At 57.9% G+C, this 57,671-nt stretch carries 41 protein-coding genes and 7 pseudogenes (2 of these 48 cut by a window edge); 15 read left to right on the top strand and 33 right to left on the bottom strand.

The genetic code is table 11. The annotated features are described in order from the left end of the window. Window positions 1-601 carry the final stretch of an OmpP1/FadL family transporter gene (locus ACZ89R_RS04315; protein WP_123494981.1) on the top strand. 671 nt of this gene lie to the left of the window's left edge, so 601 of the gene's 1,272 nt are visible here — the last part of the coding sequence; the start codon falls outside the window, past its left edge; the stop codon is at window positions 599-601. Window positions 602-658: 57 nt separating this feature from the next. On the opposite strand, the gene ACZ89R_RS04310 is transcribed toward ACZ89R_RS04315, so the two are convergent. Both ACZ89R_RS04310 and ACZ89R_RS04305 read right to left on the bottom strand, forming a co-directional pair. After that, on the bottom strand, window positions 659-1,444 hold the full coding sequence (locus ACZ89R_RS04310) for an SDR family NAD(P)-dependent oxidoreductase (protein WP_218395906.1): 786 nt from the start codon (window positions 1,442-1,444) through the stop codon (window positions 659-661). A gap of 153 nt (window positions 1,445-1,597) precedes the next feature. Continuing rightward, a complete protein-coding gene (locus tag ACZ89R_RS04305) occupies window positions 1,598-3,061 on the bottom strand; it encodes an efflux transporter outer membrane subunit (protein WP_429547908.1) in 1,464 nt (487 codons plus the stop codon). 219 nt (window positions 3,062-3,280) lie between these two features. Between ACZ89R_RS04305 and ACZ89R_RS04300 the strand changes: the two genes are divergently transcribed. The 4 genes and pseudogenes from ACZ89R_RS04300 to ACZ89R_RS04285 all read left to right on the top strand — a co-directional run. After that, entirely contained in the window at window positions 3,281-4,390 is a 1,110-nt protein-coding gene (locus tag ACZ89R_RS04300; protein WP_429546581.1) for an efflux RND transporter periplasmic adaptor subunit, read from the top strand. Next, window positions 4,387-7,467, top strand: a complete 3,081-nt coding sequence (locus ACZ89R_RS04295) for an efflux RND transporter permease subunit (RefSeq protein ID WP_429546582.1) — start codon at window positions 4,387-4,389, stop codon at window positions 7,465-7,467. Before ACZ89R_RS04300 ends, ACZ89R_RS04295 begins: the two co-directional genes overlap by 4 nt. A gap of 54 nt (window positions 7,468-7,521) precedes the next feature. Beyond that, a pseudogene (locus ACZ89R_RS04290) lies at window positions 7,522-7,851 on the top strand (beta-ketoacyl synthase N-terminal-like domain-containing protein); the annotation flags it as partial. 39 nt (window positions 7,852-7,890) lie between these two features. Continuing rightward, window positions 7,891-8,058 (top strand): annotated as a pseudogene (locus ACZ89R_RS04285) (ExbD/TolR family protein); the annotation flags it as partial. A 192-nt stretch (window positions 8,059-8,250) separates the two neighbouring features. Here ACZ89R_RS04285 and ACZ89R_RS04280 read toward each other — a convergent pair. Beyond that, entirely contained in the window at window positions 8,251-8,466 is a 216-nt protein-coding gene (locus ACZ89R_RS04280; protein WP_123494975.1) for a hypothetical protein, read from the bottom strand. Window positions 8,467-8,598: 132 nt separating this feature from the next. Beyond that, window positions 8,599-9,480: an EamA family transporter gene (locus tag ACZ89R_RS04275; RefSeq protein ID WP_429546583.1), complete on the bottom strand. Its 882-nt coding sequence runs from the start codon at window positions 9,478-9,480 to the stop codon at window positions 8,599-8,601. 116 nt (window positions 9,481-9,596) lie between these two features. Between ACZ89R_RS04275 and ACZ89R_RS04270 the strand changes: the two genes are divergently transcribed. After that, the gene (locus ACZ89R_RS04270) at window positions 9,597-10,424 is read left to right on the top strand and encodes an AraC family ligand binding domain-containing protein (protein ID WP_429546584.1); all 828 of its coding nucleotides are present in this window, start codon (window positions 9,597-9,599) and stop codon (window positions 10,422-10,424) included. A 2-nt stretch (window positions 10,425-10,426) separates the two neighbouring features. Further along, window positions 10,427-10,620: pseudogene (locus ACZ89R_RS04265) on the top strand (tyrosine-type recombinase/integrase); the annotation flags it as partial. A 139-nt stretch (window positions 10,621-10,759) separates the two neighbouring features. On the opposite strand, the pseudogene ACZ89R_RS04260 reads toward ACZ89R_RS04265, so the two are convergent. From ACZ89R_RS04260 to ACZ89R_RS04235, 6 genes and pseudogenes are all read right to left on the bottom strand, one after another. Then, window positions 10,760-10,855: pseudogene (locus ACZ89R_RS04260) on the bottom strand (methyltransferase domain-containing protein); the annotation flags it as partial. A gap of 54 nt (window positions 10,856-10,909) precedes the next feature. Then, window positions 10,910-11,848: a carbohydrate kinase family protein gene (locus tag ACZ89R_RS04255; RefSeq protein WP_429546585.1), complete on the bottom strand. Its 939-nt coding sequence runs from the start codon at window positions 11,846-11,848 to the stop codon at window positions 10,910-10,912. A 130-nt stretch (window positions 11,849-11,978) separates the two neighbouring features. Continuing rightward, on the bottom strand, window positions 11,979-12,617 hold the full coding sequence (locus tag ACZ89R_RS04250) for a nucleoside/nucleotide kinase family protein (RefSeq protein WP_429546586.1): 639 nt from the start codon (window positions 12,615-12,617) through the stop codon (window positions 11,979-11,981). A 169-nt stretch (window positions 12,618-12,786) separates the two neighbouring features. Then, complete coding sequence (locus tag ACZ89R_RS04245) at window positions 12,787-13,713, bottom strand: ABC transporter substrate-binding protein (protein ID WP_123494971.1); 927 nt, start codon at window positions 13,711-13,713, stop codon at window positions 12,787-12,789. 43 nt (window positions 13,714-13,756) lie between these two features. After that, window positions 13,757-14,779, bottom strand: a complete 1,023-nt coding sequence (locus ACZ89R_RS04240; protein WP_429546587.1) for an ABC transporter permease subunit — start codon at window positions 14,777-14,779, stop codon at window positions 13,757-13,759. Continuing rightward, on the bottom strand, window positions 14,776-16,335 hold the full coding sequence (locus ACZ89R_RS04235) for a sugar ABC transporter ATP-binding protein (RefSeq protein WP_429546588.1): 1,560 nt from the start codon (window positions 16,333-16,335) through the stop codon (window positions 14,776-14,778). The genes ACZ89R_RS04240 and ACZ89R_RS04235 overlap by 4 nt, the downstream gene beginning before the upstream one ends. A gap of 517 nt (window positions 16,336-16,852) precedes the next feature. Between ACZ89R_RS04235 and ACZ89R_RS04230 the strand changes: the two genes are divergently transcribed. The 3 genes from ACZ89R_RS04230 (at window position 16,853) to ACZ89R_RS04220 (ending at window position 21,400) form a co-directional block, all read left to right on the top strand. Further along, a complete protein-coding gene (locus ACZ89R_RS04230; RefSeq protein ID WP_429426503.1) occupies window positions 16,853-17,863 on the top strand; it encodes a LacI family DNA-binding transcriptional regulator in 1,011 nt (336 codons plus the stop codon). A gap of 414 nt (window positions 17,864-18,277) precedes the next feature. Further along, entirely contained in the window at window positions 18,278-19,942 is a 1,665-nt protein-coding gene (pgi, locus tag ACZ89R_RS04225; protein ID WP_429546589.1) for a glucose-6-phosphate isomerase, read from the top strand. A 231-nt stretch (window positions 19,943-20,173) separates the two neighbouring features. Continuing rightward, window positions 20,174-21,400 (top strand): maltoporin, encoded by a 1,227-nt coding sequence (locus ACZ89R_RS04220; RefSeq protein ID WP_401171159.1) that lies wholly within the window; start codon window positions 20,174-20,176, stop codon window positions 21,398-21,400. Between the two features lie 327 nt (window positions 21,401-21,727). On the opposite strand, the gene ACZ89R_RS04215 is transcribed toward ACZ89R_RS04220, so the two are convergent. After that, window positions 21,728-22,651, bottom strand: coding sequence for a LysR family transcriptional regulator (locus ACZ89R_RS04215; protein ID WP_123494966.1), 924 nt, complete (start codon window positions 22,649-22,651; stop codon window positions 21,728-21,730). Between the two features lie 271 nt (window positions 22,652-22,922). Between ACZ89R_RS04215 and ACZ89R_RS04210 the strand changes: the two genes are divergently transcribed. Together ACZ89R_RS04210 and ACZ89R_RS04205 are read left to right on the top strand one after the other, a co-directional pair. Further along, complete coding sequence (locus ACZ89R_RS04210) at window positions 22,923-23,483, top strand: ester cyclase (protein ID WP_401171156.1); 561 nt, start codon at window positions 22,923-22,925, stop codon at window positions 23,481-23,483. A gap of 13 nt (window positions 23,484-23,496) precedes the next feature. Continuing rightward, window positions 23,497-24,534 (top strand): polysaccharide deacetylase family protein, encoded by a 1,038-nt coding sequence (locus tag ACZ89R_RS04205; RefSeq protein ID WP_123494963.1) that lies wholly within the window; start codon window positions 23,497-23,499, stop codon window positions 24,532-24,534. 3 nt (window positions 24,535-24,537) lie between these two features. On the opposite strand, the pseudogene ACZ89R_RS04200 reads toward ACZ89R_RS04205, so the two are convergent. Both ACZ89R_RS04200 and ACZ89R_RS04195 read right to left on the bottom strand, forming a co-directional pair. Then, window positions 24,538-24,809, bottom strand: a pseudogene (locus ACZ89R_RS04200) (beta-propeller fold lactonase family protein); the annotation flags it as partial. Between the two features lie 16 nt (window positions 24,810-24,825). Continuing rightward, window positions 24,826-25,200: a winged helix-turn-helix transcriptional regulator gene (locus ACZ89R_RS04195; RefSeq protein ID WP_218395861.1), complete on the bottom strand. Its 375-nt coding sequence runs from the start codon at window positions 25,198-25,200 to the stop codon at window positions 24,826-24,828. A gap of 102 nt (window positions 25,201-25,302) precedes the next feature. Here ACZ89R_RS04195 and ACZ89R_RS04190 point away from each other — a divergent pair, with 102 nt between their 5' ends. Together ACZ89R_RS04190 and ACZ89R_RS04185 are read left to right on the top strand one after the other, a co-directional pair. Next, a complete protein-coding gene (locus ACZ89R_RS04190) occupies window positions 25,303-26,421 on the top strand; it encodes an NADH:flavin oxidoreductase (protein WP_429546590.1) in 1,119 nt (372 codons plus the stop codon). A gap of 651 nt (window positions 26,422-27,072) precedes the next feature. Then, window positions 27,073-28,050 carry a lipase family protein gene (locus ACZ89R_RS04185; RefSeq protein ID WP_429546591.1) on the top strand — a complete coding sequence of 326 codons (978 nt, stop codon included), beginning with the start codon at window positions 27,073-27,075 and terminating at the stop codon, window positions 28,048-28,050. Between the two features lie 290 nt (window positions 28,051-28,340). Here the strand turns inward: ACZ89R_RS04185 and ACZ89R_RS04180 are convergent, their stop codons facing one another. The 19 genes and pseudogenes from ACZ89R_RS04180 to ACZ89R_RS04090 all read right to left on the bottom strand — a co-directional run bounded on the left by ACZ89R_RS04180 (window position 28,341) and on the right by ACZ89R_RS04090 (window position 52,069). Beyond that, on the bottom strand, window positions 28,341-29,501 hold the full coding sequence (locus ACZ89R_RS04180; RefSeq protein ID WP_429546592.1) for an alginate O-acetyltransferase AlgX-related protein: 1,161 nt from the start codon (window positions 29,499-29,501) through the stop codon (window positions 28,341-28,343). Beyond that, window positions 29,501-30,910 carry an MBOAT family O-acyltransferase gene (locus ACZ89R_RS04175; RefSeq protein WP_429546593.1) on the bottom strand — a complete coding sequence of 470 codons (1,410 nt, stop codon included), beginning with the start codon at window positions 30,908-30,910 and terminating at the stop codon, window positions 29,501-29,503. Before ACZ89R_RS04175 ends, ACZ89R_RS04180 begins: the two co-directional genes overlap by 1 nt. Window positions 30,911-30,928: 18 nt before the next feature. Continuing rightward, window positions 30,929-31,603 (bottom strand): alginate O-acetyltransferase AlgF, encoded by a 675-nt coding sequence (locus ACZ89R_RS04170; RefSeq protein WP_429546594.1) that lies wholly within the window; start codon window positions 31,601-31,603, stop codon window positions 30,929-30,931. Further along, a complete protein-coding gene (locus ACZ89R_RS04165; protein ID WP_429546595.1) occupies window positions 31,600-32,268 on the bottom strand; it encodes an SGNH/GDSL hydrolase family protein in 669 nt (222 codons plus the stop codon). Before ACZ89R_RS04165 ends, ACZ89R_RS04170 begins: the two co-directional genes overlap by 4 nt. A gap of 17 nt (window positions 32,269-32,285) precedes the next feature. Next, window positions 32,286-36,146, bottom strand: coding sequence for a cellulose biosynthesis protein BcsC (locus ACZ89R_RS04160; protein ID WP_429546596.1), 3,861 nt, complete (start codon window positions 36,144-36,146; stop codon window positions 32,286-32,288). After that, complete coding sequence (gene bcsZ / locus ACZ89R_RS04155; RefSeq protein WP_429546597.1) at window positions 36,122-37,363, bottom strand: cellulose synthase complex periplasmic endoglucanase BcsZ; 1,242 nt, start codon at window positions 37,361-37,363, stop codon at window positions 36,122-36,124. Before bcsZ ends, ACZ89R_RS04160 begins: the two co-directional genes overlap by 25 nt. A 7-nt stretch (window positions 37,364-37,370) precedes the next feature. Beyond that, the gene (gene bcsB, locus ACZ89R_RS04150; protein WP_429546598.1) at window positions 37,371-39,674 is read right to left on the bottom strand and encodes a cellulose biosynthesis cyclic di-GMP-binding regulatory protein BcsB; all 2,304 of its coding nucleotides are present in this window, start codon (window positions 39,672-39,674) and stop codon (window positions 37,371-37,373) included. Continuing rightward, on the bottom strand, window positions 39,671-41,902 hold the full coding sequence (bcsA, locus tag ACZ89R_RS04145) for a UDP-forming cellulose synthase catalytic subunit (protein WP_429546599.1): 2,232 nt from the start codon (window positions 41,900-41,902) through the stop codon (window positions 39,671-39,673). The genes bcsB and bcsA overlap by 4 nt, the downstream gene beginning before the upstream one ends. Then, window positions 41,899-43,029 (bottom strand): cellulose biosynthesis protein BcsQ, encoded by a 1,131-nt coding sequence (gene bcsQ, locus ACZ89R_RS04140; protein WP_429546600.1) that lies wholly within the window; start codon window positions 43,027-43,029, stop codon window positions 41,899-41,901. The genes bcsA and bcsQ overlap by 4 nt, the downstream gene beginning before the upstream one ends. A 577-nt stretch (window positions 43,030-43,606) precedes the next feature. Further along, window positions 43,607-43,825 carry a hypothetical protein gene (locus tag ACZ89R_RS04135; RefSeq protein ID WP_429546601.1) on the bottom strand — a complete coding sequence of 73 codons (219 nt, stop codon included), beginning with the start codon at window positions 43,823-43,825 and terminating at the stop codon, window positions 43,607-43,609. A gap of 338 nt (window positions 43,826-44,163) precedes the next feature. Continuing rightward, window positions 44,164-44,826 (bottom strand): annotated as a pseudogene (locus ACZ89R_RS04130) (methyl-accepting chemotaxis protein); the annotation flags it as partial. Between the two features lie 41 nt (window positions 44,827-44,867). Beyond that, window positions 44,868-46,244 carry an NfeD family protein gene (locus ACZ89R_RS04125; protein ID WP_429546602.1) on the bottom strand — a complete coding sequence of 459 codons (1,377 nt, stop codon included), beginning with the start codon at window positions 46,242-46,244 and terminating at the stop codon, window positions 44,868-44,870. A 287-nt stretch (window positions 46,245-46,531) separates the two neighbouring features. Beyond that, on the bottom strand, window positions 46,532-46,876 hold the full coding sequence (locus tag ACZ89R_RS04120) for a cupin domain-containing protein (RefSeq protein WP_192344462.1): 345 nt from the start codon (window positions 46,874-46,876) through the stop codon (window positions 46,532-46,534). Window positions 46,877-46,910: 34 nt separating this feature from the next. Continuing rightward, window positions 46,911-47,135: pseudogene (locus ACZ89R_RS04115) on the bottom strand (RHS repeat-associated core domain-containing protein); the annotation flags it as partial. Window positions 47,136-47,155: 20 nt separating this feature from the next. Then, window positions 47,156-48,442 carry an OprD family porin gene (locus ACZ89R_RS04110; RefSeq protein WP_429546603.1) on the bottom strand — a complete coding sequence of 429 codons (1,287 nt, stop codon included), beginning with the start codon at window positions 48,440-48,442 and terminating at the stop codon, window positions 47,156-47,158. Between the two features lie 138 nt (window positions 48,443-48,580). After that, on the bottom strand, window positions 48,581-49,585 hold the full coding sequence (locus ACZ89R_RS04105) for an MBL fold metallo-hydrolase (RefSeq protein ID WP_429546604.1): 1,005 nt from the start codon (window positions 49,583-49,585) through the stop codon (window positions 48,581-48,583). 71 nt (window positions 49,586-49,656) lie between these two features. Beyond that, window positions 49,657-50,310, bottom strand: coding sequence for a hydrolase (locus ACZ89R_RS04100; protein WP_008075462.1), 654 nt, complete (start codon window positions 50,308-50,310; stop codon window positions 49,657-49,659). A gap of 356 nt (window positions 50,311-50,666) precedes the next feature. Next, complete coding sequence (locus ACZ89R_RS04095) at window positions 50,667-51,032, bottom strand: response regulator transcription factor (protein ID WP_429547909.1); 366 nt, start codon at window positions 51,030-51,032, stop codon at window positions 50,667-50,669. 44 nt (window positions 51,033-51,076) lie between these two features. Then, complete coding sequence (locus ACZ89R_RS04090; protein ID WP_429546605.1) at window positions 51,077-52,069, bottom strand: response regulator; 993 nt, start codon at window positions 52,067-52,069, stop codon at window positions 51,077-51,079. A gap of 341 nt (window positions 52,070-52,410) precedes the next feature. Between ACZ89R_RS04090 and ACZ89R_RS04085 the strand changes: the two genes are divergently transcribed. Then, a complete protein-coding gene (locus ACZ89R_RS04085; protein ID WP_476241490.1) occupies window positions 52,411-57,465 on the top strand; it encodes a trifunctional serine/threonine-protein kinase/ATP-binding protein/sensor histidine kinase in 5,055 nt (1,684 codons plus the stop codon). A gap of 46 nt (window positions 57,466-57,511) precedes the next feature. On the opposite strand, the gene ACZ89R_RS04080 is transcribed toward ACZ89R_RS04085, so the two are convergent. Next, window positions 57,512-57,671: the 3' end of a helix-turn-helix transcriptional regulator gene (locus ACZ89R_RS04080; protein WP_429546607.1), read on the bottom strand. It continues 344 nt past the right edge of the window; 160 of the gene's 504 nt are visible here — the last part of the coding sequence; its start codon lies off the right edge, out of view — the gene reads right to left on this strand; the stop codon is at window positions 57,512-57,514.

Here is a 57,671-nt window from a genome sequence, read left to right as displayed (position 1 = left end):
TCACTCCAAGGTCAGTTATCACCTGGACGCCAAGTCCAAGCTCACTGGCGGGATTTTCAGTGTAGTGGGGGTCAGCGGGCGTAGCTATGACGCGTCGCTGGATGTGGACCTTCCGGAGTCGGTTGATCTCTCGCTCACCCATCAGCTCAATGATGACTGGACCCTTTATCTGGGAAGCACCTGGACACGCTGGAGTCGCTTCAAGGAGCTGACCATCGAGAACTCAGGCTTGCCTGCGCTGCTGAGCGGCGCGCTGGGTACTGTCAGAGAAGAGCAGAACTGGCATGACACCTGGGGCCATGCAATCGGCGCGGCGTATAAGCTGAACGATCAGTGGGTGCTGCGCGCAGGCTTGTCGGTCGATCAGTCGCCGGCCAACAACACCAACCGTGGGCCTCGAATTCCAACCGGTGACCGCACAGTGCTCAGCTTCGGTGCCGGCTGGACGCCGGTACAGGATGTAACGATCGACCTGGCTTATTCCTACTTGCAGGAAGAGAGCGTGCGGGTCAACGAAACCTCTGCGACCCGTGGTGCGTACAGTTCCAAATACCGCAACAGTGCCAGCGGTTTCGGTACCTCAATCAGCTATCACTTCTAACGCGATATGCCGTGTGCCGGGAGCTTGTGCGGCTCCCGGTCCCTTGCAATATCCCGCTCATGCACCCATGACATTCGCCATCAGGCGTTGGTGCAGCCAGCGTGGCGTGGCCCAGGTCAACACCGTGAGCGCCTTGTTGCCGAAACCGGGTACTACACTCATGCGTCCGGCTTGCAGCGCGCGGATGCCTGCGCGAACCACCGGTTGAGGTTGCATCATCACCATTTTCAGCGCGGGGGTAAGTTTCTGACTGGCGCTTTGGACAAACCCGGTGTCGGACAGGCCCGGGCACAGTGCGGTCACGACGACACCATCGCCCTTGAGTTCCTGATGCAGCGCCTCGGAGAAGCGAAGCACGTAGGCCTTAGCCGCTGAATAGACCGCGAAATTCTTCACGCCTTGGTAAGACAGCAGGCTTGCGATGTGCAGGATGTGCCCGCGATGCCGGGGGCGCATGTCTGCGGCGAAGAGACGAGTCATGGTGGTCAGGCCAGCGATGTCTAGATCGATCATTGCCAGGGACTGGTCAAGGGAGTGATCCAGGAAAGGGCCCTGCAATCCATGGCCGGCGTTGTTGATGAGCACATCAATCGCAATGCGGCGCCGGGTCAGCCGTTCGTGTAGCTCGATAATCGCCGGGATCGAAGACAGGTCTACCTGCTCGACGATGACCTCAATGCCGAAGCGCTCGCGCAGCTGGGCCGACAGCGCTTCAAGCCTGTCCAGCCTGCGGGCTACTAGAACGAGGGACTTTCCCTGTGCTGCGTATTGCCGGGCGAACTCCTCGCCAAAGCCGCTGGAAGCGCCCGTGATGAGCACCCAGGAATTCTCGTTGATTTTCATGTTGCTGGACTCCGGTTTTAAAGACTGAAAACAACAGTGACGGTGATCGCCCCGTCGCGAGCAGGCTCGCTCCCACAGGCATGAACGCTAACCCTGTGGGAGCGAGCCTGCTCGCGATTGGGGCCAAGTGAACGGCTGGTGTTTCATGTCCGGTCATCGGCTCGCTACAGGCTGTGGTGGCTGCGGCGCTTGCCAGCCGCCACCGAGGGCCTTGAATGCCGCGACCGCTGCGCGCGCCGATTCGGTCCGTGCTTGTGCCCGGGCATCGGATGCCTGGAGCAGCGTCTCGTCGGTGTTGAGGACGTCGATCAGGCTGGCCGTACCTTTCTGATAAGCAATAAAGGACGACTGGCGCGCCTCGCTCAATGACGCTTCGCCTGCGGTGAGCGTGGTGGCCTGGGATTCTCGGTTCACTAGGGCGGAGAACGCGTTCTCGACATCCTCGGTGGCTCGTAGTGCAGACTGACGATAGGCGGCCAGCGCTTCAGCTTCCTGTCCCTTGGCCTGGTCGATCTGGGCGTTGATCCGGCCAAAGTCGAACAGCCTCCAGCGCAGACCCAGCGCGCCCGACGCCTGGCTGGCGCCGCCTGAGAACAGGTGCCCGGCCGATACGGCGGTGGCACTGCCGAGCAACGCACTGAGGGAAAATTTCGGGTAGTACTCGGCGATGGCCTCGCCGATGCGGGCATTGGAGGAAGCGAGGCGGCGCTCGGCGACGATGAGGTCCGGCCGGCGGCGCAATAGGTCAGCCGGCGTCCCCATCCCGGTAATTTGTGGAGGCAGCGGAATGCTGCCGGTCTCGGCCAGTTGCTGGCGATGGGTGCCCGGCGGTGTGCCGAGCATGACATCCAATGCATTCATGGCGGCATCCAGGCCGGTCTGCAGGACTGGCACCGTTGCCTGGACCTGAGCAAGCGCGCCCTCGGTCTGGCGGACCTGATAGCTGGCGGCGAGGCCTTTGCTGTAGAGCAGCTGGACTTTCTCCAGCAAGTCCTGCTGGGTCTTGACCTGGCGATTCGCAATGTCCAGCCGCGCCTGCAAGCCGCGCAGGGTGATGTAGATGTCAGCAGTCTGCGCGGCGACGGCCAGTCTCGTGGCGGCGGCACCGGCCTCGGAGGCTTGGTACTCAGCTAGTGCGGCTTCGCGTCCGCGTCGCAGGCCACCAAAGACATCCAGTTCCCAGCTCGCGCCTAGGTCCAGCTCGTAGGCGTTTCCGTACCGATCGGAGCCGGGCGTCGAATCGAGCACCTGGCCCAGCGGCGTCTCGACGGATTGATAGGCGCGTGCGGCCTGGCCACTGATATTTCCCGAGGGCAGCAGGGCGGCATTGGCCGCGCCAAGGCCGGCCCGGGCCTGGGCAACGCGCGCTGATGCCTGGACAAGGTCGAGGTTCTGTTCCAGGGCCTTGGCGATGAAATCGCTCAACACCGGGTCGCCAAAACCCTCCCACCAGGTTATGAGGCTGGCCTGTGATGCGCCGCTCCTTTGCTCGATAGAAGACTGGCCCAGGAAACGATCCGAAAGCGCAGCGTCCGGGCGCTGGTAGTCCGGACCGACCGCGCAGCCGGCCATCAAGCTGGCGCCTACTAATAAAACAATGGGGCGGAGGGGTGACATCAAGGTTTCCTCGGGATCGACATTGGTGACCATAATATAGTATGGTCACAAGCTGTCAATTGGTGATGAATACTACTGTATGGATCACAGGTCCCGTGTTTGCTGAAGATTGTCCGGGCATCAAGCTGACTGAAAACAAAATTAGATTGGTGACCGTTGACAGTATTGGTCACGATCGTAAGAATGGGCTCCCAGTCCTCTGCTCAATAAAGGGAACCTATGCTCCGGCTCCGACCTTTCACCCTGGCCGCTTGCTTGTTGCCTCTCGTCCTTACGGCGTGTGGCGACTCATCCACTGCCATCGATCCGCGCACGCTTGCCCCTTTGGTGAGGGTCGCGCAAGTGCAGGGGGCGTCCGCCAGCGCTCGCTCTTTCACCGGTGTTGTGGCGGCGCGGGTCCAGAGCGACCTGGGCTTTCGCGTTTCCGGCAAGGTGCTGGAGCGGGTGGTGGATGCCGGCCAGACCGTTAAAAAGGGCCAGCCTTTGATGCGCCTGGACCCGATCGACCTGGGATTGCAGGCGCGAGCCCAGCAAGAAGCCGTCACGGCCGCCCGCGCCCGGGCCAAGCAGACTGCGGATGACGAGGCGCGGTATCGCGAGCTGGTGGCCGCCGGGGCGATTTCGGCGTCGGGCTACGACCAGATCAAAGCCGCAGCCGATACCGCCAAGGCCCAACTCAGCGCTGCCGAGGCGCAAGCTGATGTGGCCCGCAATGCATCCGGGTACGCGGTGCTCCTCGCCGACGCCGACGGCGTGGTGATGGACACGCTGGCCGAGCCGGGGCAGGTCGTCAGCCCCGGGCAACCCGTAGTTCGACTGGCGCGAGCCGGGCAGCGCGAAGCCGTCGTGCAACTGCCCGAGACCCTGCGGCCAGCCGTCGGGTCCAGCGCGCAGGCGACGCTGTACGGCAGCACCAGCGGGGCCGTCACCGCGAAACTGAGGTTGCTTTCCGATTCGGCTGACCGGGTGACCCGCACCTTTGAAGCGCGCTATGTGCTGGAAGGCGCCCTGGCCAACGCACCGCTGGGCTCGACCGTCACACTGCGTATCGCCGAAGGCGCGACCCAGGGGCAGGTGGTGCAGGTGCCGATTGCTGCGTTGTACGACCCGGGCAATGGCACCGGCGTGTGGGCCATCGACGGCGAACCGGCAAAAGTCACCTGGCGTGCGGTGCAGGTCCTGGGCTTGAGCGACGGCGCTGCGCGCGTCACAGGTCGTCTCAACGTCGGCGAACAGATCATCGGCCTGGGCGCACATCTGCTGCGTGAAGGCGAGTCAGTCAGGCTGCTTCCACAAAACGATGTGAAGGTCGCCGGGAGCCGCCAATGAGCCTCAATCTTTCGGCCCTCGCTGTACGCGAGCGCTCCATCACGGTGTTTCTGATTTTTCTGATTGCTGTCGCCGGGACCTTGGCCTTCTTCAAGCTGGGCCGCGCGGAGGATCCGCCGTTCACGGTCAAACAACTGACCGTCATCACGGCCTGGCCGGGCGCGACGGCGCAGGAGATGCAGGACCAGGTGGCCGAGCCCCTGGAAAAACGCCTGCAAGAATTGAAATGGTATGACCGCACGGAAACCTACACCCGTCCCGGTCTGGCTTTCACCATGGTCTCGCTGCTGGACCGCACGCCGCCTTCCCAGGTGCAGGAAGAGTTTTATCAGGCGCGCAAGAAGCTTGACGACGAAGCCACTAAGTTGCCGGCGGGTGTGATCGGGCCATTGGTCAACGACGAGTACTCGGACGTGACATTCGCGCTTTTCGCCCTCAAGGCCAAGGGCGAGCCGCAGCGGTTGTTGGTGCGTGATGCCGAGGTCTTGCGCCAGCGCCTGTTGCACGTGGCAGGGGTGAAAAAGGTCAACATCATCGGCGAGCAGGCCGAGCGCATTTTCATCTCTTTTTCCCACGACCGGCTGGCGACCCTGGGCGTTTCCCCTCAGGATATTTTCGCCGCACTGAACAGCCAGAACGTGCTCACACCCGCCGGTTCCATCGAAACCAATGGACCACAGGTCTTCCTGCGGGTGGACGGCGCCTTCGACAAGTTGGAGAAGATCCGAGACACGCCACTGGCCATCCAGGGTCGCACCTTGAAGCTCTCGGACGTGGCGACGGTTGAGCGCGGCTATGAGGATCCTGCCACCTTCCTGGTGCGCAACAACGGCGAAGAGGCGTTGTTGCTGGGCGTGATCATGCGCGAAGGCTGGAACGGCCTTGACCTGGGCAAGGCGCTCGATGCAGAAACAAGCAAGATCAATGAAGGCATGCCGCTGGGCATGACACTGACCAAAGTCACTGACCAAGCGGTGAACATCAATTCGGCGGTTGACGAGTTCATGGTCAAGTTCTTCGTCGCCTTGCTGGTGGTGATGGTCGTCTGCTTTATCAGCATGGGCTGGCATGTCGGGATCGTGGTCGCGGCGGCTGTGCCGTTGACCCTGGCCATCGTGTTTGTGGTAATGGCAGCCACCGGGAAAAACTTTGACCGGATCACCCTGGGTTCGTTGATCCTGGCCCTCGGGCTGCTGGTGGACGACGCCATCATCGCCATCGAAATGATGGTGGTGAAAATGGAGGAGGGCTACGACCGGATCAAGGCCTCCGCGTATGCCTGGAGCCACACGGCCGCACCGATGCTGTCCGGTACGCTGGTGACGGCGATCGGCTTCATGCCCAATGGCTTCGCCCAGTCCACCGCCGGCGAGTACACCAGCAACATGTTCTGGATCGTCGGCATCGCCCTGATCGCCTCTTGGGTGGTCGCGGTGGCATTCACCCCTTACCTGGGGGTGAAAATGTTGCCGAACATCAAGAAGGTCGAAGGTGGGCATGCGGCCATCTACGACACTCCGCGCTACAACCGCTTCCGTCGGATCCTGACGCGGGTGATCGCGCGCAAATGGCTGGTGGCCGGCACGGTTATCACGTTGTTTGCCGTGGCCATCCTGGGCATGGGCCTGGTGAAGAAACAGTTCTTCCCGACCTCGGATCGCCCCGAGGTGATGATTGAAGTGCAGATGCCCTATGGCACCTCCATCGAACAGACCAGCGCCACCACCGCCAAAGTCGAGGCGTGGCTGCAAAAACAGGCGGAAGCCAAAATCATCACGGCTTACATCGGGCAGGGCGCGCCGCGCTTCTTCCTGGCAATCGCACCGGAACTGCCGGATCCATCGTTCGCCAAGATCGTGGTGCTGACAGATAACCAGGAAGCACGGGAAACCCTCAAGTTCCGTCTGCGCGAAGCGGTCGCCGAAGGGCTCGCTCCGGAGGCCCGGGTCAGGGCAACGCAGATTGTCTTCGGTCCGTATTCACCATTCCCGGTGGCTTACCGAGTGATGGGGCCTGACCCGTCGAAACTGCGGGAGATCGCAGCTCGCGTACAGGACGTCATGCAAGCCAGCCCGATGATGAGGACCGTCAACACCGACTGGGGCTCGCTGACGCCGACGCTGCATTTCAATCTGGATCAGGACCGCTTGCAGGCGGTAGGGCTGACCTCCAGTGCCGTTGCCCAGCAACTGCAATTCCTGCTGGCCGGGGTGCCGATCACGGCGGTTCGCGAGGACATCCGTTCGGTGCAGGTGGTGGGACGCGCCGCCGGCGATATCCGCCTTGATCCGGGCCGGATCGAAGGTTTTACCCTGGTGGGTGCGGCGGGGCAACGTATCCCCCTGTCCCAGGTCGGCGAGGTGGACGTGCGCATGGAGGATCCGATCCTTCGCCGGCGTGACCGGACTGCGACCATCACGGTGCGCGGCGACATCGCCGAAGGCCTGCAACCGCCGGATGTATCGACAGCCGTCATCAAGCAGCTGCAACCGATCATCGACACGTTGCCCGATGGCTATCGGATCGAGCAGGCGGGGGCCATCGAGGAATCCGGCAAAGCCGGCCAGGCTATCGTGCCGCTGGTGCCGATCATGGTGGCCCTGACGCTGCTGATCATCATCGTCCAGGTGCGTTCGATCTCGGCCATGATCATGGTGTTCTTCACCGCGCCGCTGGGGTTGATCGGCGTGGTGCCGACGCTGCTGATTTTCCATCAGCCGTTCGGCATCAACGCCCTGGTGGGGCTGATCGCGCTGTCGGGGATTCTGATGCGCAACACGCTGATCCTGATTGGGCAGATCCATCAGAACGCAGAGGAGGGGCTGGCCCCGTTCCACGCTGTCATCGAAGCCACCGTGCAACGGGCGCGTCCGGTGCTGCTGACGGCCCTGGCGGCGATCCTGGCGTTTATCCCGCTGACCCATTCGGTTTTCTGGGGAGCGCTGGCCTACACCCTGATCGGCGGCACGTTTGTCGGAACCATCATGACGCTGGTGTTCCTGCCGGCGATGTATTCCATCTGGTTCAAGATCTGTCCGGTCAAGGCCGTGCAAACTGAAACAGTAAAGCTGGCATAAGCGATCGATCACTTGCCGCTCCAGTGAGCGTCTACAGAAATGAAGAGGTTTTCTATGAGTACTCCAGCAGGTCAAACGCGCATCGTAGTCACGGGCGTCGGCGTCGTCGGTCCCCTGGGTTGTGGCGTAGAGGAAGTCTGGAAACGGCTGCTGGCCGGACGTTCCGGCATTCGTAGCCTGCCCGAAGTATTCGCCGAGGGCACCGGCGTTGCGGTCGGCGGCCAGGTGCCGACGCTGGAAGACGATGCCGTTGCCGGTTACGACCCGGAGCGCTTCATCGCCCCCAAGGACCGCAAGAAATTGGATCACTTCATCGAGTTCGCCTTGGTGGCGGCGCAAGAGGCCCTGGATCAGGCAGGCTGGCATCCGACTGAAGCCGCCGACCTCGACGACTTTGCCCACGACTTCTATAGCCTGGCGCAAGAGGCGGATCTGCTCGAGTTCAATCTGCAGGCGGCCAAGGCGAAGAACCCTGATGTGCGCGTGCAGCTGCAGGCGGACAATGGGGTGAATTATGGCGAAGTCGCGCGGGCGATGGCCTCGATCGAGCGGGCTGGGATTACCACGCTGTCGGTGATTACGGCGAAATAGGATTCGGGTTTATTGCATTGGATGTGGGGCGGTGAATGATGGGGGAGGCTGCGAGGCTCAACTGAGGTCTTAGTGCTTCAAGTGGAGTTGGTGTCACCGTCACCTGAAGCGTCGCCATCTAGCCCTAGCTGGATGAGCTAAAGCTGTTCATCGCACCACCCAACGAACGAGCTTGAAAGTGGTGGACGCGGGTCATGCGAGCTTGATGGCTCCGCCTTGGATATCGTCCCGCGCCATTCGCAAGTCATTGGCGTCTTGGTTGAGCCGATGAATGAGGTTGAGCAATCGTTGGCGCAACACCTCGTCTTGGAGCTGCTCAGTAGCACGCATCACATCAAGCGCCGCTGCCTCATTGTTGGTGGCAACGGCGTCGAGTAGTTTGCGCATGCTTCTTGATGGCCGATTCATCTCCAACCCTCCTGGGTTTCGGTGACGCGAATCATATGGCCGAAATGTTTCGTTAGTGTTTCAGTTGCACGAACTGGTTTTGAATCACCGGCTCCGGTCGTACCACATCAACTTCGTCGCAAGTATCGAGTATCAGAGGCCACGATGGCGTACCAGCAGGACACGTCCTGGCCTTGAACCAACGGCAAGCGCCAACAGAATCAATGCGATGGAGGCCCAGCCTGAGGCGCTGGGGCGTTGGCCTAGGATGAGAATGGAGCTGACGATGCCAAACACGGGAATCAGCAGCGACAGCGGCGCCACCCGCGATGCAGGGTACTCACGCAATAGCAGGTTCCATCCCCAGTAGCAGAAGAGCGTGGCGCCGTAGACCTGGAAAGCTAGTGAAAATGTCGTAACCGCATTCAAATGCGAAGGCAAGGCTATAAATGGAGCCGCGCCATGCAACAGCCAAGTCATCAGAAATAGCGGAATTGGTGGAAACAAGCTGGCCCACACCACGAAGGCGAAAATCTGGTGCACCTTCGATACTTTGATCACGACATTGCCAATGCTCCATGCCACAGCGCTAACGATCACTAATGCGAAACCGATCATGGTGGCCTCACCGGGACTGCCCAGCAGGATGCCAACCAACCCTATCGCAGCCATCACGATGCCGAATAATTGAGGCATTGATAGGCTTTCACGGAACAACAGCACACCCCAACCGAGCGTGAAGAATGCGCTGAACTGGATTAGGAGCGAGGCACTACCGGGTGGCACACCCAGTGCGATACCCAGGTTGATCAAGGCCCACATCGCTACGCCGAAGATCAATCCATAGGCCGCAAGCCAGCGGAAGGCAACTTGCGGACGCTTCACGAAAAACACCCAGGGTAAGGCGGCCAGCGTGAAGCGAATCGCAGTCAACAGCAGGGGGTCAATATCGGTAAGACCGAGTTTTGTAATGGGGAAGTTCAATCCCCAAACGGCCGTCACCAAGGCGGCAAGCAACAAGTGTTTTTTCTGCATGGTTCGCGTGTCTTTCCCTGAATAGTGAGTTTTAAATGCTCTGTACCTCTGGGAATATGCAAGAAATCGGAATGGCCCGCTTTCAGGCGGGGGCCAAATATCATTAAAATCAGGCCATGCAAACAACAGCGCTAGATCCCTACCAAAACATACCGCGCGATGCTGTCGTGACCGTAAGCGACTATGCAGACGGTGAGCTATTCCCGTCGCACATCCATCAGCGTGGACAATTCGCTTATGCCGCACGCGGTGTCATCACTATATTCACCGACGAAGGCAACTGGGTCGTTCCGCCCCTGCGCGGCATATGGGTACCGTCCCAGCGACCTCACGCTATGCAAATGCGTGGCCCTGTCACGATGCTCAATACCTATATCCGCAAACAGGCTGCGCAGCGCCTGGGGCTACCGGCTCATTGCCAGGTTTTCGATGTATCGCCGCTACTACGGCAATTGTTGGAGAAGGCCATCGATATTCCCGCGCGCTATGACAAAAATGGACGCGATGGCTATCTGATGGGTTTGTTGCTGCACGAGATTGCCGGGATGCCTGCGCTATCGCTCAATGCGCCATTACCGACTGAACCTCGTCTTGCTCGGGTATGCCGCGATTTCTTGGCCCACCCTTCGCTGGAGATCGGCATCGATGACATGGCGCAGCGCACCGGAATGAGCCGCCGCACCTTTACCCGCCACTTTCGACTACAAGCTGGCATCAGCTATATCGAATGGAGACAACAAGCTTGTCTGCTTGCGGCAGTTGTTCGACTTGGAAACGGCCAGTCTGTTACGCAGGTCGCAATAGAGTTGGGGTATAGCAGCTCAAGTGCATTCGCAACGGTATTCAAGCGTGTACTGGGTGAAGTGCCCAGTCGATATGTCTCAGAACAAAAGGTGTCGGTGTCCAAATTCAACCAGAAATACAGCGCACCGCCATCACCTTAGTGCTGGAATCTGGAATCGAACAACGCGAGGCGTTAACGACAGCGAAAAAATGTCGGACCTGGTTCAAGCAATTATTCCGATACGCCTTGGTGAAGGTTGAGGGGCTTGACCAAAATTCCGCGTCGGACCTTGATGTGGTAGCGCTTCCCAAGCCCCCCTGTCACACAATCCCTTTCTCCGTATGAACGAGTTGCCTGCGCCCAGGGTTTTCCCGAAACATTGCGCAACCTCAAAGAGGTATCGCCCACCGCCGACCTGACCTCACATTCGACAAATCACCTTCATCCATACGAGACGGAGATTGTACGGTGGTCCTCGCGCTGTCTCGACCAGGCCGCGTCGCCATCTACGCCGATCACTTTGATAGTCCGTTCAGCCAGCGCCCGCAACAGCCAGCCTTCGCCACAGCCCAAGTCAAGCGGGGGTGGGGGACCCCGCTTGCTCGCGAAAACTGCAATGCCCGCGATACAGATTCTGACCAGATATCAATCCAACTGATGCCGATAAGGCAAGTCCGGCCCGGTCTTGCCGCAGGTCAGGGCGGCGGCGCTGACGGCGAAGGTGAGCATCGCGTCGATCTGTTCGCGACTCAAGCGCTGCAAACCCTCCACCGAATCCAGCTGCTGTTCGGTCAGCCAGGCGATCAACGCCGCTTGGAAGGTGTCGCCGGCGCCCACGGTATCAGCCATCACCACCGCGCAGGCCGGCGCCGACCAACTGCCATGGCGGCGGCTGAATACCGTTGCTCCCTGGCCGCCACGGGTGAGGAATACCAGCTGGCAGCGGTGTTCCAGCCAGCCATGGATCACGCTCTGCGGATCACGCTCGGGGTAGAGCAGGTTCAGGTCCTCGTCGCTGACCTTGATCAGGTCGGCATGCTCGACCAGAGTGTTGATGCGTTCGCGCCACAGTTCGATATTCGGTTGCGGGTTGAGTCGCACGTTGGGGTCGAGGCTGATCAGGCGTTTGCCGCTTTCCCGGCGGACCAGGGCCAGCAGGGTGTCGGCAATCGGCTGCACCACCAGCGAGAACGAGCCGATATGCAACCCACGCACCTCAGCGCCTAACTCAGGTAAATGCCCCGGCAACAGCTGGCGATCGGCACAGCCTTCGCCTCGGAAGCTGTAATGCGGCGAGCCGTCGGCACCGACGGCGACCATTGCCAGGGTGGTCGGTGCGTCGAAGTCCTGCAGGTAGTCCGGGCGCACGCCTTCCTCCTGCAGCACTTGCTGTAAACGCCGGCCGAGGTAGTCGCTGGACAGCCCTGCGAACAGCGCGACGTCGATGCCCAGACGGCGCAAGCCGACCGCGACGTTGAACGGCGAACCACCGGCAATTGCTTTGTAATTCACTTTTGAAGCTTGAGCGTTGACGTCGTTTCCACTGAAGAAGTCGAACAGCGCTTCACCACATACCAGATACATAGTCATTCGCTCTTTAAAGGTTCGCTACAAGTTGTTGATAGCGTTCGTAGGCCTGTTAGCGTTAAAAAGCTAGCCAAGCAAAGCTGTTGGTTAACGCGTGATTCTTTCTCAAAAGAGAGGAAGTGGGATCTTAATTTGTGACCGTGAAGTCAGCGATATTGCTTGCCGAAATCACAATGTCAGCATTCGGAAGGTCGTTGCGATGAACCTTTTCATAGGAAGTAGCCTCATCGAAACCCAATGATCGCCATCGATCAAGCAGGCGCGCTTCCAGGGTTCTGCGGTCAGCCTGCAGCATTATGGTGGCGTCAAAACAGTCTCTTAAGGACGACCATGGGGCGAGGTCTAATAGAAGGTAGTTTCCTTCCACGATGAGATATTTCACGTCAGAGGGAATCAACTGTCCTGCAGCACGGGATATCTCCAGGATTCGATCGAATACCGGAACGGCAATCACTGGTTCGTTGTTCGCACGAAGCCGCAGCAGCAGACTCCTGAAGCCACCCACATCGAATGTATCAGGTGAGCCCTTACGATCCAAAAGGTTCAAGGATCCAAGAACCGCGTCATCGTAATGAAAGCCATCCCCGGGAACGACAACTGCGCTCCCCGGCATAACGCTATTAAGAGTCTCTACCAAGACCTGAGAAACGGTGGACTTACCGGCACCAGGCGGCCCCGCTAGCGCAACGACAATTCGATTACCAGACAGGGCCTTAACGTAGTTGAGTAGCTCTGTGCTTACTATTGTGTTTGTTTTGGTGAACATGCCAAATCTCTCCTCAGCAGCCGTCGCTCAGGTTTCCCGTAGGTTCGTCCCTTTAGGGGTTTTCATGCCGTTCGGCCGCTGCGAGCACCTCGCAGCAGCCATTCCCCGCAGGACAGAGGTGGCTAGAAACCCCTATGTCATTTGACTCAACCCCTCAGTGGTCAGTTGGTCAGTGGTCAGCTTGCCAGCCTTTGTACTCCATGACATTGGCTCGTGTTACCAGTGAGGGTTGAAGCAGTACCGTTGTGCGTTCCAGCGATTTGCCATTCAGCAGGTCGTTGCCCATCGTTACGGCCTGTTGTGCCTGGCCCCAAGGGGACTGAGAGGCGGATGCCTGGATCTGTGTATCGCTTTTGAGCGCAGTCTCTATATCGGGAGCCCCATCCACCGAGGCGATAATGATGCCTTTGCGCTTGAGTTGTTTTGCTGCCAGGTCTGCACCTATGGCCTGGGGATCATTGATCGCGAACACCGCGTCGACTTTTGCAAAGCGAGTCAAGTCGCCTTGCATCACGCTGTAGCCACCTTCACGCGAGCCTTTGGCATCCTGATTATCAGACAGTATCTTGATATCGGGTGCCTGCGCGAAAACACTCTTACAGCCATTGACTCGGTCTAAGACTGCTGAGGTCTGCGTACCATTCTGGATAATAACGTTACCCTTGCCACCCAGCTTCTCAGAGATGTACTGACATACAATCCTGCCGGCTTCGACGTTATCGGTCTGTACCGTGGCGTTGGCACCTTGCACCATGACATCTACGCCCACAACCACTATGCCTGCCTTCCTTGCTTTAGCAATCGCAGGCGCAATTGCTACAGGGTCGACGGCGTTGACAAGAATCAAGTCTACGCCCGAAGAAATGAAGTTATCGATTTGAGTGAACTGCTTATTCAAATCGTAATCTGCCGACACCGAGATAAATTTTGCGGCTGGATTGATATGCAGTGCCTCGGCTTTGGCGCCATCTACCATCGCTACAAAATAAGGATTACCCAGCGAGCCAACAGTTATCCCGACGGATTTCAACTCTCGCGCTTGAGCGCTGCTAAATGCCAGTAGTGTACAAACAGCGGTAAATATTATTTTTTTCATGAGGACTGTCTCTTGTTATTGGAGTGTGGGGGTTATATATGATTCAGGTTCGTGCACCTGACTGCCGAAAGCGATCGAGGGCTACCGCGCCGATGATGACAACACCTTTGATAATGTATTGCCAGATATCCGAAACTCCCAGCAATATCAGGCCATTGGAAAGTGTAGCGATAATCAGGGCGCCAATTAGCGTACCGACGATAGTGCCGACGCCTCCTGTAAAGCGCGTGCCTCCCAGAATAACGGCGGCGATAGCGTCGAGTTCATAAGACTGTCCCATTTGCAGTCCGTTAGCAGCCATCAGTCGAGCGGAAGTCATGATAGCCCCCACACCCGCCAACAAACCGGATAGGGCATAAGCAAATAACAGGACTTTCCAGACTTTGATTCCCGACAACCGTGCGGCCTCAGGATTGCCGCCCACTGCGTAAATCTGTACGCCTAACACCGTACGTCGAAGAATAAGCCACGAAAGAGTAACCACGACTACCGCGATTACAACCAGCCATGGCACCCCGAACAACGTATCGTTTCCAATGTAAGCAAAGGACAGGTCAGGATTGAAAACCGTTTTGTCTTCGCCGATGAGGCGTGCGATTCCACGCATCGCAGTCAATCCGCCTAGCGTGACGATAAATGCCGGTAGCTTTCCAAAAGCGACCAATACACCATTGACGAGCCCTAGTAGCAGTCCGACTCCAAGCCCCGCAGCGATGGCCAGGGGAGCAAACCCCGGAACTTGCGATACCAATAGCGCCACTACTGCGGAAACAGCCAGAATCGAACCAACCGAAAGGTCGATTCCACCTGTCAAAATCACGAAAGTCAGACCTGACGCCAATACCACATTGATAGAGGCTTGCTGACTGATGATCGAGAAATTCTGAACCGAGAAAAAGCTCTCGCTCATCAGGCCAAAGCCCACACAAAGGAGTAACAGTACGGGCAGCATGCCCAACACTTTCATCAGTTGGCGCATTTTATCCTGGGTGGAAGCTCCGGCGATGCTTCGTACACCAGGCGTGGTGAAGTCACTTGCTACTTTGCTTTGCAGTGGGGAAGTCATTGGACTAAGTCTCCGTTGGCTAGAGTCAACCTGTCGCTGCCTGTGGCAGACGCGATAATGGCTTCAGGTGTGATTTCAAGACCGCTCTGGCCACCGAGTTCGGTGACAAGTTTACCGTCACACATGACCAATACACGGTCGGCAATTCCAACGATCTCTGGTAGTTCACTTGAAATTATCACTACGCAAACGCCGGATGCTGCTAATGCATTGATGATTTTATATATTTCTGATTTAGCCCCAATGTCGACACCCGATGTAGGCTCGTCGAGGAACAATACTCTGGGCTTCATCTCCAGCAGACGAGCCAACAAAACTTTTTGCTGGTTGCCTCCGGACAGTGCTCCAACATTGATATCTGGAGACGCTTTGATATTGAGTGCCTGGATTGCTTGTTCGGTACGTCCAGTTCCGGCCGTTCGGTCCACAAACCCCGCAAATCGAGCATCACTTCCCACAACACATACATTGATATTGTCGTGGACACTCATGTCGAGAAAAAGGCCCAGTGCTTTGCGGTCTTCTGTCAGATAGACGATGCCTGCGTTACCTGCATCGCGAGGAGAGCGTATGACTACAACTTCGCCGTCCATCTCAATCTTTCCACCTGAGTACGCATCGACGCCTGCGATTAATCGGGCAAGTTCGGTTCTTCCAGAACCCACCAGTCCTGCAATCCCGAGAATTTCGCCGGCATACAGATCGAAACTGCAATCCTGAATTTTGAAGTCATCTGTAAGATTGCGAACACGTAGTATCGGTTGCTCGTAAGAGCACAAAGGACGCTCATGGGCGTAGAAGCCGGAAACATCGCGGCCAACCATCATCCGAACTAGGGTTTCAGCTGACAGCGTGACGCGATCCAGTGAACCAACGTAATGACCGTCCCGGAGCACCGAAACAAAGTCGGACAATGCGTATATCTCGGCCATTCGATGGCTGATATAGATGATCGCGACGCCATCATCACGTAGCTGGCGAATCAATGTAAAAAGACTTTCGGTCTCTTTTGTGGATAGCGGCGTTGTAGGCTCGTCCATCACCAGGATTCGCGTATCGGCATGAATTGCACGCGCGATTTCAACAAGTTGTTGGTCCGCAATCGACAAAGTACCGACCAGTGCGTGCGGATCAAATGTGACGCCAAGCCGCTTTAGTACTACGAGCGCACCTTCGGTCATTGCCTTGCGGTTTATAACTCCACATCGTCGAATCTCTCTACCCAGGTAGATGTTCTCCACCACGCTCATATTCGCGCACAAGCTGAGCTCTTGATAGATGACGGATATGCCATGGCGCTTCGCATCGTTCACGCCATAGTTTCGAATATCACATCCGTCGATTCGTATAGTGCCACTGTCGGCGACATAGGCCCCCGATAGTATTTTCATCAGAGTGGATTTTCCGGCGCCGTTTTCGCCCATTAGCGCGTGGATTTGTCCAGGGAAAATACTGAGGTCAATGTCATGCAGGACACGCACCCCATTGAATGACTTCGAGATGGAATGCATTTCCAATAGGGCAGGAGGGGGGCTTTCAGATCCAGTGCTCAGCATAGCTGTTAACTCCTTATCTACCGATTTGAGAGGCAGTTGAAACCTCCCATCGGTGTTCTTGTTTGAGCAACATAGTCGAAAGGAAAGCGCTTGCGCAAGCGCTTTCCTTTTCGTTCGAGGAATTCTCCAAAAAGCACTTCAACGTCCATCCCCTAGGGAAGCCCCGATCAAAGAGCGCATGAAAAGGATGTTAGAAAAGCGCTTGCGCAAGCGCTTTCGTCTCGGCTATGCTTTTTTCAACAAGCGCTGCTGCGTCCATCAATTGGTTCGCAGGATGATCGCTACGATAATAAAAAGGAGTGCCCGGCTATGCTGCATAGCGGATTCCACCATCTCGATTCACAGACTTCAGATGCGCTGCGCATCTCTCTGGGTCTTTCACGAAATTGCGGGCTCGCCCCGGCATCAATTCCGAGAGCCATCGACGCATTTTCTCGCCGTGAGCTTTACAATAGGTAGCAACTGGACATGAGTTCAGCGCTATCCATCAAATCACGTGAGAAAGGAGTGATGCACAGTGGGTGCAAAGATGAGCGATGTCGCGAGAGCCGCGAACGTATCAATGTCTACGGTATCTCATGTTCTCAACGGTACTCGTAAAGTACATCCTGACACCGTCCGTAGTGTGAATCAGGCTGTAGAGTCCGTAGGCTATATTCGAAACTCACTCGCTCGGTCTCTGGCTCGCTCCTCTTCGGGTTCGGGTGCTATCGGCGTGGCGATTGCTACGCTTTCAAACTATTACTTCAGTGAAACAGTACGTGCCATCGAAGCGGCATGCGCGAAAAGCGGATTGATGATGATATTGGTCAATACGCAAAGAGATCCGGAACAGGAACTTAAAGCGGTCAAGGCACTGCATGAGCGACGTGTTGACGGGATTGTACTCGCCTCGGAATATGATCCGGAGAATCGAGTATTTAATTATTTAAAAGCCAACAAAATACCCACGGTTCTCATCGATCGACTTCTCTCGACGTCTTTCGATCAGGTGGGGGTGGAGAATAAGAATTCATCTCAAGAGTTGATTGCACATTTGATTAAGCTGGGTCATCGGCGTATCGGGATGGTATCCGGACGATTGACTCAGTCTTCTTCTCATGAGCGAATTGACGGCTACCGTGCGGCTTTAGCTGACGCTGGAATTGAGTACGAAGATCAATTGGTTTGCTGTGGTGAATCGGCGATTGCGCCGGCAATGGAAGCCACGCGCCGTTTGCTATCGCTAGAGCACCCGCCCACCGCAATAATGACTGCAAACAACTTGATGACCATTGGTGCAATGCAGGCTCTTCGTGAAGCGGGGCTTGAGGTGCCAAAGGATATCGCGCTGGTTGGCTTTGACGATTTCGACTGGGCGGATGCTTTTAGCCCAAGACTGACAGTTGTAGCGCAACCTCTCGAGGAACTCGGAGCCCAGGCTGTGAAGCTTTTATTGAAGCGTATCAAGCAACCTGAGGGTAGACGCCAGACTATTAGATTGAAACCCTCTTTAATCCAGCGAGATTCTTGCGGCGCTCCAAAATGACTGTACTCAGGGTTTCGTCCTGAGAATCTAGCGGTGCAGACGTGAATTATTTGATGCTTATCCACGTCTCGCCGTCTGGATAATTTTGAAACTAAATGACTGGCACCTGGTTTCCACTTGTCGTGCACGGATATGCATGTTTGCAGTGTTTTCTGCTTGAGTGCCCCCGCGTTCGATTTTGTTTTCTTCAGGTTTCAATGATTTCGTTATAGAGATAGACATTTATTTGAATCGCGATGGAGAACGCTGGCCCTCGCGGGAGTAAATCCGATAATTGGTCGTAACTGCACAATGCAGGGCTTATTCCTGTGATGGCGCTTCTGCGTTTGCAGAATTACAAAACGCCCACATTTGAATGGCAAGAAAAGAGTTGATTGAGACGGCACAAGCCGTATTGGCGAAGAAGGGCTGAGCATGAATAACTACAACAAAACGAATGATGTGACTGCACTGCCGGCATGGCGCAATCTGCTCGACCATCGGGAGAGCATGAAAAATTTTAGTATGCGCGACGCCTTTCGAGATAACAGTAAACGCTTTCAAGACTTTTCCTTGACGGGCTGCGGGCTTTTTTTGGATTACTCCAAAAACCTCATCACTCACGAAACGCGTTCATTGCTTGTAAACCTTGCTCGCGAGGCTGGCGTGGAACAGGCCGCGCGTGCCATGTTCAGTGGAGAGAAAATCAACGGCTCCGAGGGACGTCCAGTGCTGCATACGGCGCTGCGGCGACCAGTGGGGGACGCTTTGATGGTCGATGGTCGCAACTTGATGCGCGATGTGCATGGAGCCCTGGCGCAGATGACTGACGTTGTGAGTCGTATCCATAACCATCTGTGGCGTGGTTACAACGACAAGGTCATCACCGATGTCGTAAACATTGGTATTGGTGGCTCATTTCTGGGCCCGGAGCTTGTCTCTGAGGCGCTGGCGCCTTTTGCTCGGCATGGGGTGCGGTGCCATTATCTAGCTAATATCGACGGCAGTGAGTTCCGAGAGGTTACAGCCGAACTGAACGTAGAAACAACGCTGTTCATCATCTCCAGCAAAACCTTCGGTACTCTTGAAACCTTGAAGAATGCACAAGCTTCTCGTAGCTGGTACTTGGCTAAGGGCGGGACGGAAGAGAAGCTATATCGCCATTTCATTGCTGTGACCAGTAATCGCCAGGCAGCGCTGGATTTCGGTATCCGTGAAGCAAACATTTTTCCTATGTGGGACTGGGTCGGTGGCCGTTACTCACTATGGTCTGCAATTGGCCTGCCGATTGCGCTGGCCATTGGCATCGCTAACTTCAAGGAACTGCTATCCGGCGCGTACGCTATGGATCAGCATTTCCTGAACGAACCATTGGAACAGAACCTTCCTGTTCTTTTAGCGGTACTCGGCGTTTGGTATCACAATTTTTGGGGTGCGCAAAGCTATGCGTTCTTGCCCTATGACCATTACCTGCGCAACTTCGTTAAGCATCTGCAGCAGATGGACATGGAGTCAAATGGCAAAAGTGTTCGTCATGACGGCACGTCAGTGTCTTGCACCACGGGCCCGGTAATCTGGGGCGGCGTGGGGTGTAACGGACAGCACGCTTACCACCAGTTGCTGCATCAGGGAACGCCTCTGATTCCAGCTGACTTCATTGTGCCTGTGGTCAGCCACAATCCAGTGGCTGATCATCAGGAATGGCTGTACGCCAATTGCTTGTCTCAAAGCCAAGCGCTGATGTGGGGCAAAACCCGCAGTGAAGCTGAGGCAGAGCTAAAAGCCAAAGGCCTTTCATCCAGTGAGATTGAACGACTGGCACCGCATAAAGTGATCCCCGGTAACCGGCCAAGCAATACAGTTGCTCTTGAGATCATCAATCCACATAGCCTTGGTGCGCTGATCGCCCTTTATGAGCACAAGGTCTTTGTCCAGGGCGTAATTTGGGGAGTCAATTCATTTGATCAATGGGGCGTGGAACTGGGCAAGGAGCTAAGTAACAACGTCCATAGCCTCCTGACTCGCTATGACGCGCAACCGGCTGATGATTCCTCGACGCAGGGTCTTATAGATTTCTTCCGAGGACGTCATCGGGGGTAGAGCCTCATAAGATTGGACGGGACTAATGCATTATCGTTAGCTCGTCTGGTCACTTTGCGCCGGCAATGCCTGGATTTTTCTCATTAGTTCAGCGGTGCCTTTTCTATTCGATTTAACTTGGTATTTCCCTTTTTGAAACAGGTGCGTGGGAGTTAACCGCGTACTTTGATTAAAAGCGTGCTGTTCGCGTCGGCCTTATCCAATAAATATAACAAACAAAAGGTGTTATGAATGAACGTTAAAACTCTCAGCGCAGTTCTGGGCGCGTCCTTTGCTGTCGGCTTTTTGCCCGTTGACGCGTATTCAACAGACTTCAGTGGTTATTTCAGAACCGGAGTTGGAGATTCGACTCAAGGAGGGAAACAGTCGTGTTTTCAGCTACCGGGCGCGCAATCCAAGTACCGTCTTGGCAACGAATGTGAGCAATATCTGGAGCTGGATTTGCGCCAGGATCTGCTTTCACTGGACGACGGCTCGGTGGTCAGCGTGGAAGGCATGGCACAGTTTTATAACGAGTATGGCCATGAACCAAAATTTGACGGGGAGCACGGCTATACGCGGATGAGTCAGCTCTACGCTGAGTGGAGCAAGATGCCGGCATTGAATGGCGGTTCTTTCTGGGCGGGCCGTCGTTACTACAACCGAAACGACATCAATATTTCCGACTACTTCTACTGGAACCAAAGCTCAACAGGCTTTGGGTTCGACCAGGTCGCATTGGGAGATCTGAAATACAGCTACGTGTTCTCACGCAAGGACAACGTCTTCCAAAAGGATTTTGTTACCCGTCATGATGTGACCGTCAGCGGATTCAACACAAATCCCGGTGGCGAGGTTCAACTGGGCGTCAGTTATCTGGACAAGCCGAGCCGCGAGAATGCTCATCAGGGCTGGTCGGTGGTTGCCCAGCACAAGCAGGTCGCGTTTCTTGGCGGAGTCAACAAGTTCGCTGTTCAATACGGCCGAGGGCCGGGCACCGCATTGGGCTACACCGGTGATACCACGTTGGATGAGAGCAACAAGAGCTGGCGGCTCGTGGAGTTTTTCGACTGGCAAATGACTCATGCTTTCAGTGGTCAAGTTGAATTGGTCTATCAAAAAGACACGCGGCCTGATGGTGATGATCAGAACTGGTTATCCATTGGTGTTCGGCCAATTTATGCGTTCACGGATCAGTTCAAGTTGATCACAGAAGTTGGGCGCGACCAGGTTGAAGCCGCAGACGGTACCCGAAAACTCACTAAGTACACCATCGCGCCTACCTGGTCACCGAAGGGCCCGGGATTCTGGGACAGGCCGGAATTTCGTCTGTATTACACCTACGCAACCTGGAACAAGGCTGCGCAACGCGCCGCCAGCTTGCAATCTCCGGGATCGGCGTTGTCTGATACCGGTGCGTTTGGTACAGATCTGCAAGGCTCCAACGTAGGGTTTCAGGTCGAGTATTGGTGGAAATAAATCCTGAAATGACAGGGCTGACAATCAGCCCGGATCTGCTTCAACAACTGCGGATAGCGAGGGCAATCCAACACTTCCTCTCAAACAGGAAGGGAGTGGTGAACCGCGAGAGGAAGTGAGCGAGTCAGAGGGTGCTGAACGTTGTGACGTTCAGCACCATAGTTGATCGAACATTGTTGAAGCTTTTTCAGGCGAGTCACTCAGAGTGAGAGACAACGTCACCATCCTTTTATCCAGTGATCGAGTTTGTAATTGCACACTGATGCACCGGCGCGAAAGTCACCTAGGCCGCCGCTTCGTCGCTTCTTGCAGCTACATTCGAATGTATCAGCTCAAATATTCGTCCAGGTTGCTGGATTCTTCTGCAAAGCGCTCGATCAGAAATTCGAGAAGGGCGCGTACGCGAGGTGCCATATACCGGTTACGTTGATATAGGGCATGTACCGGCGCGTCCTCAGACCGCCACTGCGGCAATAGAATCTTCAAGCGTCCTGCTCGTAGGTCTGCGCCAATATCCCACATCGATTTCATTGCAATGCCGTAACCGTGAACCGCCCACTCTCGAGCGACCGCGCCATCATTCGTCTCGCGAGCGTTTGCAAGCGGGACCCTATAACTTTCGACTTTGTCATTTCGGGTGAAGCGCCAGTCGTTTGCAGGCCCGGCGACAGAGTTAAGGACAATGCAGTCGAAACGTTCCAAATCCCGTGGATGTTCGGGGGCGCCGTGTTTTGCCAGATATCGAGGCGATGCACACAGCACGCGCCGATTGGGTGCCAGGGGGCGGGCAACGAAGGAACTGTCCGGCGGCACGCCAAATCGGATGGCAAGATCAATATCGTCTTGCAACAAATTCGACAGCGAATCCGACAGCACCAGCGCGAACCTCACCTCAGGGTATTGCGTGTTGAACTGGTCAAGCCAGCTCTTTAGCACGTTGCGACCGAAATCCGAGGTAGCGGAAATTCGCATCTTGCCACCCACAACGCTTTTCCCAGCTTGTAGAAAGGCATTGCCATCGTCGAGTGCCTGGAGTGCCTGCTGGCAATAGGACAAATACGTCCGCCCTTCATCCGTCAAGCGCAGGTGGCGTGTCGTGCGCTCGAACAGGCGCGTATGCAACACAGATTCGAGCTTAACCAGGCGCGCACTCGCGGCAGCGGGGGATAGCCCGAGCTTGCGACCTGCAGCCGACAATCCACCGAGATTTGCTGCTTCTACAAACAGCCTGATGTCGCCTAGGTAGTCCATGATATTTCGAAATTTTTTGAAAGTTATTCAAATAATACGCCAATTATCAAATTGAGGAGGGCTACGCAAAATAGCGGCATGAACAAACAGCCAGAGTCTCGTCATGAAGCTTGACCATGCAACGATCGTCACCGGAGATCTCGAAGGCGCATCCGGCGTCGTCATCGAACTGGTCACCAATCAGCAATCAGTCATCCCCTGAGCAGCCGAGCCTTTATCAAACTGCGGTTCGACCGTGTATCCCTCATTACCTATCGATTGGAGAATCCTCATGTCGCTTTTGCCTGTTGCGCGCCTGACCCGCGCAAGTTGTTGGTTACTCACTTCCCTGGTCACCGTCGCGCTGACCCCCGTCTTCGCCGCGACCGATTCGCTCGTCCAGCCTCGCACTGTGATCGTCGACCATAGTCTTGCGAAGGCACAGGTTGAGGCGCAGATCCTGGCCGCACGCCGCTATGGCACGTTCTGGACCACCGGCGACGAAGCTCTCGCGCGCGCCGCCCTGGCACCCGATTTCAAGGATTCAACACTGCCGCCAGGTCGCCCCCAAGGCATCACCGGGCCGATCGCGGCATCGAAAACGATGCATGCGGCTATTCCCGATATCCAGTGTGAAGTAGAGCAGATGATGGTGGTTGGTGACCGAGTCATCGCTCATTTGCATTTCACCGGCCACTTTACCGGCCAGTTCAAGAGCGTCCAGGGCAAAGGGCAGCCGATCGACTTCATCGCGACCGATATTTATCGCGTCGTCGAAGGTCGCATCGCTGAGAACTGGCATCTCGAAGACAATCTGACCCTGCTGCAACAGCTCGGCTTGATTGCCAAGTAATGAGATTGCACTGATGAACATTGACCATGAACCCATTGCTGACGGCCCGAATACATCGGAGCAAGTCAGCCGCCGGACGTTTCTCAATCGAGCCGGGGCGGCAGCGGGCGTCCTTGCTGCGAGTGCGGTGTTCCCTGCTACCGCAGCCGCGCAAGCTGCACCCTCCACGTCAAAGCTCGTGGCTACGCCACGCCATGGTCAGTTCTGGCCTGACGGCATTCGGCTGGTCATTTCCATTTCCATGCAATTTGAGGCGGGTGGACAGCCGTCCAAAGGTACGGACAGTCCTTTCCCCAAGGTAGATTTTCCGCCAGACATTCCATCGGATCTAGCAGCCAATACCTGGTTCGCCTACGGTTATCGCGAGGGAATTCCACGCATGCTCGATCTGTGGGATCGCCACCATGTCAAGGTGACCTCGCACATGATCGGCGAGGCCGCTCGGCGGCATCCCGAAATCGCAAGAGAGATCGTTGCGCGCGGCCATGAAGCGGCCGGACACGGTCCTCGCTGGAGTTCCCAGTATGCGATGAGCCGCGAGGAGGAGAAGCAGTTCCTCATCCAGGCAGCCAGCATGGTCGAAGAAGTCACAGGCCAGCGACCGATAGGCTACAACTGCAACTGGCTGCGGCGTGGTCCGAACACGTTGTCGCTGCTACAAGAGTTGGGCTACGTCTACCACATCGACGATCTGAGTCGCGATGAGCCTTTCATCGAACAGGTCAACGGCAAGGACTTCGTCGTGGTGCCATATACACTGCGCAACAACGACATCCTGCTAATCGAAGGCCGCAACTATTCGCCGACCCAGTTCCTGGAGCAGATCAAGCTGGATTTCGATCAACTCTACGAAGAAGCCGGCACACGCCGCCGCATGATGTCGGTCAGCGCTCATGACCGCATCAGCGGCTCGCCGCAGATGGTGAGGGTCTGGGACGAGTTTCTGCGTTACGCCAAGAGCCGGCCGGGGGTCGCATTCATGCGCAAGGACGAGATTGCACGCTACATCCAGAACAGCCCGCTGACTCCGCGCGAAGCTGAAACACTATAAAAACATGCTTTCTGCCAGCGGCGCTTTGGACAGCGGAGTCAAATGTCCGCTCTTGGGATCTATACGGTAGCCCAGCACCTGAAACGGCTTGACCCGCAAGGCGGCAAACAACACTTTGCCGTCAGGGGTGATGGCCATGGGGTGACCTGATCACCGGCGTTGACCTGTTCAATCAGGCTCAGCGCGCCGTTGTGCAGTCCGGCGCGCTGAAAAATCTCAGCTTTAGATGGTGACGAATATTCTGCGTTGCAGGATGGCAGTGGCGGCGAGTCAATAAAAAGACTCGCATCGTCAGCTTCCCTCCGCGGCCTCGTCAAACTTCAACCGGGCCGTTTCAACCTCAGGCAATTTGTCGAGCGTCCATTTATGCAATTCGCGAAATGGCTGCTGCAGTGTTAGACCAAGTGGGGTGATCTCATACTGCACTGCCACGGGCGAGAACGAGATGATCTGGCGCGAGACGAGACCATTTCGTTCCAACCGCCGCAGGGACTGTGTAAGTGCCTTCTGAGTGACGCCCTCCAGGCGACGCCTGATGGCATTGAAGCGATGCGGCCCATCATCAAGCACCGCCAGAACCATCATCGACCACTTATCTGCGATTTGGTCGAACAGCGCCCGGCTTGGGCAGTCTGACGAAAAACATTGCGGCTTTAATTCCAGCATCGAAGTTTCCTCATGTATACCTAGGCGACTCTAGGTGCCTAATTGACATTAGGTCTACAAAATATACTTATGTGACTTCCAAAAGCAAATGGAGTCCATCCAATGTCAAAGCTTGATACCAGCGGTTTATTTCGTCCTCTTTCCATCCGATCGCTTGAACTGAAAAACCGGATTGTCATGGCGCCAATGACGCGTCTGTTCTCACCCGAAGGCATCCCGGGTGAAGCGAGCGCTGCCTATTATCGGCGGCGGGCAGAGGGAGGTGTCGGGCTGATTTTGTCGGAAGGCACCGTGGTTGATCGCCCAGCATCACGCAATGATTCCGGCATCCCTTTTTTTCACGGCGAAGCGGCGCTGGCGGGGTGGAAAAACGTGATCGATGCGGTCCACAACGCTGGCGGGCGCATGGCACCGCAGATCTGGCACACCGGTGCCACGCGTTACATCAACGACTGGGAGCCTGATGCGCCAGTGGAAAGCCCGTCGGGCCTTGATTCGCCAGGTGACCTGCGTGGTGTGGCGATGAGTGAAGAGGACATTGCCGACACGGTAGCAGCGTTCGCCAAGGCCGCAGCGGATGCCAAACGACTGGGCTTCGATACCGTTGAGATCCACGGAGCCCATGGTTATCTGATCGATCAGTTTTTCTGGTCTGGTACCAATCTGCGCACCGACCGCTACGGCGGCCCGACAATCAAGGAACGCTCGCGCTTTGCCAGCGAGATCGTATCTGCTGTTCGTCATGCTGTTGGCCCTGAATTCCCGATCATCATGCGCGTCAGCCAGTGGAAGCAACAGGACTACGGCGTACGCGTCGCTGAAACACCAGCTGTGATGGAAGACTGGCTGCTGCCATTGGTCGAGGCCGGTGTCGACGTCCTGCACTGCTCGCAGCGACGTTTCTGGGAACCTGAGTTTCCCGAAATTGACGGTGAGAACGGGCTGAACTGCGCGGGTTGGGCGAAGAAAGTCACTGGAGCCACAACCATTAGCGTCGGTTCGGTTGGGCTAGATAATGATGTTACTAACGCCTTCGCCGGCAAGGGGTCAACCCCTGCGAGTTTGGATCGGCTTGTCGAGCGCATGGAGCGCGAAGAGTTTGATCTGATCGCTGTAGGGCGTGTTCTGCTAAGTGACAAGGATTGGGCAGCCAAGGTGGAAAATGGCGATTACGCAGATCTGAAGGGCTTCAATCCGGCATCTTTAGCCGAATTGGTTTGAGCCTTGTTGCGGAGTGGAGAGTGCGATGCCACAAAGGTTTAGTCTGAAAAAATCAGAGGTCTAGCCTCGGATTTTGCGAGGTCGAGTCGTAATCTGTTGTTGAGTGCGCCCTGACTGTTTCAATGACCGAACATGTTAAGGCCACTCAACCCCCACGCAAACAGGATTGCGTTGTAGTGTGGCCCGGGAATTTACGCGCAGGCTACACAGCGTCGCTAATTAATGTAGCGCTAGACTCTTCATGGCGCGAGTGGGCACCGTGTCATGGCGTCCATGTTTGTGCGTCGCGGGGCATCCACCAATTGGAGCTGCAAGGCTGCGGCGAAAAATGCATCGGCGACTAGGCTAGCGGAGCAGGCAAGCCGAGTTGGACTGTATAAAACTCGTGGCTTTCCTCAGCATTCATATTGCTCGTCGAGGCTGGCACGAAGCGCGGGCCCGAACGCTTCGGGTCCTGGTCAGCGGTCTACCAGCAGTTTCGGGATTGACGGAATCAAGGACCGTTCGACCTGCTGCTCAAATGGCTGCACATCAAGTTGATGCTTCCAAAACTGCGACTACACTCGGTCTTGCTGGCCCAGAAGGATCGACGGCAGCCGTGAGTTTTCGTTGGTCCCGTTGAATTATTTATCTTCGAGACAAGGAGCAGTCATGACTTCGCTAGACTCACTTCAGCAAAGGCAAATCAGTCTTACACATGCTTTCGTGGTCAACAATGCGGCGTTGCATTCTCAGTCCTGGAAAAACATGAAGAATCCTACGCCGAGTCAGGTTACGGACAATATCCTTTCGCGTCTGAATGCCTCCAAGGTAGGCGGCGGTTATGGCGTGGTCTGGGGCCCTGCGCTGGTGATGGATGGCGAACACGCGGCGCACATCACTGTAGTGCTGGCCGGCGAGAATGACATCGTCGTTGTGACGAGTGGGACACTCAAGGACTCCTTAAAGGATCAGGTGGACGATCTTGATATTTTTCCAATGGTGCCATTGAAAAGCGTTATCCCGGGCTGCCAGGTACCGGCGAACATCGCGCAGGGAACTTCAAAGGGTGTGAACGCGATACTGACTACAGCATCGACTGTCGGTTCTCAGGGCACGCTGTGCGATTTTCTAGGAAAGCAGCAAAGTGGGGCGACGATCCGATTGGTCGGTCATAGCCTCGGCGGTGCGCTCATGTCGGTGGTCGCGCTTTATCTGAAAGACAAATTTCCGGGCTTTAACTTATTTTGTGAAACCTTTGCTGCACCCACGGCTGGCGATGGTTTGTTCGCCAGCTATTTCAATAAGCAAATGGCCGGCAATGCGCTACGCATCTACAACACGCTGGATGTTGTTCCGATGGCGTGGTGTGCAACTTCTCTCGATTACTCCCTGACCCTTTATGAGGACGATCCCAAGGAAAACACGAGGAACATGGTTTGTTCCTGCATAGACAAGGTTGTGAATAACAACCTGAACTACACGCAATGGGGAATGGGCAGCGCGAACATGGAGCTGCGACTCTGTGGGAAACCTCAATCCGACTGCACAAGCTACGAGTCTCAATCCGGCTATCAGCACGTCTATGAGTACATGACACTGTTGGGCCTGCAGCCCGGCGATATACCGATGCCGCCGTTCGGCAGCTAGTGAGATAGTCTCGTAGTCCAGACGTTCGGGTTGTAGTTAGGGAATTTCTTTGAGAAGCCTTAACTGCAACCCGTTTATCCGTAAACCTATTACTCGCAACGGTGCTTAAGCAGGCGCGATGTGGATGGTGAATTCATCTCCTGCCAACGACCGTAGCTTTTTATTGCTCATCAATCGGCTATTTAACTGCGGGGCAAATATGTCTGACTATGATGCCGAATTCGATTTTTTGTGTTTTCTCGCAAGCTGATGGCTTTGACCATTGCTCGTCACGTACGAGAAGGCGTCAGCTACTCGCTGGTGACTTTAAAATCAGAGGCAATGGGGTCGATGTAAGCCGACTGCAGGTCCCGCTCCGGGATCTCCCAAATGATTTGCTTGGGTGGCGTTTCTTTGAAGGCCGGGTTGTTGAGGTAGCTGTTTGCAGCGCCAGAGAACGCTCCGCCGTCTTTGGCGAAGTTACCCACGGGGGCGCCCAGTGCCTGCTGCAGAAACCCTGCGAAGTTGGAGTTGCGCGAGAATGAAGTGCCGATGAGCGCGGTGTTGGAGAGGTCGGCATCGCCAAAGAGGTCTACCTCAGTATCAGGGCTGTCGGCTGACGCAACGGGAAGTTCGTGGGTGCTGGTTTGGGCGACCATTTCGGGCGCGGGTTGCCAATTGAGCGGCAGCCAGTCGATGCCCGCCAGATGGACCAGATCGCCAGGTCGCACCGCGAGCGGGGCATGACTTTCGTTGAACGACCTGCGTGGCGTTGCGCTGATGCCCAGGGTCTTCAGGCGTTGGGTGATGGCGTTGGCCGCCGCCTTCGCGCCGGATTCGCTCCAGTGCGTATCGGTGCGTAACCAGGCACTGGCCCCCAGTGGCATCAGCGCACCGGTGAGGTCCAGATTCGACACGCCACCCACATCTAATTTCGAGGCCCAGGTCTGGATGCGCCCTTCAAGAACGGCTGGACGGTGCAGTGCGCAACGCTGCCCGGAAGCGATGCGGCTTTTGTCTGGAACAATGACCACCAGCAGACTGATGTCACGTTGGGAGAGCTGCTGCTTCAGATCAATCACTGCCTGGACTTTGGCATCGGCATTGCGCTGCGCTTGATCATTGACCTTGAGCTCATCGGCCAAAAACAACCAGTCAGGACAGCCCGAGCGAACCCTCGGCCCGGTGTCACCGAGGAGCAGCCAACTGGCACCGCGCTCCAGCTCGGCGAAGGTCGTGGGGAGTTGAGCGTTCGACAGTTCCTTGGCGATCCGATGAGTGATATCGCCGTCAAGAATCTGCGGGGTCAGCACTTTATCCGGTAGCGAGATTTGCCCTGAGACAATCAGATGGCCAGAGGACAGCAGCCCGACGAACAGGAATATCAGCAGCGCCACGCCTGCCAACCGACTGCTGCGTATCGCCAGATCATCTGGCGGAGTGGGGGACGGGGTGTGCTTTAGGTTCGTCATCAGAATTGGAAGTACAGGAAGGGTACGGTTTCGCGACTGGCGATTAGTGCGAACGACAGCAATAAACCGGCGATGGGCCAAAGGGCAGCGGTGTAAAACGCAATGCCGCCCAGTTGTTTCTCACAGTAAGGGCGCAGCAGCGGTGCGACGATTCCGAACACACCCAGCAAGCCCGCAAGGCCGTGTACCGGGCGCAGGGTTGCGGACAGTTCATCACCGAGAGCGATGCCCTGCAGGCCGAACTGTCCGGCATACAGACGTAGCGCGCTGTGAAAGTCGGGGGCGCGGAACAGTGTCCAGGCCAGGCAAACGAACAGCAGTGTCAGCCCATGGGAAAGCACCGGCGGTACCGGGGACAGGGTAGAGCTGTTCCAGGCACGATTCACACACAACGCAATGCCATGGGCGCTGCCCCACAGCAGATAATTCCAGCTATCGCCACCGTGCCAGAGGCCGGCGATGGCCATGATCAGGAACAGGTTGCGATAGGTCTTCCAGGTGCCGTTGCGATTGCCACCCAGCGAAATATAGAGATAGTCACGTAACCAGCTGGACAGCGAGAGGTGCCAACGACGCCAGAAGTCCTGAATGCTGTTGGCCAGATACGGACGGTCGAAGTTCTCGGGAAAGTGAAAACCCAGCATCAGCCCCAGCCCAATCGCCATGGCACTGTAGCCGGCGAAGTCGAAGAACAGTTGCAGGGAATAGGCAAGGCAGCCAACCCAGGCGTCGGAGAAGCTGGGGTTTGGCAAACTGAACGCCACATCGACCACCGGCGACAGGGTGTCGGCCACCAGCACCTTCATGCTCATCCCGACCATGAACCGGCGTGCGCCCAGCGAGAAATTCTGCAAGTTGAAGTGACGCTGATTCAGCTCACGCCTTACCCAGTCATAGCGAATGATAGGGCCGGCGACCGAATGGCCGAACATCGAGATATAGGTGGCGTAATTGATGAAGCTGCGTTCGACCGGCACGGTGCGGCGGTGTACATCCACCAGATAGGAAATCGCCTGCAATACGATAAACGATAGCCCGGCCGGCATGATGACCCGCTGCCAGTCCAGCGGCATGGCGCCATACCAGGTGACGGCATCGATCAACGTGCCGGCGACGATGTTGGCGTATTTGTACCAGCACAGCACCACCGTGTTGAGCACGATCAGCATCACCAGTAGCCGCACGCGGCCCTTGCCTTTTTCCCGCGAGGCGTCAATCAGCAAACCGCCGGCCCACGCCGTGATCGTCAGCACCACATGCACTGCGAGGAACCGGGGGCTCAACCAGCCATAGAACAGCCAGCTGCCGATCAGTAGCGTGACGTTGCGCCAGGCGGCTGGGCACACTGCATAAGTGCACAAGAACAGCGGCAGGAACAACGTCAGAAACTCGAGAGAGGCAAAAACCATGGTGGTGGCGCGATCCGATCAGTGGGCCAGGACGTCAGTCGCGAGCAACAGGTGCGGACCCTTTGCGCCAGGTAGCAGCACAACGCTGTAGCGCTCGCCGGCCTTGAGCTGGCCCAGGTCAAGCGGGGCACCGACGTTGGTTTGGGCGCAGACCAATTGAACCGACAGGCTGACCGGGTTGATCGCTCGGCGTTGCACGCTGCCGTCGGCCACCTCCTTGAACAGGTCGGCGTTCTTCCCCGCAGCGCGCAAACCGGCCTGGGCGCACGCCGGATCGGCGCTGATAAATGCCAGCGAGGCTCTCAGGTTATTGAAGTCGTCGGGTTGCTCACGGATGACGACCTGGCGGATACCTTGGGCGCTGTCTGGCAAAGCGATCACGCTGGCGAATTCACCTGCTGCCACCTGGATGTCCAGCGGCTGGCTTTTGCCGTTGCGTTCCAGAGTGCCCTTGATCGGCTGGTTGGCGGGGACGGGCAGGTAATCGGACACGTCATTCGAACCCTCGAGTCTTAGGCTGGCCTGTGAACCTTCGGCCAGCAGCTGCAACGGTTGGTCAGCAGCGTTGATAAAGCGCAGGAAGGCCGAGTCCTGATCCGGGCCCGTCGGGTACAGGGCAATGTCGGCGGCCTGGGCGTGCAGGCCCAGCATCAAGGGCGCGAACAGCGCCCAGCCACATGCGGATCGGCTCATTTACCGGCTCCTGTGCTGCTGACGGTGTTGGCGGGCAGTTTGGCCAACGCACCGCCAATCGCAGTGCCCCATGCTTGATAACCGGCGACGGTGAAGTGTTGCCCATCGGTGGTGATCCACTGCCCGGGTTTGGAGAGCGTCAGCGAATCAATGTAGGTGCAAGGCGCCACGTTCGCGGCCAAAAACTGCGACATCAACTGGGTGCGGGCATCATTCTTCTGATACATGCCACCGGCTTTGCCCCAGGCCGGGCCCACCCAGGCGCAACGGGTCCCGGTGGCCGCGATGGCCTTGGCCAGTCCGGTGACGCTTTGCCATGCCCAGGCCTTTGGAAACACTGGTTTATCATAGGACGCCATGGTGTCGCCGATGACCAGTACCACCAGATCGGGTTTGTCGGCGGCGATCAGGTCCTGGATCGGTGTGGTGGTTGCCTCGCGCCCTTTGATCACGATCTTGTCGTTGCCTTTGCGCTCGGCGCCGCAGTCGACCTTTTTGCTGATCAGCCAATCGCTGGCGCTGGCACCGCAGGCACCGATGGAATGAACCTGGGCGCCTTGGCGAGTCAGGTTGTCGTGCAGCGGCTCCAGCAAATGGTCCGCGAGGCTCATGTGGCTCTCCCCAAGAACAAGGAGGGACAGGCCGGCAAGGGCAGAAGTGGGCATCGAAAGCTCCAGAATGATCAGTTGGAATAAGGCGAGGTGTACGGGCTGACCGGCAGGCTCATGGGGCCGCTGATGTCCTCGAACTGGTAGCGCAAAGACAGGGCACCGGTGAGTTGTTGGTAGTCGTGGGCGTTGTCCAGGCCCAGATTGGCGCCCAGCAGGAAGTTCGAAGCGACTTTGTATTCAGCCGCCGCGGCGACGCTGTAGCCGATCCCGGTTTTGTTTTGCCCTTCGTAGCGCAGGCCTGAGGCCGCTTGCATGGCTTTGTCGTTGGGGAAATAGTCGGCGCTGTCCTGCTCGAAATGCTGCACGCCGACCGAGCCCTTGACTTGATACGTCAAGCGCCCGCTGTGTTGTGCCCAGGTCACTGGCACGCCCAGGGCGAAGAACGTCTGAGGGCTGAAATAGCCACCGTGGCCATAGGTGAAATAGTCCTGATTGTTGGCGTAGCTGATGCCGGTCATGCTCAGGCCGACGGTCAGCTTGCTGTCCGTTGCATTTTGCAGGTACCAGTAGACACCGCTGCCCAGCTCACTGCGGCTGTTGGACTCGACATGGTTGCCCAATAGCTGGTGCCAGGAGGCGTAGCCGTAGGCGCCGACTTCGTTGTCGTCAAAGCTCAACTGGCCACGCCCGCCATTGGCGGTCACGCCGCCCCAGGACTGCCCGCTGCGTTTGTCCGTGGTGCCGGCAAACGAGGTGACGCTGTCAGTCACCGGACGCCGGGAAACGCTCACGCCGTAACGGACATTAGAGGAGTCGCTCACGGGGCGATCAATGCTGATGCCGCCAGTGGCGGTGGTGTATTTGAAGCCGAGCGGAGTGGTGCCCAGATCAGCTTTGAACCCATCCGCGGGCCTTTGAATAGCGACGGAAAGGCCGACACCCTCGGCTTTTTGCGAGCCGACACCGTCGCTCTGCGCACCGCTGCCAAAGCGCGACAGTGCATCGCCGCTGACACTGCCGGCGTTCAGCGAGACCGGCGTCACGCGCAGGGCGACGCGGCTTTCATCCAGCGGGATATTGATTTCCAACGGTGTTTCAATATCGGTCAGTTTGCTCAACCCCGACTCACTGTTGTTGCTGCGAATGCTCACGCCCTGGGTGACGTAGGCACTGCGCTCCTGAAGGATTTTATTCAGCGCCAGTTGCGCGGGGCTGATGTCCTCGCTCACCAGTGCTGCGCGCGGCAGCTGCGACTCGAATCGATTGCTTGCCTGCTGTGGCCGTGGCGGGGCGTCGATGCCAAAAGGGGTGTGAGACCTCACGCTGCCCGGCATCTCCTGAACCGGTGGCGGGATCGCCGCCAGCAAGGTGTCGCGACTGACCTCGTTACGCGGACCTGACACCCCGGCAAAAGGGTTGGGCGCCACCGTCGAGCCGGCCAGTTGGCCTCCCTGGTTCCTGCGTTTCTCGCTCTGTTCAATGGCCACCGCTTTGCGCAGCAGATCGGTCGCCGTGCCGGTCTGGCCCATGTTCTGGTAGCGGCGGGCGGCCTCTGTCAGCGTTTGAGGGTTGCCGGATTCAGTCTTGAGCAGCTGTTGCAGTGCCTGTTCGGCAAAGGCCGTGTCCTGTGCCAACACCGCCGCGTCGGCGGCACCCAACAGCAGTTGTGGGTCGTTTGGCTGACGTTGTAATAGCGGTTTGTAGAGTTCGAGGGCTTTTGCCGTGTCACCGTTGGCCGAGTACATCCGCGCCAGGGCCGCGACGGCAGCGCTATCACCGGGACGTTGCGCCAGTGCGGGCGCTAGCGTGTCATAAGCGCTGGCCAGATTGCCTCGTTCACGCAGTTGGTCAGCCTGGCGGATGCGATAGAGATAGAGCAGGTCGTCGAAACGCTTGCGAGCCGGTGCGTTCAAGGGCCTGTTCTGAAGGTCGCGCAGAATCTCGTTGACCTGTGCGTCTTCTCCGGTTTTAAGCAGGACCGCCGCGTATTGCAGGATGAAGTCCGCCGAGGGCGCCGTGGTGTTTTGCAACTGGCCGCGCATGAGGGCCAGCGCACGGGTTGGCTCGCCGATGTCGACATACGCCGAGGCCAGGCTCGCCATGCGATCGGGACTGTTGTTGGCCGTCGGCTGAATACGATCGAGCAAGGTCAGGGCTTCCTGGCGCTGTCCGCGCTTGCCCAACTCGATCGCCTGGCGCAGTTGCAGGTTGAGGCTGACATCAGCGGCCAGCGCGTCCATGTCCGGGGTGCGCTGATCGGGGCGCAAGCGTCCCAACGTTGTCTGGGCGGCTTTCCACTCACCCATCTGCACCGACAGCAAGGCGCTGACGTAAAGCGCATCGGCATTGTCGGGGCGGGCCTGGAGCATGGCGTTGATCAGGTCTCGAGCCTTTTGCGGTTCGCCCATCGCCAGGTTCAGGCGGGCCAGGGCGAAACGTGTCCAGATGTTGTCCGGCTCAACGCGCAGCGCGTCTTGCAAGGCATTGCGCGCAGCGGGCAGGTCGTTGCGTTGTTCGGCGAGGGCGGCCAGTTGCGTCGCGCGCAAGGCTTGCAGGCGCGCGGACTGGCCGATCTTTGCCTGTCCGGTGGCGGGCAGGCTGTTGATCAGTTGCAGGGCTTCATCGTTCTTGCCGCTCTTGAGCAGCACATTGACCAGTCCTTCCTGTGCTTGAGGGTCGTCGCGGCGCTGGTTCAAAATCTGCCGATAGTTGCGCTGAGCGTCATCGAACTGGCCCGCGCTGGCCTGAATATCTGCCAGGGCGAGGCGAGCATCTACCCCGTTTGGATTGAGCCGCAGTGCCTGGTTGACCAAGACCTGTGCCTGGGCTGTCTGGCCTTTGGCCTGGGCGTCGCGGGCCTGCTGCAATGCTGACCAGTAGCGCACTTCGTTCAGCGCAACTTGCCAGCGGCTGCCGTCGTTTTGTCGTGTGGCCTGACTCAAGAGCTTTTCCGCTTCGGCCAGTCGGTGTTGCTGCTGGCGAATAACCCCAAGGCCACCCAGTGCGTCAGCATCGTCGGGCCGGCTTTTCAAGCGTGCTTGAAAAGCCTGTTCGGCGGTGGCCTGATCGCCTTCTTTGAGCGCCTTCAGGCCGCGCGCGACTTCGGCAGGCGGTTGCCATTCCTTGCTGGCCGTCGTTGCCACCTGTTGCTTGCCCTTGTTCATCTGCGCCCGGATTTCCACGTCATCCGGATGCGTCTTGAGGTACGCCTCGAACAACGGCACTTGTGCCGGATTGGGCGGACCGATCCAGGTCAGCGCCAGGCGCCAGCTTTCGTCGGCATCACCGGCAATGTCGGCACGCTGGGTCAGCGCGGCCAGGGCGCGAATACCCTCGGCACGGCTGTCTTCACGGCGCACCAGATGCTTGGCGTAAAACAGCGCGACGATCGAGTCGTTGGGCATCTCGCGTTGCAGGCGCTCAAGTCCGCTGCGTGCCTCAGCCCAGTCAGCCTGATTGAAGGCAAGGTTGTTGTAATACTCGCGGCCGATCGTACCTTGAGGTGGACGGCCATCGAACAGCGAGCGAAACACTGCAGTTGCCTTGTCACGCTCACCGGCATCGACGAGGCGCCGAGCCTCTTCCAGACGCTGCTGGTTCTGCGGTTGGGCCACGCTGATGTCCTGCGCCAATTGCAGTGCCTGCCGAGGCGGGGGCTGGAAGGCCTGCAAGCGGGCGAGGTATTGCTGCGCCTGTTGTGGCTTGCCCTGTTGCACGCCAATCAAGCCCAGGCCATACAGTGCGTCAACCTGGGCCGGGTCCAACAGCAGGACTTTGAGCCAGACTTCCGCAGCGCGTTGAGGGTTTTTGTGCAACTGCCAGTACTGCCCTTGCTCGACGAGTAATGCCTGTGGTGTCGGACTTTGAGCGTGTGCAGCAGCCGTCCATGCGCTCATGACGGCGATGGCTAGCGTGCGGTGGTGGGCGTGCATGCGGTCTCCCAGGAGAGTTTCAGCGTTCCGTCTTCCCGGAATCGGTAATGTTTATCTGCCCATCCGAGGGCGAACAGGCTGAGCATGAAGTTGTAGTAACGCGGCGGACCGGCTTCGCCATCAGGCCTGGCCAGTGCCTCGTGCAAGGCGAGTTCTACGCGGCGTCGTTGCTGATCGGCCAACCCGGGTTGGCCCTTGGCCTCAAGGTAGGGAATCAGTGCAGCCCAGAATCCGAACGGGCTCTGACCCTGAACAGTGTCGTGGAGAACCTGGACTGTTTCTGGGGGAGAACCCGTTGCGACAGTGCTGCGGGCCATGCCGTCCAGCCGTTTGAGCAGGAGCGCTGCCGGCGGTCCAGAGGTATCACTCATGCCCAGCCAGAGGTACACGCGAATGGCATCGTAGCTGCCCGTGTCGCCGTGGATCGGGTCGCTTGTGAAGGCACCCGATTGCGCTGACGTGCCTTGATAACCGACCCAGTCAGCGACGAAACCGTGGCGGCTGGATTGGGCAATCATCGTCGCGGTGTTGTTGGCAATCGCTTGCCAGGGCCCGGAGGGTGCTTCCTTGGCCAGCCGTCGTAACAGTGGCAGTGGCAGGTAGCTGGGGTTCAGGCGCCAGAGAGCGTCCGGCTGGACGAAGCCCTGTGGTCCAGGCAACACCATCGGGCCCAGCCCGGGGAGCTTGACGACCAATTGCGCTTCAATCGTCGCCATCAGGTGCAGGGCGTCCTGGTGATAGTCCGGCCGATGCCACAGGCGTGCGGCTTCGAGCAAGGCGTAGGCGATCCACAGGTCGGCGTCGGCGGCCGAATTGGCGTCTTGCAGGCGCCACTGACCGTCCGTGCCTTGCCCCCATAACCAGCCCGGCAGGCGTGTGGCGGTGGCGGAGCCTGCGAGGTTGGCTGAGGTCCAGCGCCAGAGTTTGTCAAAGCGTGGCTGATCGTTGCCGATCAGTGCGAAGAGCATGCCGTAGGACTGCCCTTCAGAGGTGCTGTGATTGTTTTCCTGGCTCGATTCCAGAACCCGGCCGTCGGCCTGGACGAAGCGCGTTGCATAGGTTTGCCACAGTGGCCAGGCTGGCGACTCACAGGATTTCCCGGCCGCTATCGCAGGCGCCAGCAGGGCAAGCGCAAGCACGGCGCCCAACCTGCGCGTGTTACCGCGCAGGCACTGGCGAAGTGAAATACCCCCGCTGCTCATGGACGACACAGGCATGCGCGGCTCATTGACCAAGACGACGTTTGGCCCGTAAGCGCAGGGCCAGGTAGGCCATCGAAGCAAGCAGCAGGATCCCGAGGAGCGTGAACAGCATGAGCGCCACTACGTTTTGCGAGAGGTACCACTGCAGATAGCGCAATGGGCCCAGGCTCCCGACGTAGTAATCCTGCTCGGCGACCAGCGACTCGACATGCTTGCCCCTGACCACCACCAGGCTGCCTTGCAACTCGCGGGCGTTTTCTTCGCTGCTGAGCAGGGCGTTGGTTACGTCGGCCAAGCCGTTGGGCCTTGCGCTGGCGATAAACACCACACTGCGGCCACTCTTGAGCGGCGATTCGAATCCAGTCAGATAAGCACTGCCGTCGTCAGCGGTAAACCTGAAGCTGCTGCGCGCTTCACGCAGGTTGGTTTTCGTATCCGGGCTGATCCAGTTGCGCAGACGCAAGGGCAGGTCAGACAGTTCAAAGTACTGCGCAGCGTCTTCGCCCTTGGCCGGCAGCAGGCTTTGCCATTGCTCAAGCAGTGGCTGATTGTTGCCCGAGGCGAGCACCAGCAAATCCCGGTCGCTTTGCTCGGCCACCTGGTCGGCGTGGACCACCTTCACGCCGGTGGCCGGATAACCGGTGGAGTCGCCGAAGCGGCCCAGCAGGGTCAGATAGGCGCTCAGATCGGCCGGGCCTGGCTCGTTGGGCAGGATCACCGATGTTTCAGAGAGGTCGGCCATGCGAGTGAATGGGAAGCCACTGTCCTTGAACACCCCAAGGTTGGGCATAGCCATGAAATGTTCGTATTGGCTGAGGTCCAGGGTCGAGTCCGGGTCGATCACACCGCGCATGTTGTCGATGATGATGTCGCGGCATTCGCCCTGTTTGATGTAGTCATACATGAAGCGAAATTGCAGGCGTGATTGCAGCGCTACGGAATTGAGCGGCAACAGCATGCGCGACGTACGGGCCAGACTGTCATCGGTTTTGAGCATCGCCAGCAGGCTGTCGCTGTTGCCGAGTTTCTCGATCGAGGGCAGATCGATCGACTTGATGAAGGTGTCGTTGAAGTTGACCAGCAACGAGGAGTTGGTGGAGACCGGTTGCGGCGTATAGCGGTATTTCAGGTCAAGTTGCGCACCGGGCTCACGCCAGTTGAACAGGTCGGGCGGCAAGCGCAGCGCAACCGTCATTTGTCCCGGGTTATAACCCGACACATTGAGCTCTGCGGGCGTCGCCAGTTCACCCAGGCGAACCGGCCGATCGGAGGGCAGCCAGTTAGGCGCGTCATACGGTCGGCGTGGCTTGAGCGAGTCGATCCGGTCGATCACTACGCTCTGCCCGGAAAAGGCCGAGCTACCGAGGGCCAGCGCTGTGGCGGCGACCTTGAGATCGGCGCCATCGCGCCCGGAGACAATCAGCAGTTTGCCCTGAGCATCATTGGGGTTGCTCACGAGTGTCAATGTCGGCCCCGTGGCCTCTTTGATCGGTAAGCCACTCATGGTCGTTGATTCGCTGCCGCTGACGAACACCACGGCGTTGCCGTTGGCCGGCAGGCTGGTGAGGCTGGCGGGGAAGGTTGCGCCGCGGTAGCTGGCCAGGGCGCCAAACCAGGACGACAGGATACCGGCGGCCTCAAGCTCAGGGCCGCCGGGGCGCGTGGCGAACACGAAGGGCAGCTTCAGGGGCGAGGCGTCTCGACGATCGAACAAGGGCAGCGGCAGGGCGGACAGGTCGTTGGGCTGTTTAATCGAGGACACCTGGAGGCTCAGCTGACTCTCGTTGCCGATCCTGGCCCACAGACTGGAGTGCAAAGGGTCTTCACATTGCATCGTGTAGTGACCGATGAACTGCAGGCTGAGCCGATTGAATTCGGTGATGGTCTGCGGAGGAATCTGCACGGTCCGGGTCTGCAATTTACCGGCCTCTTCCTTCGGGAGGGGCAGGCTGGCGGCCACTTGATCGTTGACCAGCACATTGATCTGCGAAAGATCGGCCAGCAGCGCCGGTGAGTAGCTGTACTGCAGCGTGACCTGCGCCGCCGTGACGACTTCATCGGCACGCACATCGAAATTCACACTGTCGGTAGCCTCCACGCCTTTAAGGGTCATCGAATAGCTTTTGCCCAGCTCCTTGAGGGTGCGGGTATAGCTGTTGCTCGGGGCATCGGTCCCGGGCAACGCTGTAACCGGCATCATCGCCGGCTCTGTGGCGTTGATTTGGGCGGCAGCGCTCAATGCCCAGCCGCTCCAGCCCACTAGCGAGCAGGTGATCAGCATGAGTGAGCGACGAGGAAGAAAGGTCCGGCGAGTGGAAGGCTTCAAGATCGTTGCGTGTCCGCGGTGGAGTCGATAGATGATGGAGTGTCCGGGCGTTTGCGCAGCAGCGCCTGGCTGTCCTTTAGGGCTGCAACGAACAAGCGCAGGATGGCGCGAAAGCCAATGCTGCTGACCTCGCGCAACGCCGACATTGGCGCATCGAGGCGGCCGTTACCCCACGTGTTGGCCCAGGTGTCGGCCCGTGAAAAAGTCAGACGCACCAGCTCACTTTGCTGGCGCAGGGTCAAAGCCTCGAATTGCACGCCCGCCACGTTGTCGTTGCTGAAGACTGTTTTTGCGGGAAAGAGGCTTGAGGGCGGTGTGCGCAGAATGCACAGCCGCAGCTTCTCATTGACGCTGAGCAGAACCTGCGGTGGCAGTGCCAGACCCACGCCGTTTTGTGAGAAGTCCCGTGTTACGCAATCAAACCAGGTGCCGTCTTCGCGATAGACGCGCACGGGCAGATCCGCGGGCACTCTGGGTTCGTTGCGTACCTGAGAGGATTCAGTGGCTACCGCCACGGCGGTGCTGACGATGACGATGTTGTACACGGTCCAGGCCAGGTTGATCAGCAGGGTAGTGGCCTCGGCCAAATCACTTCCGACCAGTTTCACCACGCCGATCGCCAGACCGATCATGTTCAAGGTCAGCAGGACGATGTAAGGCCGCGCGAGCTTCCAGTTGAAATAGTCCTTATCGAGGGTGCCGCCCTTGTCGGTCACGTTGAACTTGCCCAGCGAAGGGCTGATCAGGGCCAACAGCACCGGTCGCATGATGTACCAGGCCAATACCGACTCATATACTTCGTTCCAGAAGGAATGGCGGAAGCGCCCCTGAATGCTGGAGTTGGTCAGGCTGGAATGGAAAATATGCGGCAGTACATAGACCGTGACCATCAACGCCGAGGCATGGAAAATCTGCGCGTCGAAAAACAGATAGGCCAAGGGGGCAGTCAAGAACACCAGGCGGGGCAGGCTGTAGAAAAAGTGCATCATGGCGTTGAGGTAGCAGATGCGCTGCCCCAGATTCAGTCCTTTGCCAAACAATGGATTGTCGGTCCGAAAAATCTGCGCCATGCCTCTCGCCCAGCGTATGCGCTGGCTGATGTGTCGGGAAAGGCTTTCGGTGGCCAGTCCCGCCGCTTGTGGAACGGCGAGGTAAGCGGTATTGAAACCACGGCGATTGAGCTTGAGTGCCGTGTGCGCATCCTCGGTCACGGTTTCGGTGGCGATGCCACCGACTTCCAGCAAATGAGTCCGCCGCATGACCGCGCACGAGCCACAGAAGAAGGCCGCGTTCCACAGGTCGTTGCCGTCCTGCACCAGGCCGTAAAACAGCTCACCTTCGTTGGGTACCGAGCGAAAGGTATCGAGGTTTTTTTCGAACGGATCGGGTGAATAGAAAAAGTGCGGCGTTTGCAGCAACGCCAGGTTCGGGTCCTTTAAAAACCAGCCCATGGTGATCTGCAGGAAGGAGCGGGTGGGCACGTGGTCGGCGTCGAATATGGCAATGAACTGGCCATCGGTGACTTTGAGTGCCTCGTTGAGGTTGCCGGCCTTGGCATGTTGATTGTTGTCGCGGGTAATGTAGTTGACACCAATCTGCTGACAGAAAACCTTGAATTCTTCCCGGCGTCCGTCATCGAGCATGTGCACCCGCAGTTTGCCCTCGGGCCAGTCAATGGCCTGAGCTGCGAGCACCACCAGTTTGACGATACCCAATGATTCATTATAGGTGGGTATGAAGACGTCTACCGTCGGCCATTCTGCGGGCGGCTGTTGCAGAAACTGCGGTTTGCGGTGCAACGGCCAGGCGGTCTGTACATAGCCGAAGACCAGGACGAGCAAGGCATACAGTTCGGCCAGCACCAGCCCGTAGCCAAATACGGCATCCTGCCAGTTGTCGAAGTTCAGGGTGTCGGACAGGCGCCAGTACATGTAACGCAACGAAGCGATCAGCGAGAGGGTGATCAGGGTCAGGATCGCCAGACGCCCGGCTTGCTTGCGGATGACCAGGCTGGCGGCAAAACAGACGGCGGCAAACGCGGCCTGGGAATACAGATTCAGCGGCGCAGTGAGGATGCCCAGCACCAACAATACCGCGATCAGCCCGGCTGAGATCTTCAGGCCTTGGCGCCAACGCACGGGCCATCGACTGACGCGATCCTGGAAAGTATCCAGTAGCCCCTGCAACCACCACGTCTTTGCGGGTAGCTGATTCAGCTGGGCGGTCATGGCGTGCCCTGCTGGTTGGTAGCATCCGCGAAAAGCAGGGCACGGACCGCGCCTGACAGCGACAGAATGTCCTGACAGCCAATGCTCAAAGGCGCGTACTGGAGGAGGTCCCGACCATAGGCCAGCGACTCGTTGAACTGGTGATCGAGACGAATCGTCCCGATCAGGTCAGCGCCGAGCCGCCGCACAAACAGCACACCCATGTCCCTGCTGAACGAACGCGAGTCATCCCGTTGGTTGAGCACATACCGGTGCCGCTGCGCGCGTCGTCGGGTGGTTTCCAGCCACTGGGTCATGGTGTCCAGTGCCAGATAGGAGGCCGCGTCGGCCACCGTCATCACCAGCACCAGATCGGCGGCGTCGAGTGCCTGTTGCGAATAGACGGTCGCACCCGAAGGCGTGTCCAGGATCACGGTATCGTTTTCGCTGAGGTTCATTGACGAAAGGTGCTGATTCAACCAGTCAGAATCTTCAAGCATCAACTGCCTGAGCAAGCGCCGATCGTTCATATCGCCAGTGCCGAAGGGCAGGCACTCACTGTCGCTAAAGCCCGGCAGGCGATGAGCGCCCCAGTCTGCGCCTTGCTCTTTGAGCTGGATCAGCCCGGGAACCTGCCTGGTGATACCCAAGTGGCTGGACAGCGCGTTCTGAGGGTCCAGATCAATCGCGATGGTGCGCCCGCCAGGGCGCCGAAGTGTTTTTGCCAGGCCTGCGGCGACGGTGCTTTTACCCACCCCACCGTTCGCCGAAACGATAGCAATGACCTTCGCCTTGGTCCGCTTGCGAGTCGTTTCTGGCAGACCGTCTCGACGAACCTGGTTGAGTTCACGCAACAGGTCGCTCAATCGCTGACGGTCACCCATACCAGAACTCGCAGGTGGCTCGGTCAGGGGAGGGGATTTGGGCGCGCCAATTAATAAAGAAGGCTGTGGCTTGTCCAGTAAAAACACAGGGGGCGTTGGCGTTGATGTTGGGGGAGGCAAGGCTACCGACGGTTCTGGCTCAGCCAGTACAGGTGTAATCGGGTCGTCTTTAAAATCTTTATAGTTTGGTTGTATTTCCTGGTAACTCTGCGCATTGGCGCCAAAACGTGTAAAGAGTTTCGTAATATCGTCAACATATTTCATGCGTTGTACCAGGAATGAAATAACTCAGAAACTCAGCATTCCATTAACTTAACAAAGTTGATGTATCGTCTTGGCGTTGGCAGAGTGCCATTAATCTAGGATGCCGGCGTCTGGGTGTCAATGATTGTTATAAAAAGTCAGCGAGGCTTGTTAGTGTTAATTTGAGTGTTATTAAGATGTTATGTTATTCGTGGGAAGTGTGGAGTGTTAGAGTGCATCTAATGATGACGTTTCGGTGGCTGTATGATGTGGTAATGGGCGTGTTTGTAAGGAGACTGCGTGATGGAGTATTGATCCCTTCAATGATTTGATGCTGGGTTATGCATTAATAAGTTGGCTGATGTATTTGAAAGGGGTAGTGACGATTTCAAAAATTTTTATACACCTTGAAAATAAATCCATTCCTGCCTCAGGAATAAAAGAACCCCTTGGGTTTCCATAAGTCGGACGCTAGATGGAAGTTTCGTTTCCCGCTCCAGGCATTAAAAAAAATGGATCTCTGGAAAGAGGTCCATTTTTTCGTCTAAAGAAAAGTCTTTCTTTGGCTATTCCCGCCTTTCCATCGGGGCCGCCTTGATCAGTGTGGGCCTTGAGCCCTCAGCTTGGCCAAGCCCTGCTTGATGTGTCCGGCGTTCTCACCGATCGTGTGAAGCGCGCCGCGGACGTTGTCGCCAGCCGCGGCATGGCGTTGTTTCTCAACCAGTGAGGTCAGCTCCATCAGCGCAGCCTCCAGGGCGAGTTGGTTGTGGTGCAGGCGTTCAAGAGCATCGGGGAGAGAGTATTCAGGGGAGGGCATCGCTTCGACTCCGTTCGAGGGAGTGGAGAGCTTAGCAGCGGGAATGGCTGACAACAAAAAGCCCGCGCATGGCGTCGTGCATGGCGGGCTCTCTGTATGGGGTCAAATCCTTTTGTCCGTTCAATCTGCGCTCTGTTTTGTGAGCATTTCGTGAAAAGCATGTCGCTGGAACGAAAAAAAACGGCACTTGGCCGGGCTCTCTGTCGATGGGGCCAAATCCTTTTGGCTGACCGCATTGTGCATAGTGGGTGTGACGAAGGCATGACAGGCCGGATACGAAAACGCGGGTAAAAGCCCGCATGAGGCGGGCCTCTCCATGAGGATTGATCGGTTATCGGTTATCGGTTAAACCGTTCAACCAATGAGTACTGCGTGGCCGCGGTCTTGGTCAGTTCCTTATTCAGATCTGCCGATTGGTGCGCCTGTTCCGAGGTTTGATCAGCCAAGTTTGCGATCGTGCTGATGTTTCGGCTGATTTCTTCGGCGACTGCAGTTTGCTCTTCAGTGGCCGCGGCTATCTGGGTGGTCATGTCGGTGATGTGGGAGACCGCTTCGCTGATGCCCACCAATGCCTTGTCTGCCTCAAGTACCCAGGTCACACCTTCTTGGGCCTGACGATGACCTCTCTCCATGGTCTGCACGGCACTGTTGGATGATGTCTGGAGCTTGGTGATCAGATCATGGATCTGGGTGGTGGATTGCGAGGTGCGTTGGGCCAGTTGGCGAACCTCGTCGGCCACGACAGCGAAACCCCGGCCCATGTCGCCGGCGCGCGCTGCTTCGATGGCGGCATTCAGTGCCAGCAGATTGGTCTGATCGGCGATGCCTTTGATCACGTCAACGACTGTCCCTATTTCGTTGCTGTCCCTGGCCAGCTGTGCAACTGTCAGACTTGTCTCGCCGACAACTTCGGAGAGGCGCTCGATAGCCTCTCGGGTGTCTCGGGCCACATCGCGGCCGCGACGGGTCAGCAGGTTAGCTTGTTGGGTGGCATCAGCCGTGCGGCTAGCCGCGCGCCAAAACCCAATTCGACGAACACCGATCAATCTCCTCGTGATGGCGTTTCCTCCAGCGCAACGACCTCCAGCATAACGCCCGTGCGCGCCACCACCCGGACCTGCTGGCCCAGGTGCAGGGGCGAGCGGCTCTGTACTTGCCATCTTTCGCCCTGCAATTGCACCCAGCCGCTCATCGGCAGACCCGGCAGCAGTCCCGTCACCGTGGCCTGGCTGCCGACCAAGCCCGCATCGCCGCTGACCAAGGTACGGCGTCTGGCTTTGAGCGCCATGCCGACCAGCGTCATCAGCAATAGGGCGCTGATCAGTGCCATGCCGATGATCAGCGTCAACGGAATGCCGAAGCCCGGTACATCGGTGTCCATCAAAATCACTGCGCCCACTACAAAAGCAACCACCCCACCGAAGCCGATTACACCGAAACTCGGTAGAAACGCCTCGGCGATCATGAAGGCGATCCCTAGCAGGATCAGTCCGACCCCGGCGTAATTCACGGGCAACAATTGCAGGGCATACAGCCCCAGCAACAGGCAGATGCCACCGAGCACCCCACCAACACCCGACCCTGGGTTCATGAATTCGAAGATCAAGCCATAGACCCCGAACATGATCAGCAGCAACGCTACGCTGGGGTTAGTGATCACCGCCAGCAGTTGTGTGCGCCAATCAGGCGCATGGTCGATGAGTGCAGCCCCGGCGGTGTTCAGCTTCAACATTTGACCAGAGACATTCAGGCTCTTGCCGTCCAGTTGCTTGAGCAGGTCTGCCACGTCATTGGCCACATAATCGACCACCTTGAGTTTTAGCGCTTCGTGGGCCGACAGGCTAAGCGATTCACGTACCGCTTGTTCGGCCCAGTCGGCATTGCGTCCGCGGAGTTGCGCAAGGCCACGGATGTAAGCCGCCGCATCGTTGATCTGTTTTCGAGTCAAGGCATCTTGCGGCTCACGCGCAGAATCCTTGTCGGTGGTGGGTGAGCCCGGCGATTCGGGCGCGGTCCCGGGCAGGCCGCCGATCTGCACCGGTGTAGCAGCGCCCAGGTTGGTGCCGGGGGTCATCGCGGCAATGTGGCTGGCATACAAAATATAGGTGCCGGCGCTGGCCGCACGTGCGCCACTGGGGGCGACGAAACTTGCCACTGGCAAGGGGCTGGCCAGAATCGCCTTAATAATCAAGCGCATCGAGGTGTCCAGCCCGCCGGGGGTGTCGAGGCGGATGACCACCAACTGCGCGCCCTCGGTCACCGCACGCGCCAAGCCGCGCTCCACGTAGTCGGCACTGGCCGGACCGATAGCATCGTTGACGGTCAGTACCACGACACTGCCTGCCGCCATCGTCGAACCCGTCGGTAACCCGATCAGTATGATTAGCAAGAGCAGGCGGCACCACCAGTGACTGTTCACGGGACCTCCAGTTGCGGGTATGACAGCCTACAACCCTCACTCAAAGCGTAGTTGAGTCAGTCATGGGTGATGCAGGCGCGGAGGTTAATCCATTGCCTATGGAGATAGGGACGATTCTGAACATTTCGAACGACATGCCCTGTCGTCATTGGTTGGCAGGTCAATCAGAGCGATCAGGTTGCTGGTGAACCGTCAGAATCCCGGGTCATGTCGGTGATCCGGCCCATTGGCGTATCAGTTTGGCGTTGAGTCGCGTATCAGGCCCGACTGTGTTGTCGGGCCTGAGCTTACGGTTGCCTGACAATATCGACCGAGATCTCCACCGCCGCAATCGTGCCTCTGTTCTCAAGCCAGTGTGTGGTGTTCCTATCCTCGGGCCAGCCCACTCCCGGCCCATAGTCCGTGGCGACTCCATTTCGATGGTCAGTGATCGTTCCTTGCAGTATGTAGACGGTGCCGGGTCTGTCTTTATGGTTGTGAATCGGCCCGAAGACGCCTCCAGGCTCGATGGTCACCATACGCATTCTAAGTTGGCGCCCTGCCATGCCCTCGATCTCAGGGCCGAGGTCTACCGTTGCAAGTAACTTCACCGCAACACCTTTGGTCTCAGGTGCCTCCTGTTCGTTGCTCATCGTGCTCTCCTCTCTGCCTGACTAGAAGTACACATCCTAAAAGGTGTAATCGGTTGCCTTTGACGTTGGCCAGGTTCGCGGTTGGTTGCTCGCCTTGGCCGAGGAGGTTGCCTGCCGGGCCATGGGCGAAGCTTTCCGGGGTGGCGCCACGGACGTTGATCAGGCGGTCGAGCGGATCGTAGTGATAGCTGCGGTTGCCTTTGCGCCTGTCGTCGATACCGGCAAGGTTGCCGTTGGCGTCGTAAGTATAGCGGCGCTGGGGGCTAATACCTTGAAGGCTCAAAGCGATCCCAGCTTGAGCGGGTACTCAATAACCACATAAACCCGATCGATGTCATCGCCGGCCTGAGCGTTATTTGCTCGATGCGTCACATGGGACAGCTGCACGGACAAGTCCTTGGCCGGGCCCGACTGCACGATGTAGCGCAGGTCTATATCGCGTTCCCAATGCCGGCCGCCATCCCCTTGTTGAGGTTGGTAATCGCCAGTGCGCGGGTCGAACGGGTTATAAGCGCCGCCCTTGGGTGCCTGGGTACCGTCGATGCCACGCCCGGTCACGTAGCGGGCCATGAATTTCAAGCCGGGCAGGCCGAAAGTGCCGAGGTCGAAGTCGTAGCGCACCTGCCAGGAGCGTTCATGGGGGCCGTTGAAATCAGCGTACTTGATCGAGTTGGCCAGGTAGATGGAATCACCACCGACGAAGTCGAAGGGTGTGTCGCCGTTGATTTTTTGATAGGCGAGGGTGAAGGCTTGGGCTCCGGTGGTGTATTTGCCCGACAGGCTGTAGGCGCTGTTATTGATCGCTCCTGCTACGGCCTCGCCATAGTCCTGAGTCTGGTAAAGATTGCCGTCGAGGAAAAAACCGGACTGTTTCAGGTGCAGGTTGGCGTAGTACTGACGCCAGGTGTCGCTCAGTTGCGACGCATAAAAGGCACCGCCCACTGGGCGATCTTCGAACAGGTTGGCCCCGATAAAATCGATGCCGCCCGTACCAGTGCTCACACCGTAGCCGGAAAAGTCGCCCTTGCTGGTGGACGCATCCAGATTCTTGAAAGCAGTGAAGTGACCGGCCACCAGATGCACATCATCGATTTCACGGCTGTCGATCAACAAGCCCGTGGCGTATTCCGGTTGCAGGCGTTTGTCGGCCGTGTCGAAGACCGGCGTTTCCACAGTCATTTCACCGAACGCCAGGATGGTGCGAGAGACTCGCAACTTCAGGGCTCCACCACTACTGGAGTAGTTGTCTTCGCTGCGTCCGTCATGATCCAGAGGCAACAATCCCGTTCCGGAATGCCCCTTGCCGCCGTCCAGTTTCAAACCGAGAAATCCATGGGCGTCGATACCCACTCCAATCATGCCAGGGGTGAACCCGGATTCGAACGAGGTGATGAAACCCTGAGCCCATTCCTGTTTGTAACTCTTGTCTGCCGGCGAGGGCGATCGATAGTCATTGTTGAGGTAAAAGTTTCGGCTGAGCACCTCAAGCGTCGACCCTGCCAGCAAACCTTGTGCGGTGTGTACGGGCTCAGCGGCTATCACGGTTCCGGCTGTACTGGTGAGCAATATGCCCAACCACAAGGGCGCCCAGGGTCCGGTCGCGTTGAGATTTTTGGATGCATATATCTGCACTGCACACGGACCTTTATATGCAGGGCGGGAGTGGGAACTCCCGCGGTGAAGTCGGATTATGTCCAGGGGGGATCACTGGATCAGCGGAACATTTTTCGCTCGCTGGTAAGGACCGTATTCGACGGGCACCCAGGCGAAGGCTTTTTCGCGACCGCTGATATGCCCGATACCAGGGAAGGGCAAGTGAGCACCAGCAACCCAGGTACGGTCATGAGCGACCTGTTTGAACAGTTTTTCACGCGTCACGACGGCCTGTTTACCCTGGACATCGAAGCCGATGCTCACTTCTGGATGCTGGAACTGCACGGCGAAGCTGTGGACCATGTCACCCATGAACAGAATGCTCTGGCCGTTGGAGCTGAACGTGTAACCACTGCTGCCGGGTGTATGGCCGGGCAGGCTGACCGCGGTCACGCCGGGCACCAGCGACTGCTCGGGGGTGAAGGTTTTGAACCGGTGGACGGCGACATAGGGGGCCACCGATTTACGGGCGACCTCGAAGAAGCCACGGGCGTCTTTTGGGGCCTTGTCCAGGTTTTCCTGGCTGAGCCAGTAATCGGCCTCCGGTTTCGCTGCATACACGGTGGCGTTGGCGAACACCGGCTCGTCCTTGGTATTGATCAGGCCGCAGACATGATCGACATGCATGTGGGTGAGCAACACGGTATTCACTTGCTCAGGTTGGTAACCGGCAGCGCGGATGTTGTCGGGCAGCCAGCCCGCGGTTCCGCCGAAACAAGCACCGGCACCGGCATCCACCAGCACAAGGTTTTTACCGGTGTTGATCAGGAATGCGTTGAACGCGGTCGGCATGCCTGGGGTAAAAATGAACTTGCGTTCGAGCATGGCGCGAATGTCTTTCTGCGAAAGGCCTTTGAGCAGCGTCGGCCCGAGGTCGCTGTAGCCATCGAACAACGCGGTAACTTCGTACTCACCCACCGCCAGGCGCTGATAGCCGGGGGCCTGGGTTTGCAGTGGCGGCGGTGGCGCCGCCTGGGCTTGATTGCCTGAAAGCGTGAGACCCAGGGCCATCAGTGAGCCCTTGAAGTAGGAGGGGAGGTGTTTGAGAAGACTCATGGCTTGCGTCCTGGTTGCAATGAGAAAGGCGTGAAAAAGCGGCTACGCCTGTGCGCAGCCGCTGTCATTGCTCAATGGCCTTCAGAGGCCTGGAACATGGTTTTGGCGTAGATCAGCCCCAGGCCGTAGGCGCCGCCATTGGCGATCGAAGTCTTGACGGTTTCCTCGTAGGTTTCGCTGCGAGCCCAGTCACGTTGCAGCTCCAGCAGATATTGCAGTGCTGTCATTGGGCGGGCGCCGATTTGGATCATGCGTTGCACGGCCATTTCATGGGCTTCAATGGAGACATCGCCACAGGCATCGGCGATGAAGTACACCTCAAAGCCTTGATCGATAGCTGACAGCGCCGGGCCGACGATGCACACGGAGGTCCACAGTCCGGCGAGGACGATTTTCTGTTTTCCGAAGGCGTTGACTTCAACGGCGATGCGTTCGTCTTCCCAGGTGTTCATGCTGGTGCGGTCGATCACTTTGTGGTCCGGAAACACTGACTTGATCTCGTCGAAGATCGGGCCGGAAAAGCTTTTTTCGGCAACGGTGGTGAGGATGGTCGACACTTCGAAGCCCCGGGCGGCCTTGGCTACCAGCGCGGCGTTGTTACGCAGGGTCACAGCATCAATCGACTTGGTCGCGAAGGACATTTGCGACTGATGGTCGATCATGATCAAGGTATGGTCAGTTGGGGTAAGAAGGGTTTTGCCTGGAGCTGCTTTTGCGAGGGCCATGATATTTTTCCTTAAGTATTGGCGAGGGTTATTTGGGTTGCTCGACGACAAGTGCCGTTGAGCTGATGAAAAAGTCATCGGGTCTTTCGTGGGGAGATGGTCACGCATTCCACAAGGCCGAGATTGAACAGGTGTGCTGTGGTTTGGGATGTTTGTGCGATAGCGTGCGGTTTCTCGATAAGACAGCGGAACGCTTATCGGGTGACGGCAGCGATGGGCGTCACTTGACGACTGCAGGTGAGGGGAAATGATTCACGCCCAGAGATGTGAACCTGTAGCGGCCTGAATTGTGGTGTTGTCGAATTGTTCCGGCACAGGTGAGGGCGCGAGCACTGGCGGTATTTATCCTGATGACTCTAGTGCCGGGGTTGAAGCGCCATCTCGACAGCAGTCAGCAACGCGTCGCCGCTGAAGGGTTTGCGCAGACATTCACTGGCGCCGTAGTGGCTGGATTCAGTCAGTGTCGCTTCATCCCAGTATGCCGACATGCATATCACCGGAAACTTTCTGTCCAGGAGTGCAAGCGCTTGCATGACCTCTATTCCGGAAAGACCCTTCATTTTCACATCCAGCAGCAGACAGGCCACATCATTGAAGTTTTCGAGAGCCAGGAATTCCTCACCCGATGCGAATACCCGAGAGCGGTAACCCGCTGACCGGAGCAGATTGGCCAGGCTTTTGCGCACAGACGTGTCATCGTCCACGATGCAGACGATGATCATGGCATTGCCGGACACTCCGGGGGCGGCGCCGCCAGTATTGATAGTCATGAAGAACCCTGCATGGCTGACGCCGGCTCTGCGCTGATCAGGCCATACAGGCTGACCAGACTGACCAGCGAACGCGTCTGCATCTTCTCCATGATGTGTTTGCGGTGGACCTTGGCGGTGACTTCACTGGTGCCTAGCCGGTTGGCGATGTGCTTGTTGGACAGCCCTGCGACAATCAACGGCAGTACTTCGCGCTCACGGGGTGTCAACAGGACCGCCCTTTGACGGGCGCTCTGAATGCGTTGCCATTGCTCGAACGCCGTCGCTGCACGCTGACGGGTGGTGCGCAGGATGTCCAGCAACTGGTCGTCATTAAACGGTTTGGTCAGGAATTCCACCGCTCCCGCTTTCATGGCTTGCACCGACATTGGGATGGTGCCGAAACCGGTCATGAAAATGACCGGCCACGGATGCCCGCGTTGTCCGAGCGTCGATTGCAGTTCCAGCCCTGTCGCCTCGGGCAGGCTTATGTCCAGCAACAGGCAAGCGGGGCCGATGTTGAGATCAGCGCCAAGCAACTCCTCCGCCGAGGCAAATATCCGGTGCGCGATGCCTTCGGCTCGCAGCAATCGACTGAGCGCTGTGCGCACGGAGGTTTCATCGTCCACGATGAACACTGGCACCCTGTCAGGATCGATCGTCTCCTGATCTTGAGACGCCAAGGGGCCCGGAACCATCGGATGGAACGAGGGCATGGGCGGTTCACGTTCTTTCAATATTCGGTAACCTCGGCGCGGGACCGTCTGGATAAGTTGTTTTTCTCCGAGCAACTTGCGCAGCGAAGAAATCTGCACCTGCAGATTATTTTCCTCAACGATGGTGTCGGGCCAGACCTGTGTGATTAATTCGTCCTTGCTGACGATCCGGCCATCGGCCTGCATCAGCACCGAGAGGATTTCGAACGCCCGGCCCCCGACACGCAACGGCTGTCCATCACGAAAGGCTTCGCGCCGTTCCAGGGAAATCGTGGCTTGGCCGAGTCGGATCATGCGTTTCTCTACGCTGCGTTGGGGAAAAATCATGGGGAAGCTTCGATTCATCTGGTCTACACGCTAGGGGACAGCCCGACATATTGCAATTATCCCGAGGGATAACACGCGTGATTTTCAGGTGCGATAACCGCCTCTCAACGGCCATCATGGTGCCGGTTACGGACAAGATCGTTCTCCCGCATTTATCTAGCCAGAACGGTACGTATATTCTCGAGGCTCAGCCTGAAACGAATCTTTAGCGGTGATTTCTCATGCCCGGCAGTGTTCCCTCAGCATCCAGATCCCACAACCTTGAAGTCGTCCACGATGAAGCCTGGCTGGAACGTTGTGCCTTCGCAATGCTGCGCCGGGAAAACGATCTGACCTGGTTCACGCTTCAGGACCCGCAATCGGGAACATGCTGGATCGCCGTCCGGGCGCCGATTCAGCGGCCGGCCACATGCCAGCGGCTGGAGCGCGATTTTCACCTGTGCCTGGATCCGGCCTGGGCGATTGCCCCTGTCGCATTCATCCGCTCGGCCGAGGGGCCCTTGTTGCTCTATCCCTCGACGCAGACGCCGCTGATGGATCTGATCAGTGATACCGGGCTGCCACTGGGGCGCTTTCTGGCCATCGCCGTCGCGGCGGCCAATGCGCTTTCCTGTGCGCAGAAAGTGGGCGTGCGACATGCCAGTCTGCAACCCCACCACCTGATGGTGGATGCTGCCAATTCGGTCAAGCTCCTGGGTTTTCACAGCCATTGTGGGGAGGTGCCCATCGCTGAATTGCCTGGCTTGGAGCAATGGCCGTATCTGGCCCCCGAGCAGCTGCGGCGCGATGACGCCAGTTTTGACGCTCGCAGTGATGTCTACGCCTTGTCGACGATTCTTTATCAAGCGTTGACCGGCAACCTGCCGCTCACTGCCCGAGACCCATCCCAATGGCTGCACGTGCTAGCTGCCGTCCAGCCGGAGTCACCGGTGAGACATGTCGCCGGTCTGCCGGAAGGTATCTGTCGAGTGCTGCTCAAAGGCTTGGCGAAAGAGCCGGGTGCCCGTTATCAGAGCGCCGCATCGATGGCCGCGGATCTGGCCTGGTGCCAACAGCAATGGCTGGAGCATGGGCGCATCGACGCGTTTCGGCTGGGCGCTTTCGATGCGTTGCCTTCTGTGGCCCGCGGCGGTGCTCTGTTCGGTCGAGAGACCGAGCGCGCGCAGCTGATTGAATTGTTGCATCAGGTCCGCAGCGATGGCGTCGCCCGGGTTCTGTTGGTCGGCGGCGCGCCGGGTGCCGGCAAGTCGACGCTGATCCATCAGGGTATCCGGCCCCTGGCGCCCGGCTACTGGGCCAGCGGCAAGAGCAATCTGCAGCAGCAGGACATTCCCTACGCACCCCTGTCGGAAATTATCAGATCGCTAATGACCCAGTTGCTAGGCAAACCAGCTTTGGAGCTGGAGACGCTTGGCGATCTACTGGTCGAGCGGCTAAAGGGACGGGGCAGGGTCCTGGTGGAGCTGGCGCCCGAGGCTGAGCTGGTCATCGGTGTCACGCCTGAGCTGCCGAACATGCCGGCCCGACATGCGCTCGATCGCGCCAACCGCACCCTGCTCGATGTACTGGAAGTCTTCGCTCAGCCAGGAAGACCCCTGGTGCTGTTTGTGGATGATGTGCAGTGGGCAGACGATTCGACCCTCTCGTTCCTACAGGCCTTCGTCGATCGGCAGCCCAGACATCTGATCCTCCTCCTGGCATACCGCGAAACCGAGTCGCAGACTCTCGAGGGTGAGGGCGGATTGCTCAAGGTACTTGGACGTGAGCAATCGGTGCCCTGTACACGCGTCATGCTCGGTTCGTTGTCAGTGTCCGCGGTCGCAGAACTGATCGCCGCTGAACTGGACACTGACACCGCGCATATTGAAGCGCTCGCACACGTCGTGCATTACAAGACGGCCGGCAACCCGCTGTTTGTGAGTCAGGTATTGCGGGCGTTGATCGATGAGCGTCTGGTGCGTTTTGACGTGCAGTGTTGCCGCTGGGTCTGGAACCAGGAGGAGGTGGACGGTTATCGCTATGCGGACAATGTCGCCGACTTGATGGTGCTGCGACTCGAACGGCTGCCTTCGATGGAGCGTGAAGTGATACGCACGGCCGGCTATGTCGGCGGGCGCTGTGACGAATCGCTGCTGCACCAGTTAGTGCCCTATGATCCAGAACAGATGACACACGATGTGCAAAGCCTGGTCGATGCTGGATTTCTGCTGCGCGAACGTGAGCAACTGGTGTTTCCCCACGACCGTGTACTGGAGGCCGCCTGCCAGCTTCCTGCGCAGTCGGGACGCGCTGCCGAGCATGCCCGTATCGCCAGCGCCATGCTGGATCAGTGGGGCGAGCAGATACATGAACGTGTTTTCGAAGTCGCCAGCCAGATCCAGCGTATTGACGTCGATACGCTGGAGGCACATCGCCGTGCCGCATTCGTTGAACTGTTGGTCGAAGCCGCCGAACGCGCCAGGGACACTGCCGCCGTCGAGCAGGCCGTGGGTTTTCTGCGCACTGCCGAGAACTTGCTCGGCCAGACGGGTTGGTCAAGCCTCTACTCCCAAGCGTTCGCCACCCAATGGCTGGCTGCCGAGTGCGACATGCTCCTGGCCGATCTGTCCGGCGCCCAACGACGCCTGGACGATTGCCTGAGCCACGCCACCACAGTGCTCGACCGCGCGAAGACCTATCGGTTACGGGCCACTTTGCGCACGCTGCACTCCGATTACGAGGGCGCGATCACCGAGGCCCTGAGCGGTCTGACCCTGTTGGACATTCCCCTGCAGCGCAACCCCTCGCAGGAACAGTTGACCTTGGCGTTTTTCCAGGTACGTGCACTCCTCGGCACACGTCAGATCGCTGATCTGGTGCATTTACCCAAAGCGAATGACCAGCCTATCGAAGCCGCCATGGAGTTGCTCAGCACGCTGATTTCCTCCTTCTTCGTCAATGACGATATTCGTTTGCTGCATCTGGCGAAAATGGTCGAACTCACCCTGATGCATGGCACCACACCAAGCTGTGGTTATGGGTTTGCCTGGTTTGGCGTAATGATTGCCGAGCGCTATGGTGAATATGTGGACGGGCAAGCCTATGCCGAAGTGGCCCTTGCACTCACCAACAAGCACGGCTATGAAGCAGGGCGCACAGGTACGCTGGTAGCGCTCGATCAGGTCTGCCCGTGGACCCGGCCGATGGCCTACGCCCGACAGACAGCTTTCGCTGCATTGGAATGTGGCCAGGCTGGCGGCGACCTGGGCATGTCCTGCTATGCCTGCAACCACATCGGCTCCGACCTGCTGTTCATGGGCGAACCCTTGCAAGGGGTATTGAACGAACTGGATCAGGGCCTGGCCTGGGTGCGTCAATTCCATTACGTTGACATCGAACGCATCCTGCTGGCGCAACAGGCGTTCGCTACCGATCTGCGAGAAGGGCGCACGCACCGGCCGCTGGCCGAACTGGATGGCATGGAACATGACAGGTTCGGCCCCATCGATCGCTGCAGCGTGTCACAAACGACCCTGTTCTTTTCGTGGCTGTATTCCGGCATGTCCGCGTTTTATTTCGGTGATATCCCTTATGCATTGCGACGCTTCGAAGAAGCTGCGGTGCTGGCCTGGTCCATTCCGGCGCATATCAATCTTGCTGATTACTACCTGTTCTACAGTCTGGCGCTGGGCAGTGCGCAGGCGCCCGGCGAGGTGGTCGAAAAGCTACAAAAGCTCGAGCAGCACCGTCAGCGGTTTCTGTCATGGGTTGAGCTCAACCCGACGACCTTCCGCAACAAACTGCTGCTGATCGAAGGGGTGATTGCCCGTTTGCGTGGTCAGGAATTGGTGGCCATCCGCTGCTTCGATCAGTCGCAGATCGCCGCGGCGGCAGCCGGTTTCATCCATGAGCAGGCGTTGGCCCACGAACAACTGGCCGAAATCTGCTTACCTAACGGACTGGTCTCCGGTGCCAACCACCATCTGCGCGTCGCGCGTGACTGCTATAACCTGTGGGACGCTTGCGGCAAGGCCCGTCAGTTGGAAATCTTGCATCCGTTTCTGAGGGCTGAGCCGTCGTTCGAGTCGGCCAGGCCCGTGAGCCAGGTCCGTCTCGATCTTGAAGTGGGGATCGAGGCGGCGCGTGCGCTTTCGCGGGAGGTGTTGCTCGACCGTCTGGTCGAAACCTTAATGAATCACCTCATGATTCAAGCCGGTGCCGCCAATGGCGTTCTGATAATCGTCAATGGTGCCGAACTGCAAGTGGCGGCGACGGCTTCGGTCGAGGCCGGCAACGTGCGAGTCACATTGGACACCCGGCAATCGCTCGAACAGTTGGCGCCGTCCTCGGTACTCAACGCTACCATGCGCACCCGCATACCTCTGGTGATTGATGATGCCCGGGCTGATTGTCCCGAGGCCTACAGCGCCGATCTGCAACGGCGCCAGACGCGCTCCATGTTGTGCCTGCCATTACTCAAACAGAATATGTTGATCGGTGTGGTCTATCTGGAGAACAGTCTCGTCCCCCATCTGTTCAGCGCCGAGCGCCTGACCATGTTGGAAATTCTCGCTTCCCAGGCTGCTGTGTCACTGCAAACCGCCCAGCTGTATGCACGACTGGTCGAGGACAACCAGCTGCGTGCGCAGATGGAAGCGGATTTGCGCAGCTCCCGGGCTGAACTGGCGCGTAGCTCGCACCTCAAGGTTATGGGGGAGCTTTCGGCTTCGATTGCCCATGAAATCAGCCAGCCGCTGCTGGGCATTTTGTCCAACGCCTCGGCCAGCCTGCGCTGGCTCAAGCGTGATCAGCCCGATCTGGAAGAAGCCATTCAAGGGCTCGAAGACATTCGTTCCGACAGCGCCCGCGCTGCCGACATTGTCCAGGCGCTGCGCGCGCTCGCCAAACAAACGCCGATGCAACGGTTGCCAGTGCAGATCGATGATTTGATCGGTGAGGTCGTGCGCCTGACCGCCATCGACCTGGCGAACCGCAACGTACAATTGCAAACCCGGCTCGAGGCGCAATGCCCTGTGTGGGTCGATGCGGTGCAGATCCAACAGGTGGTGTTCAACCTCATCACCAATGCGCTGGAGGCCATCGCCGGAGCGGGGTTGCCGGAGGGGCGGATTATCATCAGTTCAGCGGTCAAGGACAGTCATGTTCAGGTCTGCTTTCAGGACAACGGGCCCGGCATTGACGCGCACCAGCGCGAGCAGATCTTCGATGCGTTCTACACCACCAAAGCCAGCGGCATGGGAATGGGTCTGGCCATTTGCAGGTCGGTGATTGGCGCGCACGGTGGGACGCTGGTCGTTCAGGACAGCGAGCAGGGCGCCCGGATTTGCTTCAACCTACCACTGGCGCCGACCAGCGCCGGATAAGAAAGGGCCGCATAAGCGGCCTAAGGGAGCGTTTTGTCGACCTCGATCAGTTCCACACATGCAGATCCTGCACGCGCGACTGTCCCACGCCCTCGACCAGGCTATCGCGAATGCTCCAATCGGGTATGTCCCGATCGATCACTGGCGGCTGGGGAAGATAGTTCGTTGCATGTTCAAAGGCCCGGCGCCATGCCTTGGGTGTCATC

This window comes from Pseudomonas sp. TE3728 (assembly GCF_056279145.1).
The sequence above is the reverse complement of the archived record's forward strand: the minus strand, read 5'-3'. Positions and strand labels throughout refer to the sequence as shown.

What these genes read in the sequence shown, in the direction of transcription:
- ACZ89R_RS04195 (WP_218395861.1), bottom strand. Translation starts at nt 25,200, where the DNA reads ATGCTGGAATTAAAGCCGCAATGTTTTTCGTCAGACTGCCCAAGCCGG.
- pgi (WP_429546589.1), top strand. Translation starts at nt 18,278, where the DNA reads ATGAATAACTACAACAAAACGAATGATGTGACTGCACTGCCGGCATGG.
- ACZ89R_RS04245 (WP_123494971.1), bottom strand. Translation starts at nt 13,713, where the DNA reads ATGAAAAAAATAATATTTACCGCTGTTTGTACACTACTGGCATTTAGC.
- ACZ89R_RS04205 (WP_123494963.1), top strand. Translation starts at nt 23,497, where the DNA reads ATGAACATTGACCATGAACCCATTGCTGACGGCCCGAATACATCGGAG.
- ACZ89R_RS04165 (WP_429546595.1), bottom strand. Translation starts at nt 32,268, where the DNA reads ATGCCCACTTCTGCCCTTGCCGGCCTGTCCCTCCTTGTTCTTGGGGAG.
- ACZ89R_RS04250 (WP_429546586.1), bottom strand. Translation starts at nt 12,617, where the DNA reads ATGTTCACCAAAACAAACACAATAGTAAGCACAGAGCTACTCAACTAC.
- ACZ89R_RS04310 (WP_218395906.1), bottom strand. Translation starts at nt 1,444, where the DNA reads ATGAAAATCAACGAGAATTCCTGGGTGCTCATCACGGGCGCTTCCAGC.
- ACZ89R_RS04300 (WP_429546581.1), top strand. Translation starts at nt 3,281, where the DNA reads ATGCTCCGGCTCCGACCTTTCACCCTGGCCGCTTGCTTGTTGCCTCTC.
- bcsZ (WP_429546597.1), bottom strand. Translation starts at nt 37,363, where the DNA reads ATGCCTGTGTCGTCCATGAGCAGCGGGGGTATTTCACTTCGCCAGTGC.
- ACZ89R_RS04270 (WP_429546584.1), top strand. Translation starts at nt 9,597, where the DNA reads ATGCAAACAACAGCGCTAGATCCCTACCAAAACATACCGCGCGATGCT.
- ACZ89R_RS04135 (WP_429546601.1), bottom strand. Translation starts at nt 43,825, where the DNA reads ATGCCCTCCCCTGAATACTCTCTCCCCGATGCTCTTGAACGCCTGCAC.
- ACZ89R_RS04105 (WP_429546604.1), bottom strand. Translation starts at nt 49,585, where the DNA reads ATGAGTCTTCTCAAACACCTCCCCTCCTACTTCAAGGGCTCACTGATG.
- ACZ89R_RS04235 (WP_429546588.1), bottom strand. Translation starts at nt 16,335, where the DNA reads ATGCTGAGCACTGGATCTGAAAGCCCCCCTCCTGCCCTATTGGAAATG.
- ACZ89R_RS04095 (WP_429547909.1), bottom strand. Translation starts at nt 51,032, where the DNA reads ATGATCATCGTCTGCATCGTGGACGATGACACGTCTGTGCGCAAAAGC.
- ACZ89R_RS04175 (WP_429546593.1), bottom strand. Translation starts at nt 30,910, where the DNA reads ATGGTTTTTGCCTCTCTCGAGTTTCTGACGTTGTTCCTGCCGCTGTTC.
- ACZ89R_RS04160 (WP_429546596.1), bottom strand. Translation starts at nt 36,146, where the DNA reads ATGCACGCCCACCACCGCACGCTAGCCATCGCCGTCATGAGCGCATGG.
- ACZ89R_RS04120 (WP_192344462.1), bottom strand. Translation starts at nt 46,876, where the DNA reads ATGAGCAACGAACAGGAGGCACCTGAGACCAAAGGTGTTGCGGTGAAG.
- ACZ89R_RS04240 (WP_429546587.1), bottom strand. Translation starts at nt 14,779, where the DNA reads ATGACTTCCCCACTGCAAAGCAAAGTAGCAAGTGACTTCACCACGCCT.
- ACZ89R_RS04180 (WP_429546592.1), bottom strand. Translation starts at nt 29,501, where the DNA reads ATGACGAACCTAAAGCACACCCCGTCCCCCACTCCGCCAGATGATCTG.
- bcsQ (WP_429546600.1), bottom strand. Translation starts at nt 43,029, where the DNA reads ATGAAATATGTTGACGATATTACGAAACTCTTTACACGTTTTGGCGCC.
- ACZ89R_RS04255 (WP_429546585.1), bottom strand. Translation starts at nt 11,848, where the DNA reads ATGTATCTGGTATGTGGTGAAGCGCTGTTCGACTTCTTCAGTGGAAAC.
- ACZ89R_RS04090 (WP_429546605.1), bottom strand. Translation starts at nt 52,069, where the DNA reads ATGATCCGACTCGGCCAAGCCACGATTTCCCTGGAACGGCGCGAAGCC.
- ACZ89R_RS04220 (WP_401171159.1), top strand. Translation starts at nt 20,174, where the DNA reads ATGAACGTTAAAACTCTCAGCGCAGTTCTGGGCGCGTCCTTTGCTGTC.
- ACZ89R_RS04085 (WP_476241490.1), top strand. Translation starts at nt 52,411, where the DNA reads ATGCTGCGCCGGGAAAACGATCTGACCTGGTTCACGCTTCAGGACCCG.
- ACZ89R_RS04185 (WP_429546591.1), top strand. Translation starts at nt 27,073, where the DNA reads ATGACTTCGCTAGACTCACTTCAGCAAAGGCAAATCAGTCTTACACAT.
- ACZ89R_RS04190 (WP_429546590.1), top strand. Translation starts at nt 25,303, where the DNA reads ATGTCAAAGCTTGATACCAGCGGTTTATTTCGTCCTCTTTCCATCCGA.
- ACZ89R_RS04210 (WP_401171156.1), top strand. Translation starts at nt 22,923, where the DNA reads ATGTCGCTTTTGCCTGTTGCGCGCCTGACCCGCGCAAGTTGTTGGTTA.
- bcsA (WP_429546599.1), bottom strand. Translation starts at nt 41,902, where the DNA reads ATGACCGCCCAGCTGAATCAGCTACCCGCAAAGACGTGGTGGTTGCAG.
- ACZ89R_RS04170 (WP_429546594.1), bottom strand. Translation starts at nt 31,603, where the DNA reads ATGAGCCGATCCGCATGTGGCTGGGCGCTGTTCGCGCCCTTGATGCTG.
- ACZ89R_RS04275 (WP_429546583.1), bottom strand. Translation starts at nt 9,480, where the DNA reads ATGCAGAAAAAACACTTGTTGCTTGCCGCCTTGGTGACGGCCGTTTGG.
- ACZ89R_RS04215 (WP_123494966.1), bottom strand. Translation starts at nt 22,651, where the DNA reads ATGGACTACCTAGGCGACATCAGGCTGTTTGTAGAAGCAGCAAATCTC.
- ACZ89R_RS04295 (WP_429546582.1), top strand. Translation starts at nt 4,387, where the DNA reads ATGAGCCTCAATCTTTCGGCCCTCGCTGTACGCGAGCGCTCCATCACG.
- ACZ89R_RS04100 (WP_008075462.1), bottom strand. Translation starts at nt 50,310, where the DNA reads ATGGCCCTCGCAAAAGCAGCTCCAGGCAAAACCCTTCTTACCCCAACT.
- ACZ89R_RS04280 (WP_123494975.1), bottom strand. Translation starts at nt 8,466, where the DNA reads ATGAATCGGCCATCAAGAAGCATGCGCAAACTACTCGACGCCGTTGCC.
- ACZ89R_RS04305 (WP_429547908.1), bottom strand. Translation starts at nt 3,061, where the DNA reads ATGTCACCCCTCCGCCCCATTGTTTTATTAGTAGGCGCCAGCTTGATG.